Raw genomic sequence first — 55914 nt, 5'->3', positions numbered from 1 at the left:
GAGGCGTCGGTGCCGGCGCTGCCCGCTGGCTAGCAGGCGCCGCCGCCGCGCCGGCCAGCAGGCGCCGCCGCCGCGTCGGCCAGCATGCTCTGCCGCCGCGCCGGCTATCCCGCCAGCTCGCCGTCCGCCGGGTCGCAGCTGACCTCGGACCACACCGCGTCGAGCGACAGTCCGACCACGCCCGCGACCGACGCGATGGTCGAGAACGCCGGCGTCGCGATGCGACCGGTCTCGATCTTCCGGAGCGTCTCCGGCGAGATCCCCGCGGCCAGGGCGGTGTCCACGATCGACCGCGGACCACGGGCACGACGCAGCAGCGCACCGAGGCGACGACCGCGTGCGACCTCGTCGGGACGGAGTGGGAGACGGACCATGACCACATAGTAATACCGGTATGATCATCGGCGTGATCGAGATCCTGACCCCCGCCGAGGTCGACAAGGGCCGCGCCACCGGAGCCCTCGTCGGCACGATCCTGCAGACCCTGCGAGAACGCGCCCGCGTGGGCACGAACCTGCTCGAGATCGACCGGTGGGCGAAGCAGATGATCGAGGCCGCCGGTGCCGACTCCTGCTACGTCGACTACGCACCCTCGTTCGGCCGCGGCCCGTTCGGCCACCACATCTGCACGGCCGTGAACGACGCCGTCCTGCACGGGCTGCCGCACGACCGGGTGCTGCAGGACGGCGACCTGCTGACCCTCGACCTCGCGGTGTCCTTGGACGGCATCGCCGCCGACGCCGCGATCAGCTTCGTCGTCGGTACCGCACGCCCCGAGGACCTCGCACTCATCGACGCCACCGAACGCGCACTGGCCGCGGGCATCGCCGCCGCCGGACCGGGCGCCCGCATCGGTGACCTGTCCCACGCGATCGGCACCGTGCTCGAAGCGGCGGGCTACCCGGTGAACGTCGAGTTCGGCGGGCACGGCATCGGCTCGACCATGCACCAGGACCCGCACGTGTCGAACACCGGGCGCCCCGGCCGCGGCTACGCGCTCCGGCCCGGACTCCTGCTCGCGCTCGAACCGTGGGTGATGGCGGACACCGACGTCCTGGTCACCGACGCCGACGGGTGGACCCTGCGGAGTGCCACCGGAGCGCGGACCGCCCACACCGAGCACACCATCGCGATCACCGAAGACGGCGCCGAGGTGCTCACGCTCCCCCGCTGACCGTCCCGACGACCTCGACGGACAGGCCACCCGCCGCGACGACGAGCACGACGTCCGGTGCGGGGTACAGCACGGTGACCGGTTGTCCGGCACCCTCGAACCGGGCGGTACCGGCGACCACGTCGACCTCCACCGCGAGCGGGTCGACGCGCAGCCCGCGTCCGTCGCGTTTCAGCACGGCCTCCTTCGCCGCCCACGCCGTGGCGAGGAGCGCCGGGTCCCCGTCGGCTCGACGGAGTTCGTCCGAGGTGAACGCATCGAGCGGCGCAGCGGCGACCCGCGACACCCGTTCGACGTCGACACCGAGTGCCGACGGTCCGACCGCGAGGGCGACGACGCCCGGTGCGCGCGACAGGCTCACGCCGACCGTGGTGCCCGCTACGGTCGCCCACGGACGACCGTGGTCGGTCCCCGCGCAGTGCGGACAGACGCGCCCCGCGCGCACCGCGACCGGCTCGGCGCCGGTCGCCGACGCGACGGCGGCGACCAGGGCCTCCCGGTCGTCCGCGCGGTCAGCAGCCGGCGTCCGGAGCGTCACCGTGACGGTCTGGAGGCACGACCCACCGACCGGGGCAGCGCCCGTCGGTCGTGTGGTCGCGCCCAGAGCGGATCAGGCGTGCGTCAGCGCGATGAGCGCGACGTTCATGGTGCTGTACTGCCCCTCGGAGCGGGTCGCCTGGCGAACTCGTCCGCGCAGGACCTCGTAACGGCCGTCGTGCTCGCGCACGAAACCGATCACACCCGTCGCCGGAGTCGACACCCGGTGGTAGCCGTCCTCGAGCGGGACGACCTCGGTGCTCGTGGTGCGTTCCATCGTTCTTCCCCTTCCGTTCATCCTCGAACAGTGGCGCCAGCATACCCCGGTACGGGGGACAAGACGTCCACAGGAAGCACGGTCCGGAGCGTTCCCCCAGAGTCTGGCGGTGCCCCTGCGTGGCCTGGATAGACTCCGGGCGACAGCGCACTCGTGGCGCGGTCCGGTGCGGTGCCACGGGGTACCGACCGGCGACGGACGGAGGACGGATGCGAGCGGTCCAGCACGGATCGGGCACGGACGGATCGAGCGGGCACAGGGGGACAACGCGGCTGTGGAGCCGTGTGACGGCCGCCCTCGTCGCGATGCTGATCGTCCTGGCTCCGGCAGCGACCGCCCACGCCACGGCGCCCGTCGACCTGGGCGGCGCGTACGTCCTCGACGAGGCCGACGCGCTGACCGCATCCCAGCAGTCGAAGGTCGAGCAGGCCGTGCAGGACCTGTACGCCGAGACGCAGACGCAGCTGTACGTCGTGTTCGTGCCGTCCTTCACCGACCCCACCGACCACACCGAGTGGGGCCGGGCCGTGCTCGAGCAGAACCAGATCGACACCGACGGCATCCTGCTCTCGGTCGCGGTCGACGAGCGCAACTACGACGTGCAGCAGACGAACGAGACCGCGATCTCTTCGTCCGACGTGGAGAACGCCGTCGACGACTCGCTGCTCCCCGAGCTCAAGCAGGGCGACTGGTCCGGCGCCGCCGTGGCCTTCGCCGACGGGCTGACCCAGTCGCAGGCCCCGGTGGACCTCACCTGGCTGTGGATCCTGCTGCTCGTCGTGGTCGTCGGGCTCATCGTCGTGGTCCTGGTCATCCGGACCCGCAACAAGCGCCGCACCGCCGCAGCGACCGAGGCGCAGGAAGCCTCGCTCGCCGACCTCGAACGCACCGCCGGCGGCGCCCTGGTCACCATCGACGACGAACTCCGAACCGCCGAGCAAGAGGTCGGGTTCGCGAGCGCGCAGTTCGGCCCCGACGCCGCCAAGCCCTTCGCCGACGCCGTGCAGGCCGCACAGCGCGAGGTCCGCAAGGCCTTCACGATCCGGCAGCAGCTCGACGACGAGATCCCCGACACCCCCCAGCAGCGCGCCGAGTGGGCGAACCAGATCATCGTGATCTGCGAACGGGCGCACGCCGCGATCGAGGAGCAGACCGAGGCGTTCGACCAGCTCCGCTCGCTCGAGGACGGCATCGAGGACGCCGCCGCATCGCTCGCCCAGGCCGTGGCCGCCGCGCCGGCATCGGTCGGGGCCGCCGCCGCTGCGCTCGACCGCGTCCGCGCCCGGTACACCGGCCGCACCCTCGCCACCGTGGCGAACAACGTCGACCAGGCCCACCAGGTGCTCGCCTTCGCCACCGAACGCTCGAACGCCGCCACCGCCTCCATCGCCGCCGGCGACAAGGGCGAGGCGGTCGTCGCCGTGCGCGACGCCCAGCACGCGCTCGCCCAGGTGCAGCAGCTCACCGACGGAGCACTCGCCGCCGAGCAGTCCTTCGACGAGGCCACCGCCCGCGCCGAGGCGATGCGCATCGACATCCAGGGCGACGTCGCCGCCGCCCGCAGCCTGCGCTCGGGCGGGCCGGACCTCGCCGCAGCTGTCACCCGCGCCGAGGCCGTGCTCCGCCAGGGGCTCGACCCGAAGGACCCGGTGGCGGCCGTCGACGCGCTGACCCGGGCGAACACCGAGATCGACCAGGCCATCGCCACGGCGCGGGGTGCCGAAGAACAGCGCCAGCGGGCCACCCAGGCGCTCGACGCGGCCCTGCGCGATGCCCGGAACCGGATCAGCCAGGCCCGCGACTACGTCTCCCTGCACCGCGGCGGCATCGGCCCGACGGCCCGGACCCGGCTGTCCGAGGCCCAGCGCGCCTACGACGACGCCGTCGAACTCGCCCCGAGCAACCCCGGCCAGGCCCTCAACGCCGCCCGCGCGGCCGAGCAGTACGCGGCCGCCGCGATGGACGCCGCCAACGACGACCTCGGCGGCTGGGGCGGCGGCCAGGGCGGTGGCGGAGGCGGCGCCCAGCTCGGTGGCCTCGTCACCGGACTCGTCCTCGGCGGCCTGCTCGGCGGTCGCGGCGGCAGCTACGGCGGCGGTTCCTTCGGGGGCGGCGGCTTCTCCGGCGGCGGCCGCTTCTGACCTGACGCACTCCCCCGGCACCCAGAACCAGACACGACCCGACAACACCGTCCACAGGACTTCCACGAAAGGGAACAGCAATGGCCAAGCAGACCATCTTCGGACGCATCTCCACCCTCGTGCGCGCGAACATCAACCAGATCATCGACGACGCCGAGGACCCGCAGAAGATGCTGGACCAGCTCGTCCGCGACTACACGAACAACATCGCCGACGCGAAGACCGCGATCGCGCAGACCATCGGCAACGTGCGCCTGCTCGAGCAGGACCACGAAGAGGACAAGAAGGCCGCGGTCGAGTGGGGCCAGAAGGCCGCCAACGCCTCCACCGCAGCCGACAAGTACCGCTCCGAGGGCAAGTCGGCCGAGGCGGACAAGTTCGACAACCTCGCCAAGATCGCGATCGGCAAGCAGATCGCCGCCGAGCAGGAGGTCAAGGACGCCGAGCCGAACCTGGCGTCGCAGAACGAGGCCGTCGAGAAGCTCAAGACCGGTCTCGCCGGCATGGAGCAGAAGCTCGAGCAGCTCCGCGCGAAGCGAGACAACCTCGTCGCCCGCTCGAAGACCGCCGAGGCGCAGTCGCGCGTCAACGACGCCCTCGGCAACATCGACGTACTCGACCCGACGAGCGACCTCGGCCGCTTCGAGGAGAAGGTCCGCCGCGAAGAGGCGAAGGTGCTCGGCCAGCAGGAGCTGCAGTCGTCGAGCCTCGACGCACAGTTCGAGAGCCTCGAGGACGTCGGCAAGGACGCCGAGGTCGAGGCACGGCTCGCCGCGCTGAAGTCCGGCGGATCCTCGAGCATCTGACGAACGCCCTGACGACGCCGGACCCCAGCTGACAGACTGAGACGATGCACTTCCTCGTGGTCGGTCAGTGGCAGGGTTCGGCGTCGTCGCGCGCGATGCGCCTCGGGGACGGTGCGTCGGCGATCGCGGCCGACCTCCCCCGGGCGTCCACCACCGTGGTCGACGTCCCGGCCGGAGCGGGTGACCGCCTCGAGACCGCCGTCGCCCGCTACACCTCGGTGCTCGCCGTCGCCGAACGCGTCGCCGAGGAAACAGCCGTCGCCACCGAACCGGTGCTCGTCGTCGGCGGTGACGGCGCCAGTGTCCTCGGCGCGACCGCTGCCCTCGCCCCGGACACCGCGTTCGTCCGGATCTCCGGGTCCAGCGGGTACCGCGCGCTCAACCGGGCACAGCCCGTTGCCGCCGAGACCGCCGCCCTTCGTCTGCTGGTCGACCGCCCTGACGACCTGTTCCCCGGCCTGCCGGTCGTCCCCGCTTCGTCGGTCGTCGTCGCCGGGGTCCGCGGCGTCGAGGACGCCGAACGAGCCGCCCTCGACAAGGCCGGGATCGTGCACCTCGACGTCGATGCCGCCACCCCGGACGCCCTCGCCGCAGCGGTCGAGCGGACCGGTGCCTCGTCGGTGTTCGTGCACGTCGACCTCGACGTCCTCGACCCGTCCGAGGTCGACGGGCTGCTCGAACCCGTCCCGTTCGGCCTCGACGGCGCAGCGCTCGTCGAGCGCATCCAGGCCGCGACGCGCGGCCGCCGCCTCGTCGGCGCCGCGCTCACCGGTTTCGCCCCCGTCGACCCGGACCGGGCGGTGGACGACCTCGGCGTGATCCTGCGCGTCGTCGGAGCGGTGACCAGCGCCTCCCGGGTGGGCTGACCACGGGCACGACGCGACCGGCGGACCCCCTGCCGGTCCGCGTACGCTCGGCAGCATGACGGACTACGACCTCATCGTGATCGGAGCCGGCGCTGTCGGCGAGAACGTGGCGGACTACGCCAGGAAGCGCGACCTGTCGGTCGCGATCGTGGAGGCCGAGCTCGTCGGCGGCGAGTGCTCCTACTGGGCGTGCATGCCCTCGAAGGCGCTCCTGCGCAGCGGACACGCCCTCGCCGCCGCCAAGCGGCTCGACGGTGCGAAGCAGGCCGTGACCGGCACGCTCGACGCGGCCCACGTGCTCGCCCGCCGCAACTCGTTCACCTCGGACTGGAAGGACGACAGCCAGGTCTCGTGGCTCGAGTCCGCCGGCATCGACCTGATCCGCGGGCACGCCCGCATCACCGGCCCGAAGACCATCGACGTCGACGGCGAGACGCACACGGCGCGCGCCGCCGTCGCGGTCGTCACCGGTTCCCTGCACACGCTGCCCCCGGTGCCCGGTCTCGCCGAGGCGAAGCCGTGGGGCACCCGCGAGGGCACCAGCGCCCAGCAGGTCCCCGAGAGCCTGCTCGTCATCGGCGGCGGCGTCTCCGGCTCGGAGCTCGCGACCGCGTGGGCCTCCCTCGGCGCGAAGGTCACCCTCGTCGCCCGGCACGGTCTGCTCGGCGGCATGGAGCCCTTCGCCGGGGAACTCGTCGCCGACTCCCTGCGCGAACTCGGTGTCGACGTCCGCACCGGCGTCAACCCGGTCCGGGTCGACCGCGACGAGCACGGTCTCGTCACCACGGAGCTCGACGACGGCACTACGGTCATCACGAGCGAGGTGCTCGCCGCCACCGGCCGCGCCGCACACACGCGTGACCTCGGGCTCGAGACCGTCGGCCTGACCGCGGGCGACTGGCTCGACGTCGACGACACCATGCTCGTGCACGGCACCGACTGGCTGTACGCCGTGGGTGACGTCAACCACCGCGTCCTGCTCACGCACCAGGGCAAGTACCAGGCGCGTGCCGCCGGCGAGGCGATCGCCGCCCGGTACCAGGGCACGCCGCTGCACACCGAGCCGTGGGGTGCCCACGTCGCCACCGCCGACCACGCCGCCTCGCCGCAGGTCACCTTCACCGACCCCGAGGTCGCGAGCGTCGGACTGACCGAGGCGAAGGCCCGCGAGCAGGGGCTGAACGTCCGCGCGGTCGAGTACGACCTCGGTGCGATCGCCGGGTCCTCGCTGCAGGCCGATGGCTACACGGGCCGCGCGAAGATGGTCGTCGACGAGGACCGCGGGGTCGTCGTGGGCGTCACGTTCGTCGGCCAGGACGTCGCCGAGATGCTGCACGGCGCCACCGTCGCCGTCGTGGGCGAGGTCCCGATCGACCGCCTGTGGCACGCGGTGCCGGCCTACCCGACGATGAACGAGATCTGGCTCCGCCTGCTCGAGACGTACGGCCGCCCGGCCTGAGCGTGCGCAACCCGCTGCTCGACTCCCCCGTGTCCCGTGCGGGGTGGGTGTTCGCGACCGCCGTCGGGCTCGCCGTGGGCGTCCCCCTGTCGACCGGGCGGATCCGGGTGGAGGACGGGCTCGTGGTCTGCACGGGGCTGCCGCGCTGGGTGTTCCGGCGCGGCGGCACCTGCGTCGGTTCGGTGTACCTGACCCGCGACAACGACGGCCCGCGGGTGCTCCGGCACGAGCGGGTGCACGTCGAGCAGTGGCGCCGGTACGGCATGCTCATGCCGCTGCTCTACGCCGTGGCCGGGCGGGATCCCCTGCGGAACCGGTTCGAGGTCGAGGCCGGCCTGGAGGACGGCGGCTACCGCTGACGGGGGCGGCGGGTGCGGGGCGGGGCGGCTCGGGTGTGCTGCGGTCGCACGACACGCCGCGTGCGCATCGTCGTGGTCGCGCGAACCGTCGTCCCGACGCCGGTTGCGCGGCGGTTCGTGCGACCTCGGCGCGCCCGCCCGCCGGTCGCAACACCCCGCCGGGCGCGCGGCGAGCGGTCGCAGACCGTCGCGTGCGGCGCCGCCAGCCGACGGTTCGTGACCGCGCGGCGCCCGGCTGACGGCGTTTCGTGACCACTCGGCGGCGGGCCGGCCAGGCGACGGGACGCGACGCGACCAGTCGACGGCCTGGAGGCGCGTGGCGGCGCCGCCCCGAGCCTCCAGGCCGCTGCGCCCCACGTCCACCGCGCCCGCCCGCCGGTCACAACACCCCGCCGGGCAAGCGGCGAGCGGTCGCAGACCGTCGCCTGCGGCGCCGCCAACCGACAGTTCGTGACCACTCGGTGCCCGGCCGACGGCGTGTCGTGACCACTCGGCGGCGGGCCGGCCAGGCGACGGGACGCGACCGGTCGACGGCCTGGAGGCGCGTGGCGGCGCCGCCCCGAGCCTCCAGGCCGCTGCGCCCTACGTCCACCGCGCCCGCCGGCCGGTCGCAACACCCCGGCGGGTGCGCGGCGAGCGGTCGCAGACCGTCGCCTGCGGCGCCGCCAGCCGACAGTTCGTGACCACTCGGCACCCGGCCGACGGCGTGTCGTGACCACTCGGCGGCGGCACGTGACCGAAGTCGCGCGACACGCCGCGTCCACGTCGCCGCGGTCGCGCGAACCGTCGTCCCGACGCCGGGCAGGCGGCAGATCGTGCGACCTCGGCCCGGCCCGGCCACAGCCGGCCCGCGCGTCAGGCCGCGCGCCGCCGCGGCACCACGAGGGGCGTGCCGGTCTCGGGGTCCGGGACGACGACGCACGGCAGGCCGAAGACGTCCTCGACGAGGTCCGCGGTGAGCACCGACGACGGCTCCCCCGCCGAGACGATCGCCCCGTCGCGCATCGCGATGACGTGGGTGGCGTAGCGCGCGGCCTGGTTCAGGTCGTGCAGCACCGCGACGACCGTGCGACCGGCGGCGTGCAGCGTGGAGGCCAGTTCGAGCACGTCGTACTGGTGCGCGATGTCGAGGAACGTCGTCGGCTCGTCGAGCAGCACGATGTCGGTCTGCTGCGCGAGCACCATCGCGATCCACACCCGCTGCCGCTGCCCGCCGGAGAGCTCGTCGACGCTCCGCTCCGCCAGTTCCACCGTCGACGTCTGCTCGAGTGCAGCCTGCACGGCCTGCCGGTCGGACCCGGACGACGGGTGCAGCAGGTCCTGGTGCGGGAACCGGCCCCGGGACACCAGGTCACGCACGGTGATGCCGTCGGGGGCGATCGGGGTCTGCGGGAGCATGCCGACTCGCCGGGCGACGGCCTTCGGGCGGTACGAGTCGATCGGCGCCCCGTCGAGGAACACCGTGCCGGCGCGCGGCTTCAGGGTGCGGGCGAAGGACTTCAGCAGCGTCGACTTGCCGCAGGCGTTCGGCCCGACGATGACCGTCAGCTCACCGTCGGGGATGTCGACGTCGAGCGTGTCCACCACGACCCGGTCGTCGTAGGCCAGGGTCAGGCCACGGGCCCCCAGTGCGGTGGTCGGGACCGGACCGAGCGCGGTGCCCGAGGTCGGCATCAGTGCTCGGCCTTGCCGTGCCGCCAGTAGCCCATGAACGCGACCTGCTTGCGGTCGATGCCGACGCCGCGCACCAGGTGGCGGCGGAGTTCCTTGACGCAGCCGGCCTCACCGGCGATCCACGCGTAGACGGGGCGCTCGTCGACCGGGGCGGGGACGTCCCACAGCACCTGCTCGTCGACGTCGACGTCGGTGAGCTCGGCGGCCGGCTCGCACACGGCGGCGGACGGCGCGACGGTGGAGGCCCAGGCGTGCACCTGGTCGGTCATCCGGACACCGTGGGTGGCGCCGTTCCGGGCGATCCAGCGGACCTCGACCCCGGCCGGCGCGGTGACCGGCAGCCGGTCGGCGTCGGTGGGCACCTCGATGAAGACGTGGCCGACGGTCGAGACGTCGAGGGCTTCGAGGATGGCGCAGATGGCGGGTGCGGCGGTCTCGTCCCCGGCGAGCAGGATCCGGTTCGCGTGCCCGGGAGCGAACTCGGCGGCCCCGGTCGGCAGGTCCTCCGGCGACTCGGGGACGCGCGGCCCGGCGATGCGCAGCTCGTCACCGACGCGGCAGGCCGACACCCAGCGCGACGCCGGACCGGTGTCGCCGTGGGCGACGAAGTCGATGTCGAGCTCGCGGGCGTCCGGCCGGAACGAGCGGACCGTGTACGTGCGGAGGGGGTTGCGGGCGTCGTCCGGCAGCGCGCGCCAGGCGGCGTACCAGTCCTCGTCCTCCGGTAGTTCGGAGAAGCCGACGCCGGGCAGGGGCAGCACGATCTTGATCCGCTGGTCGAGACCGACCGAGGAGAAGTCGGCGAGCGCGTCGCCCGTCAGCGTGACCCGGACGAAGTTCGGGGTGAGCGACGTGACGGCGGCCACACGGACGGAGAAGACGCGATACCGGGTTGCCACGGAATCGAGTATGGCATGCCTTACCTAACGTCTCCAGGCCCCCGGAACGGTGCGAGGATCGTCCCCGTGTCCGAAGCCCCCGACGACGAATTCGCCGACCTGCCCGCCCTCGCCAGCGCGAGCGGCGTGACCACACCGCTCCGCGCCTCCAGGCAGGTGGTCCGCACTGCGGACGGGCAGGAGACCTCCGCGATCCGGTGGGGCGACGACGGCCAGGAGGCCCGGATCACCTACCTGCACGGGCTCGGCATCGACGCCCACAGCTTCGACACCACGGCACTCGCCGTGGGCGAGCCGGCGGTCGCCCTCGACCTGCCCGGCCACGGCCGGTCGTCGTGGCGGGAGGACGCCGACTACGCGGCGGCCGCGACGGCGCCGAGCGTGCTCGCCGCGCTCGACGCGCTCGCGGTGCCGCCGGGCATCGTCGTCGGGCACTCGCTCGGCGCCATCCTGTCGGCTCGACTCGCGGCCACCGCGCCGGAGCGGGTCACCGGACTCGTGCTCGTCGACATGTCGCCGGACTTCGCGCAGCGTGCCGTCGACCGGATCGCCCGCGCGCTCGAGGCCGAGGAGCCGTTCGAGTCGCTCGAGCAGGTCGTCGACCGGGCGATCGAGGCGCGGGTCGGCGACGACCGGCAGGTGCTGCTGCGCGAGGCCCGGCACACGACGGCCCTCGGTGCGGACGGGCGACTCGTGCGCCGTCACCACTTCCCGCACCTGCCCGCCGGGCGGACGTCGTCGGTGGGGCGCTTCGCCGATGCGTGGCCGGACCTCGAGGCCCTGCGCGTGCCGATCCTGCTCGTCCGGGGTGACCGCGGGTACGTCTCCCCGAAGCTGCACGCCGGGTTCGCCGAACGCCTGCCGGACGCCGAGATCGTGACGGTGACCTCGCGGCACGCGGTGCAGAACCAGGCACCCCTCGAACTGGCTTCGGCGATCCGGGCATGGGCGGAGCGGCACGGATTGTTGCACCCGATCGAAGAACCGTCGCCGGACGGCACCAGCCGCCGGTACCCTCGTGCGAGCGCGAGGCCCGATCCCAGCCCTCGTGCCCGGAAGGAACCCACCACCCCATGAGTCCGCTCCTGCCCCGTCGCACCGCGCGCACCTCGCGCATCGGGCGCGCTGCCCTCGCCGCCACCGCGATCGCCGTCGTCTCCGCCCTGGCGCTGGCCGGCTGCTCCGGCTCGTCCGACACCACCGGCGGCAAGGACGCCACGGTGCGTGTCGGGCTGGTGCTCGAGCCGACGAGTCTCGACATCCGCACCCAGTCCGGGGCGGCGCTCGACCAGGTGCTCATCGACAACGTGTACCAGGGGCTCGTCGGCCGGACCGCCGACGGCGAGATCCGTGACGTGCTGGCCTCATCGCACGAGGTGTCGAAGGACGGCCTGACCTACACGTTCACGCTGCGGGACGGCACGACGTTCCAGGACGGCAAGCCGGTCACCGCAGCCGACGTCGTGTGGTCGCTCGAGCAGGTCAAGTCGAACGACTCGTACGTCGACTCGGCCAAGCTCGCGGGCGTCACGTCGATCACCTCGCCGTCGGACGACTCCGTCGTGCTGCAGCTGGCGAAGCCGGACTCCGACCTGCTCTGGAACCTGACCGGCCGCTCCGGCCTGGTGCTCGAGAAGGCCGCGGACAACGACCTGTCCGACAGCGCGAACGGCACCGGTCCGTTCGAGGTCGCGAGCTGGAAGCAGGGCGACTCGCTCACCTTCGACCGCAACGAGGACTACTGGGGCACGAAGGCGAAGGTCGCGAAGATCGTCTTCCGGTACATCACGGACCCGTCGACCGCCGTCAACGCGATGGCGAACGGTGACCTCGACGTCCTGAACCCCGTTGACGGCACGCTCAAGAGCCAGCTGCAGGGCAACGCCGACATCGCGCTGCACAGCGGCAAGACCACCGACAAGTACACGCTCGCGTTCAACGACCGCAAGGAACCCTTCACCGACGAGCGCGTGCGCCGGGCGATCCGGCAGGCGATCGACGCGAAGGCGCTCATCAAGGCGATCGGCGGCACCGGCGTGGAGCAGGGTGGCCCGATCCCGGAGCTCGACCCCGGCTACGAGGACCTCACCGACATCGACGCGTACGACCCCGCGAACGCGAAGAAGCTCCTGGCCGCCGCCGGCCAGGAGGACCTGAAGCTGACGCTCACCTACGCGAACATCTACCCGACCACGATCGGCGACGTGCTGAAGTCGCAGCTCGCCGACGTCGGGATCACCCTGACGGTCAAGCGCGTCGACTTCGCCACCTGGCTGTCCTCGGTGTTCCAGGCACCGAAGTCCGGCGAGCGGGACTTCGACCTGTCGATGGTCGACCACGTCGAGGCCCGTGACTTCGGCAACTGGGCGAACCCGGACTACTACTTCGGCTACGACAACCCGAAGGTGCAGGCCCTCTACGCCCAGTCGATCGCGGCGACCGACGAGGCCACGAAGACCGAGGCACTCCGCAAGGCTGCACGCATCGTCAGCGAGGACGCGGCCGGCGAGTGGCTCTACACGGCGACCGAGATCACCGCGGTGCGCTCCGGCGTGACGGGCTTCCCGGTCGACGGCGGCAACTCGCGCCTCGACCTGGCGAAGCTCGCGGTCAAGTGACCCGGAGCGGCCGCGGCGGGGTGTCCGTCCCCGTAGCATCGGTGTCGTGACCCGGTTCCTCATCGGGCGGGTGCTCCTGCTCGTCGTCGGCCTGCTCGTGGCGAGCGTCATCATCTTCGCCACGCTCCGCGTGCTGCCCGGTGACGTCGCCCAGGTCGTCGCCGGCACGCAGTCGACCCCCGCGCAGGTGGAGCAGCTCCGGCAGCAGCTCGGACTCGACCGGCCCGTCGTGGTGCAGTACCTCGACTGGATCGGCGGGGTGTTCCGTGGTGACCTCGGCCGCTCGCTGGTGACGAACGGTGCCGTCGCACCGGAGATCGCGCAGAAGCTCGCGATCACCCTGCCGCTCGCCGCGATGTCCCTGGCGACCGCCCTGGTGATCGGCGTCCCGCTCGGGGTGGTCGCCGCGGTGCTCCGTCGACGCCCGGGCGGTGCGGTGATCGGGTTCGCTGCGCAGGCCGTCGCCGCCGTGCCCGTCGTGTGGGCCGGCATGCTCCTCGTCGCCCTGTTCGCGGTGACGCTGCACTGGCTGCCGACGCAGGGCTTCCCGCTCGACGGCTGGTCGGAACCCGGGCGAGCGTTCTCGTCGCTCGTACTGCCCGCGCTGACGATCGGTGCCGTCGAGGGCGCCGTGATCCTCCGGTTCACCCGGTCCGCCACGCTCTCCGTCCTCGATGCCGACCACCTGCGCACCGCCGCCGCCGTCGGGCTGACCCGCACGCAGGCGCTGCTCCGCCACGGTCTGCCGAGCGTCGCCCTCACGGTGCTCGCCGTGCTCGGGGTCCAGATCGCCGGGCTGCTCGTCGGTGCCGTCGTCGTCGAGCAGCTGTTCTCCCTGCCCGGGGTGGGCCGGATGCTCGTGACCGACGTCGGCCGCCGCGACATCACGAAGGTGCAGTCGGAACTGCTCGTGCTCACCGGACTCGTGCTGCTCGTCGGGTTCGCCGTCGACGTCGTGCACCGCACCCTCGACCCCCGACAGCGCGAGGTGCAGGGATGATCCGCCGTCTGGTGTCCCGACCGACCGGGGTCTTCGCCGTCGTCGTGCTCGGCCTGCTGCTCGTGCTCGCCGCCGTGTCGCTCGTCTGGACACCGCAGAACCCGTTCCGCGCCGACCCGTTCCACCAGTGGGAGGGGCCGAGCGCCGCGCACTGGTTCGGCACCGACGCCGCCGGCCGCGACATCGCGAGCTACCTGCTCGCCGGCACCCGCACCACCGTGCTCGTCGCCGTGGGCTCCGGGGTGATCGCGAGCGTCGTCGGGATCGTCCTCACCGCGATCGGTTCACTCACCGCCCGCTGGGTGCGCGAGGGCACCGCGGTCCTGCTCGACATCCTGGTGGCGTTCCCGACCCTGCTCACCGCGATGCTCCTGACCGCGGTGTTCGGCGGGTCGCTCGGCGTGGTGATCGTCAGCGTCGGGCTGTCCTTCGGCGTGACGATCGCCCGCGTGGCCCGCGGTGAGATCCGGCGGATCGCCCGGAGCGACTACGTGACCGCGGCCCGGGCGTCCGGCGTTGGCGGCGCCGGGGTGCTCTTCCGTCACCTGGTGCCGAACGCGGCGCCGCTGTTCACCGTGCAGCTGTCACTCGCGATGGCTACGGCGGTGCTCGCCGAGGCCGGGCTGTCCTACCTGGGCTACGGCGCCGGATCGGACACCGCGTCCTGGGGCAGCCTGCTGTCCGACCTGCAGACCTACATCGGGGTCCACCCGTGGAGTGCGACCTGGCCGGGAGCCGCCATCGCGATCGTCGTCGCGGCACTGTCGTTGCTCGGCGACGCGGTGCGGGACGCCTCGGACCCGCGGCTGACGACGAGCGACCGGAGCGCCGACGACCGTCACAGCGATCCGGCGACGACCACCCCGGGGGTGACCGCATGACCGCCGACGCACGCGACGGATCCGGCCCAGCCGGCCCAGCCGGCACCGACGCGACCACCGCAGCCTCCGGGCTCGAGGTGCGCGGGTTGTCGGTCCGCATCACGGGGCGGACGATCCTCGACGACGTCAGCTTCACCGTGCCTCCCGGCCAGCGCGTCGGCGTGATCGGCGCGAGCGGATCCGGCAAGTCGATGACCTCGCTCGCCCTGATGGGCCTGGAGCCCGCCGGCGCCGTCGTGACCGGCAGCGTCCGCCTGGACGGCGCCGAACTCGTCGGCCTGCCCGACCGCGAGCGCGCGCGACACCGTGGATCGGGCATCGCGATGGTGTTCCAGGAGCCGGGCACCGCGCTCGACCCGCTGCGGCGGGTCGGCGCGCAGATCGCGGAGCCGCTCCGGTTGCACCGCGGGCTCGACCGACGCGCGGCGCGCGCGGCAGCCGTCGACCTGGCGGCGTCGGTGGGCCTGCCCGACCCGGAGTCGCTGCTGCGGCAGTACCCGCACCAGCTGTCCGGCGGACAGCGGCAGCGGATCTGCATCGCGATGGCGATGGCGGGCGAGCCGTCGTACCTGGTGGCCGACGAGCCGACCACGGCGCTCGACGTCACCACCGAGGCCCGCATCCTCGACCTGTTCGAGCACCTGCCGGCGGGCATGGTGTTCGTCACCCACGACCTCGCCGTGCTCGCGCGCATCGCCGACACCGCCGTGGTGCTCGACGCCGGCCGGGTGGTCGAGCAGGGGCGCGTCGCGGACCTGCTCGCCGCACCGCAGCACCCCGCAACGGTCGCGCTCGTCGACGCCGCACGTGCCACCGCCAGGAGGACCGCCCCGTGACCCTCCCCGTCCTCGAGGCCACCGGTCTCCACCGCGCCTACCGACTCCCCCGCCGCGGCCCGTTCGAGCCCGGTCCGGTCCGCACCGCCGTCGACGGCGTCGACCTGACGGTCGCCCCCGGCGCACGGCTCGGCATCGTCGGCGAATCGGGATCCGGCAAGTCCACGCTGGTCCGGCTGCTCGCCGGCCTGGAGGCCCCTTCCGCCGGCGCCGTCGCCGCCTCCGGCCGTCCGGTGGTCGCGTCCCGGTCCGCGCGTGCGTTGCGCTGGTTCCGTCGCGAGACCGGGGTGGTGTTCCAGGACCCCTACGCGTCCCTCGACCCGCGGATGCGCGTCGGCGCGATCGTCGCCGAGCCGCTGCGGGCCCTGCAGGTCCCGGGGTCGCACGACGACCTGGTCCGTGCCGTGCTGGAGCGCGTCGACCTGCCCGCCGACACGGTCGACCGGTACCCGCACGAGTTCTCCGGCGGGCAGCGGCAGCGGATCGCGATCGCCCGGGCCGTGGTGCACTCGCCCCGGATCCTGTTCGGCGACGAGCCGATGAGCGCTCTCGACGTGGTGGTCCGCGCCCGGGTGATCGAGCTGTTCCGGTCGCTCGCCGACGACCTCGGGCTGACGCTCGTGCTGGTGTCGCACGACATCGGGGTCGTGCAGCGGCTGTGCGACACGGTCGCGGTGATGTCCGACGGCCGCATCGTCGAGCACGGGCCGGTGTCGCTCCTCGATGCGCCGCAGCACCCGGTGACGCGGGCGTTGGTGGCGGCGGCGCCGACGCTGCCGTAGGTGGCGGGCGGGGCGGCACGGCGGGCGGCGGGCGGCGGCGCACCGTGCGCGTTCCGCCGCTCGGTGCGAGCTTGCCCGCACGGAGCCGGCCTACAAGGCCGCACCGAACAAGCAACGCCGCACCACACGCATGAAACCGCACCGTGCGCCAGACAGGAGGCACGGCACCAGCCCGCCCCGCGCCTCCAGACCAGACGCACACGAGTCCACCGCACCGTGTGCACCCCGCCACTCCGTGCGGGCTTGCCCGCACGGAGCCGGCCTACACGGCCGCACCGGACAAGCAACGCCGCACCACACGCACGAAACCGCACCGTGCGTGCCCCGCCACTCCGTGCCGGCTTGCCCGCACGGAGCCGGCCTACAAGGCCCCACCGGACAAGCAACGCCGCACCACACGCACCAAACCGCACCGTGCGCCAGACAGGAGGCACGGCACCGGCCCGCCCCGCGCCTCCAGACCAGACGCACACGAGTCCACCGCACCGTGCGCACCCCGCCACCCCGTGCGGGCTTGCCCGCACAGAGCCGGCCTACAAGGCCACACCGAACAAGCAACGCCGCACCAGCCGGACAACGCCGCACGGTGCGCCGCGCACCCGAGCGCCCGCCCCCGCACCCGCGCACCCGAGCGGCCCCGGGCCTCCCGTCAGGCGGTCCAGGCAGCCGGGTGCCGCCGCTGCCAGCGCAACCGGCGCTCGAGCTGCGCGCCGATCGCGAGCAGGACGCGCTCGCCGCCGGGGCGCCCGATCAGCTGCACGCCCATCGGCAGCCCGCCACCGTCGGGGTGGTCGTCGTCGGTCACGCCGACCGGCAGGGTGATCGCGGGGAGCCCGGACACGTTCGCCATCGACGTCCACGGCGAGTAGGCGCACTGGCGGCGGAAGTCCTCGTCGGGGTCGTCGCCGTACCAGCCGAGAGGCCGCGGCGTCATCGCGAGGGTCGGCGTGAGCACCGCATCGAACCGGTCGAACGCGCCGATGAGCGTCGTCGAGAAGGTGTCGAGCGTCGACATCGCCTCGAGGACCTGCGTGCCGGACAGCGCCTGCCCGCGCGCCACGAGCCACGCCACGAGCGGGGTCAGCGCCGACAGGTCGATCCCGGGCACCTGCGGCAGTCGGGCGGCCGAGCTCTCCCACGCCACCCGGAACGCCTCGGCGTACGGCACACGGGGCATCCGGACGTCCTCGACGCCGTGCCCGACCTCGCCGAGCACCCGCACGGCGGTCTCCACGGCAGCCCGTGCAGCGGGGTCGACGACCACGTCAACGGTGTCGTCCCACGGCGAACCGTCGAGCACCCCGACGACGAACCGGCCCTCGCCGCGGACGGCGGCCGCGGTGAACGGCCCCTCGCCGACGTCGGGGGTGACGAGCGCGTAGGGCGACGGCTCCGGCAGCCCGGTCGGCGCGACCAGCGCGTCGAGCAGCATGCCCGCGTCGGCGACGGACCGGGCGAGCGGCCCGGCGACGGACAGGCCGCCGACGCCGGAGCGGCCGGGCATCGACGGCACGCGGCCGCGGCTCGGCTTCAGGCCGACGAGCCCGGTCGCCGCGGCGGGGATCCGCACCGATCCGCCGCCGTCCGACCCGACCGCGGCGGGCACGAGTCCGGCGGCGACGGCGACGGCCGCACCGCTCGACGACCCGCCCGGCGCGCGCGCGGTGTCGTAGGGGTTCCGCGTCACGCCGAGCCGGGTCTCGGACGACGAGGACATGCCGAACTCCGGTGACGCGGTCTTGCCGAGGCTGACGGTGCCGGCCGCGTCGAGCGCGGCGACGAGCGGGTGGTCTGCCGACGCGGGCCGCTCCGGCAGGCTCGCGGTGCCGTTCCGCGTGGGGACGCCGGCGCGGTCGTACAGGTCCTTGTCGGCGGACGGGAGGCCCCACAACGGTCGCGACGTCGGCACCAGGTGGCCGAGGCGATCGGCTCGGGCCCGGGCCGCGTCCGCGGTGACCGTCACGAAGGCGCCGAGTCCGGCGTCCAGGCGTTCCACGCGGGCCAGGTAGTGCTCGGTGACCTCGAGGGCGGTCGCCTCGCCCCGGCGGATCCAGTCCCAGAGTTCCTGTGCGGAGAGGTGGTGGAGTTCGAACACGGCAACGAGCCTAAGCGGCGGTGGCCCGTATCCTTCGACGGTGGACACCACTCTCCCCTCCGGCACGACGAAGCGCCGGATCGAACTCCGGCTCGTCCGACCCCTGTTCGCCTGGTTCGCCCGGCCGACCGTCACCGTCGACGGGGTGGGGCACCCGGCCCAGTGGGGCACCGGCACGTGGGCGGTGCCGGACGACGGCGACACGGTGATCGGCGTGTACCTGTTCAACCGCGCGTGGCGGTTCGGGGCGGCCTCGGTGTCGGTCGGCGGCGCGACGGCGCTCGAGTACCGGGGCGGGCTGCTGCCGGTGGGTGCGGGTCGGCTGGCGCCCCGGGGCTGAGGGTCGCGCCGGGCCGGGCACGGTCTGCCCGGGCGGCTACTCGAACATCTCGGCGAGGAGCGCGTGCGGGTCCCCGTCGACCACGTGCGCCGATCGTCGCTCCGGCCAGTGCGTCGTGGCGTCGTCCGGCCAGCACGGCACGACGTGGAGGTGCAGGTGCGGCACGCTCTGGCCGGCGTCTGCACCCGATGCCTGCAGCACGACGGTCCCGGTCGCGCCGAGCGCCCCCTTCATCGCACGGGCGACGCGCTGCGCCAGGGCCGTGGTGGCGGCGAGCGCCGTGGGTCCTGCACTGAGCAGGTCGGCGGTGTGCTCGACCGGCACGACCAGGGTGTGGCCCGGAGCCAGCGCCGAGTCGGGCAGGGGTGCGAAGGCGACGGCGTGCTCCTCGCGTTCGACCCACGTCGCGGGTTCGTCACCGGCGATCACGGCACAGAAGACGCAGGAGTCCATCGGCCCAGTCTGCTGCACGTGGGGTGCCCGCTCCGCGTGGGACGATGGGCGCATGACCGCCACGCTCGTCGCCAAGGGCCTGTCCGGCGGGTACGCCGCTCGCACGCTGTTCGACTCCCTCGACCTGACGGTGGCGCCCGGTGACGTGATCGGCGTCGTCGGTGTGAACGGTGCGGGCAAGTCCACCCTGCTCCGACTGCTGGCCGGGGTCGACGAGCCGCTGGCCGGCACGGTGTCCCTGGCACCGACGGACGCGTTCGTGGGGTGGCTCCCCCAGGAGCACGAGCGCATCGCGGGCGAGACCGTCGCGGCGTACCTCGGGCGGCGGACCGGCTGCACCGAGGCGACGGCGACGATGGACGCAGCGGCGGCGGCGCTCGGGGACCCCGACGCCGGCGACGCAGCGGCCGACCGGTACTCGGCGGCGCTCGACCGCTGGCTCGCCGCGGGGGCCGCCGACCTGGAGGACCGGATCCCGGCGGTGCTCGCCGACCTCGGCCTCGAACCCGGCACCGGCGACTCCGGTGCGGACGGCGTCGGCCCGGACTCCCTGATGACCGCGCTGTCCGGTGGGCAGGTCGCCCGCGTCGGGCTCGCCGCGCTGCTGCTCTCGCGGTTCGACATCGTCCTGCTCGACGAGCCGACCAACGACCTCGACCTGGACGGCCTCGACCGGCTCGAGGCGTTCGTGCGCGGGCTGCGCGGCGGGGTGGTGCTCGTCAGCCACGACCGTGAGTTCCTGGCGCGCTCGGTGACCTCGGTGCTCGAACTCGACCTGGCGCAGTCGTCGAACCGGCTGTTCGGCGGCGGGTACGACTCGTTCCTCGAGGAGCGCGAGATCGCCCGGCAGCACAAGCGTGACGCGTACGACGAGTTCGCGTCGACGAAGGCCGACCTGGTCTCGCGGGCACGGACGCAGCGCGAGTGGTCGAGCCAGGGTGTGCGGAACGCCATGAAGAAGAGCCCGGACAACGACAAGATCCGCCGTCGTGCCGCCTCGGAGTCGAGCGAGAAGCAGGCGCAGAAGGTCCGGCAGATGGAGTCCCGCATCGCCCGGCTCGACGAGGTCGAGGAGCCGCGCAAGGAGTGGCAGCTCGAGTTCACGATCGGCAGCGCACCCCGGTCCTCGGCCGTCGTCGCGACGCTGTCGAACGCCACGTTCACCCAGGGCGACTTCACCCTCGGACCGGTCTCGCTGCAGGTCGACGGCGGTGACCGGATCGGCATCACCGGCCCCAACGGCGCCGGCAAGTCCACCCTGCTGCGGGCGCTGCTCGGCAAGCAGGCGCCGACGACGGGCACGGCCTCGCTCGGGTCCAGCGTCGCGGTCGGCGAGGTCGACCAGGCGCGTGCGGCGTTCACCGGTGACCAGCCCCTGGCAGCGGCGTTCGAGGCGATCGTCCCCGAGTACACGACCGCCGACGTCCGGACGCTGCTCGCGAAGTTCGGGCTGAAGGCGGACCACGTCGGCCGACCGGCCTCGGCGCTCTCCCCCGGCGAGCGCACCCGGGCCGGACTCGCGCTGCTGCAGGCCCGCGGGGTGAACGTGCTCGTCCTCGACGAACCGACCAACCACCTGGACCTCACCGCGATCGAGCAGCTCGAGCAGGCACTGGAGTCCTACGACGGGACCCTGCTGCTCGTCACACACGACCGGCGCATGCTGGAGACCGTCCGACTCGACCGGCAGTGGCGGGTCGAGGGCGGCACCGTCACCGAACGCTGACGGATCGACCGAGGGGGAAGCACCATGCGACGCAACACCTGGATCGCGACGACTGCCGGGGTGGTGGTGCTCGCCGTCGCTGCCGTCGTGGTGGGGGTGACCGTCGGGTCGCCAGCACCGGAGCCGACCCGCGCGGCCCGGGCCACGACGACACCGACCCCGAGCGCCACGCCGAAACCGAAGCCGACGCTCGCGGCCGTCCCCGCTGCACCGTCCGACGCGACCCTGGCCGCGCTGCCGTTGGCGTTCCACGACGCCGTCGTGCCGCAGTTGCTCGACGGCGGGGACGTGGAGCCCGAGGACACGTGGCAGATCGCGACCCCGCGCACGCAGCTCGTCGCCCTGTACGCGAGCCCGTCGAGCCGCGCCCGGCCGGTGGCGACCCTGTCCCACCTGGTGTCGACGATCAATCGACCCGCGGCGACCGCGGTGTGGGGTCGCTCCCCCGGCCGGGACGGCGGGATGCTCCTGGTGTCGACGCCGTCCCGCAACCGCACCCCCGGTGACGGCGGCGACCCGGACGCCCCGAGCGCGACGTTCGCCTGGGCCCGGGCCGCCGACTTCACCGTGACGCGCACCGACCGGATGATCACGGTCGACGTCGCCGCCAGCACCGTGTCCGTCGTCACCCGGTCGGGCAAGGTCACGGCAACCGAGGCCGCCCGGCTCGGGACGCCGGAGGACCCGACACCGACCGACACCGCCACCTACGTCGAGGCGGCGTACGTCGACACCCGCGTCGCGTACACGCAGGGCAACCCGATCATCCTGACCGGGGCGCACTCGTCCCGGATCCCGTCGTACGGCGGCAACGCGGCGCTGACCGCGTTGCACTACTACCCGGACCCGACCGGCAGCTCGCACGGCTGCGTCCGGATCTCGGCGGAGATGACCCGCACCCTGGCGGCGCTGCCCGTCGGCACCCCGATCCGGTTCAGCTGAGCGACGGGCCGGCGGACACCGGGGCGGGAACCGACCGGGTCAGTGGAACGGGCAGCGGCCCCGGACCTCGCCGCCCGAGGCCGGCTTCGTCGGCAGTCGGCGGCGGTCGACCTGGAGCCCGTCGTCGAGGATCGTCAGCCGCGGGTCGCTCAGCACCGAGACCGCGGCCGCGAGTGCGGCGATCGCGACCTTCTCGCCGGGGCACCGGTGCCCCGTGGCGACGTCGGCACCGCCGTGCGGGACGAACGTCGTGATGGACTCGAAATCGTCCACGCCGAGGAACCGCGACGGGTCGAACTCGCCGGCACGCTCCCACGAGCGCTCGTCGGTGTCGGTCCCGGTGATGTCGAGCACCACGCGCCCGCCGGCGGGCAGGTGTTCGCCGTCCAGCTCGACGTCCGTGGTGGCCCAGGCGGGCAGCATCGGCACGAACGGCGCGGTCCGGCGGATCTCCTGCGCGAAGGCGACGGCGAGCGGGCCGTCGACGCGTGGCTCGACGGCGAGCGGACCATCGACGCGCGGCCCGTCGGCGAGCGGCCCGTCAGCGACCTCGGCCGCCGCCGCGCTCTCGGCGGCGATCCGTTCCCGCCACTCCGGCCGGTCGTGCAACTCCTTCGCCGCGAACGCCACGAACCGGGCCACCGCGATGGCCGGCCGGATGCTGTTCTGCAGTTCGATGCCGGCCAGCCGCGCCGGCAGCAGCGCCCCGGAGGGGTCCCGGTGCCACGCCCACTCGTGCAGGGCGGTGTGCGGCTCGGGGGTCAACTGGCCACCGCGCACCGCCTCGACCAGCCGCCGGGCGTGCCGGTCCGACCAGTGCCGGTTCAGGACGGCCTGCAGGTACTCCGGTGAGTACGGCACCCCGAAGCCGTCGACGACCTGGGCGAGCCGTGCCGCCCACCGGGTCTTCGCCGCCGGCGTCCCGGGCAGCCCTGCCCACCGCATGACGGCGCGGCCGATCGCACCGACGGCCGCGTCGTACGCCGACCGGGTGCCACCGGCGAGCCAGGCGTCGCGTTCGGTCGCCCACTCGTGGGTCAGCAGGGGTGCGAGGCGCCGGACCTGCTCGTCCTCGTACGCGACGTCGACGAAGGTGGCCTTGCGGTGGTGGTGCTCCGCCCCGTCGAGACTGTGCACCGAGCCGACGCCGAAGAGCGTCCGCTGCACGATCGCCGGCATCGCGCCGTGGCGTGCCGTGCGGTCGCCGTCGTAGAACAGCCCGACGCCCTCGGCACCACGCACGAGCAGCGCCGGACGTCCGAGCAGTCGGAAGCCCACCGCCCGCGCCCCCGGACGGGTCCGGCGCCACAGGTGGGCACCGAACCCGTAGCCGCGGGTCAGGAGCGAGAGGGAGTCGTCGATCGCCATGTGGCCATGCTGCCGAGCGCCGCCCGATCAGGCTCTCGGGATCCGGACCAGTCCGAGCCGCGCCACGACCTCGGCGCTCTCCTCTTCCGGGGTGCGGTCGGCGGCGATCGTCAGGTGGGCCTCGTCGGACTGCGGCGGCTCGAGCGTGGCGAGCTGCGACTGCAGCAGCGACGTCGGCATGAAGTGCCCGGAACGCTGCGACATCCGCTCCTCGATGAGGGCACCGTCACCGGCCACGTGCACGAACACCACCCCGGGGGCCCGCAGCACGTCGCGGTACGAGCGCTTCAGGGCCGAGCAGGTCACGACGCCGTTCGTGCCGGCGTCCAGGTGTCCGCGGATCCAGCCGGCGACGACGTCGAGCCACGGCCAGCGGTCCTCGTCGGTGAGCGGGGTGCCGGCGTGCATCTTGTCGACGTTCGCCGGCGGGTGCATCGCGTCGCCCTCGGCGAACTCCCACCCGACCTGCTCCGCCACCATGGCGGCGACGGTCGACTTGCCGGACCCGGAGACCCCCATCACCACCAGGACGCGGGCGTCCAGCCCGGCGTCGGCCGCACCGGCAGCAGCAACTCCTCCTGCGCCGCTCATCGGATGAACACCCCGGCCAGCAGGACCCCGAGCAGACCGAACACCGAGATGAGGCACTCGAGCACCGTCCACGTCTTGAACGTCTGCCCCACCGTGGTGCCGAGGTACCCCTTCACCAGCCAGAACCCGGCATCGTTCACGTGCGACAGGAACACCGAGCCGGCACCGATCGCGAGCACGAGCAGGGAGGTCATCGGCGTCGACAGGTCGGCGGCGATCGGCGCCATGATGCCGGCGGCGGTCACCGTGGCGACCGTGGCCGACCCGGTCGCCACGCGGACCAGTGCCGAGACGACCCAGGCGACGAGCAGCACCGAGACGCCGGAGTCCTTGACGGCGTCGGCGATCACGCCGCCGATGCCGGTGTCGATGAGCACCTGCTTGAAGCCACCGCCGGCACCGACGATGAGCAGCACCCCGGCGATCGGGGGCAGCGCGCTCTCGAGCGACTTCGACACCGCCGATCGGTCCATCCCACCGCCGATCGCGAAGAAGACCATCGCGTAGACGGCCGCGATGCCGATGGCGATCATCGGCGAACCGAGGAAGTCGAGCAGGCTCACCCACGAGCCGGCGGCGTCGGGGGCGGTGGCCTCTCGGATCGCCTGGGCGAGCATGAGCACGACCGGCAGCAGGATGCCGATCAGGGCGACGGTGAACGACGGGCTGCGCGGCTCGCTGATGACGCGCGTGAAGTCGCTCTTGCCGTTGGGCAGGGACGCGGTGTCCTGCGTGGCGGGGCCGCGCCGGGCCTCCCGTCCGGGGTGTGCCGGGTCGTCGGCGAAGGCGGCGGACCCGGATCCCGACCCCGGCCCGGCGGTGGCGACCGCCCCGCGCGACCCGAACATGTCGGGGACGGGGATGTCGACCCAGCGGGCCGCGAAGCGGGCGAAGAGCGGCCCGGCCAGGATGATCACCGGGATCGCCAGCACGATGCCGAAGGCGAGCGTGGTGCCGAGGTTCGCGCCGACGGTGGAGATGGCGACGAGCGGGCCGGGGTGCGGCGGGACGAACGCGTGCATCGTCGACAGGCCGACCAGGGCGGGGACGGCGATCTTCATGATCGGCACCTCGCTCCGCTTGGCGACCAGCACGATGATCGGGATGAGCAGGACGAGCCCGACCTCGAAGAACATCGGCAGCCCGATGAGCGCACCGATCAGGGCCATCGTCCACGGCAGCGCTGCCTTCGACGACTTCCGCACCAGGGTGTCCACCACGCGGTCCGCTGCGCCCGAGTCGACGAGCATCTTGCCGAACATCGCCCCGAGCCCGACCAGGATGCCGACGCTCGTCATGGTCGCGCCGAAGCCGTCACCGAAGCTGGTGACCGCCTTGTCGGGAGCGAGCCCTGCGCCGATGCCGACGCCGAGCGCGCCGATCGTGAGCGCGATGAACGGGTGCACCTTCAGCCAGGTGATGAGCGCGATGATCACCACGATGCCGGCGAGTGCCGCGATGATCAGCTGCGGGATCGAACCGGACGGGTCGACCGTCTCGGTGGTGCCACCTGCGGCGAGCAGGTGGTCCGGGAGAGCGTGAGGCATCAGCGCCCCTTCCTGGAGTCGCTGCTGCGCGGCTCCGTCGCCTTCGTGTCGAGGGTGGACTGGCGCGACGAACGCCGACCCTCAATAATCTGATTAATCAGACTATACGACGTCGTCCCGCGCGCCAACCGCCCGTCCCCGGAGTCTGCCGCTTCGATGGGACCGGCGTCACGACGACCGCGTGACCCGTACTGCACGGAGGAAACGATGCCCACCGCACGCGGACTGCACGCCCACGTGCTCGACACCCTGGGCCAGCGGATCGTCGACGGCGACCTGGCCACGGGTTCCGTCGTGCGACCCGAGCTGGTCGCCGACGAGTTCGGGGTGTCCCGCTCCGTCGTCCGCGAGGCCCTGCGCGTCCTGCAGTCCCTCGGCCTGGTCGAGCCCCGCCAGCGGGTCGGCACGCTCGTCCGCGACATCACCGCGTGGGAGCTGCTCGCCCCCACCGTGATCCGGTGGCGCGGTACCTCACCGGCGTACTTCGTGCAGCAGCGCGAGCTCGTCGAGCTCCGGCTCGGCGTCGAACCGGTCGCGGCGTCCCTGACCGCCGGCTCCGCGGGCGCGGACGCCGTGCTCGCCGCCGCCGAGGACATGCTCGACGCCTGTGGACGCGAGGACAGCCGCGCCTACCTGGAGGCCGACGTCCGCTTCCACCGTGCACTGCTCACCGGGTCGGGAAACGCCGTGTTCGCGCACTTCGCCGGCACGGTCGAGGCGCTCCTGCGCACCCGCACGTCGGAGTCGCGGGACCCCATCACGCGCTGGACGCGCGAGGCGGCACTCCGGCACCAGGCGGTCGGGCGCGCAGCGGTCGACGGTCACGCGGACGCCGCCGCGGCGGCGGCCACCGCGCTGCTCCGCGTGACGCGCGACGAGTTCATCACCGAGGCGCCGGCAGGCTGACGCGACCGGGCGACGGCCTGGAGGCGCGTGCCGGGGCCGCCACGGGCCTCCCGTCCGCCCCGCGGCCGCGTCTCGAGCGTGACGGACGTCCGTCAGGTCCGGCGCGTCGACCGCGTCGGCTCCGTCAGCGTCGTCGCGCGAACAGCCGCGGGCCGCGCAGGCGGAGCCGCATCGTGACGGTGCCGAGCCAGCGGTCGTACTTGTAGCCGACCTTGCCCATCCGGCCCACTTCCTCGAAGCCGAGCCGCTCGTGCAGCCGGATCGACGCCTCGGCCTGGCGGTCCGCGATGACGGCGACGACCTCGCGCACGCCGGCCGACCGGCACTCGTCGAGCAGCGCCTCCATCAGCGCGCGGCCGAGCCCCTTGCCACCGGACGCGGCGCCGAGGTAGATCGAGTCCTCGACGACGTGGTTCGAGCGGTCCCGCGGGTTCCACGCGTCGACCAGGGCGTACCCGAGGATCTGCCCGGCGGGGTTCTCCGCCACCAGGAACGGCAGGCGGCGCTTCCGGATGTCGTCGTAGCGCTTCTTCCACGCGGCGTACGTGAACGCCGCCGGGTCGAAGGTCACCGACGAGTTGCGGACGTAGTGCGTGTGGATCTCGCGCACGTGGGGCAGGTCCCCCACCTCGGCCGCACGGATGCGGTACTCGAAGGCCGTCTCGGTCGCCGCCGGGGCACGCAGGTGTCGCGGCAGGACCCGCCGTCGCTGGTATTCCTCCTCGAGCACGTGCCGAGCCTACTGAGCGGGCAGCGTCCAGTCGACGGGCGGTGCGCCCTGCGACTCGAGCAGCGCGTTCACCTGCGAGAACGGGCGGCTGCCGAAGAACCCGCGCGACGCGCTGAGCGGGCTCGGGTGGGCCGACGCGACGACCGGGGTGTCGCCGAGGAGCGGTCGCACCGAACCGGCCTGGGCGCCCCAGAGCACGGCGACGAGCGGGGTGCCACGGGCGACCAGGGCGCGGACGGCCTGGTCGGTCACCGCTTCCCAGCCCTTGCCGCGGTGGCTGCCGGCCTCGCCCGCCTGCACGGTGAGCACCCGGTTGAGCAGCAGGACGCCCTGGTCGGACCACGCACGCAGGTCGCCGTGCGGCGGGGGCGTCACCCCGAGGTCGTCGGCGAGCTCGCGGTAGATGTTCGCCAGGCTCCGCGGCACCGGACGGACGGCCGGGTCGACGGCGAAGGACAGCCCGATCGGGTGGCCCGGCGTCGGGTACGGGTCCTGCCCGACGACCAGCACCTTGACGGCGTCGAACGGGCTCGTGAACGCGCGGAGCACGTCGCCGCCGGCGGGCAGGTAGTGGCGACCGGCTGCGGTCTCGTCGCGGAGCCACGCGCCGATCCGGCGCACGTCGGGCTCGACCGGCGCGAGGGCATCGGCCCAGCCGGGGTCGACCAGGTCGGCGAGCGGCCGTGGTTCCACGTCGGCTACGCGCCCATGGTGGCGACGGCCACCGACTCCTCGCCGGCCATCACGCGCCAGACGCTGCCGGTCCCGCGGACCTCGAGCGCGCCCTCGCCGACGACGAGCGTGGTGTCCTCGTCGATCGCGAGTCCGGCGGTGACGAACTCGGCCTCGGCGCTGGCGATGAGCCGCGCGAGCGTGCCGGCCTGCACCGCGTGCACGTCGATGGTCAGGTCGACCAGGCCGAGGCCCTCGCGGAGCTCGACCTCGTCCAGCCCCTCGGACGCCGCCTCGGGGCAGATCTCGACGCCGCCGATGCGCCAGCCGCCCACCAGGGCGCGGTCGGCGGCGATCATCGCACCGGCCGAGTAGCCGAGGTAGGGCAGCCCGTCGGAGACGAGCAGCCGGAGCTGGTCGACGAGCGGGGCGATCGCCGCCAGGTAGTCGGGGGTGACGCCGCCGCCGACCACCAGGGCGTCGACGTCGCTCAGGACGGTGGTGTCGAAGACCTGACCGGCCGCGACCTCGGTGACGAGCACCTCGGCCGTGCGCGGGCCGCCGAGGACCTCGGCGATGTCGGCCGTCGACGACGGGCTGCCGCCGTCCGGGCCCGCCACGGAGAGCAGGGCGATGCGCGGGATGCTCCGGCCGACCGCTGCCGAACGGGCGGTCGCCTCGGCGAGGAACGGTGCTGCGGCGTCCGAGGCGGCGAAGAGACCGCCCCCGACCAGGTGGATGCTCACGACTCGGCCGTCACGGGGGCGAGGGCGCTCCACGGGAACGTGATCCAGCCGTCGACCCGGCGCCACACGTGGTCGGGCTCGAGGACCGTGCCGGGCTTCGAGTACAGGCAGGCGCTCCGGACGTCGGCACCCGCGTTCCGGATGATGTCGACCACCAGGCGCAGGGTGCGGCCGGAGTCCGACACGTCGTCGACGACGAGGACCCGCTTGCCGGCCAGGCTCGGGGCGTCGAGGGCGGGGGCGAGCACGACCGGCTCCTCCAGCCGCTGCTCGACGTCGGTGTAGAACTCGACGTTGATCGAGCCGCACTCCTTGGTGCCGAGGGCGTACGCCACGGCGCCGGCGATGATCAGTCCGCCGCGGGCGACGGCGACGACGACCTCGGGCTCGAAGCCGCTGGACAGGACGTCCTTGGCGAGCAGGCGTGCGGCGTCACCGAACTCGAGCCAGCCGAGTACCTCGGGCCCGCTCGTCACGGTCACGGTGGACGGAGCCGCGGGCTCGGGTTCGCTGCTGATCGGCATCCGACCACGGTACCGGCAGGGAGCCCGCGCCCGCGACCCGCGGCAGCAGCCCGGGCGCTGCGCGGGTCCGGCGCGGGTCGGCTCAGCGGGGCGTCAGCGGGCCGCGCGCCAGCTTGTGCTGCGCCGACTGCGCCACCGGCCGGATCGTCACGAGGTCGAGGTTCACGTGTGCCGGCAGCTCCACCGCGTGCACGATCGCCTCGGCGACGTCGTCGGCCACGAGCGGCTCCGGCACGTCGTCGTACACCGCAGCGGCCTTCTGCTCGTCCCCGCGGAACCGGGTGAGCGCGAACTCGTCGGTCTTCACCATGCCCGGCGCGATCTCGACGACCCGGATCGGCTCGCCGTTCAGTTCGAGCCGGAGCGCGCCGACCAGGGCGTGCTCGGCGAACTTCGCGGCGTTGTAGCCACCACCGTTCTCGTACGCGACGAACCCGGCGGTGCTGGTCACCGTGACGATGTCGGCGCTCCCGGACTCCCGAGCGCGGTCGCGCAGGTGCGGCAGCAGCGCGGAGACGACCCGCTTCGTGCCGATCACGTTGACCTCGAACATGGCGCGCCAGTCGTCGACGTCGGACTCCTCGACGCTCGCCGAACCGAACGCCCCACCCGCGTTGTTCACGAGCACGTCGGCACCGCCGAGGTCCGCGACCCGCGCGGCGAGCACCGCCACGTCGTCGGCGTCCGTGATGTCGGCGACCAGGGTGTCGGCCCCGGTCTCCGCGGCGAGCGCCTCGAGCTTCGCGGCGCGGCGGGCCACGGCGAGCACGTCCCAGCCCCGCGACCGGAACAGCCGGACGGTCGCCGCCCCGATGCCCGAGCTCGCTCCGGTGACGACTGCGCGCCGTGCTGCCATGTGATCTGCCTCCTGCGTCTGTGGCCGGGCACGTGGTGGCCCGGTCCGCCCACCGTACCGAGCGGGACGCTTCCGGCACCGCACCGGGCCGTCCAGGTCACGATCCGGTAACGTGACCGGCGATGACGACGGATGCCGCCCCTCCCGCCCCCTCGGCCCCGGCGACGCAGCTCGAGCCCGGTCGAGCCCCGCGCCGGATCCCGATGTGGGACACCGCGCGGTTCGTCGCGGTCACGCTCGTGGTCATCGGCCACGCGATCCAGCGGCAGACGCCGGCGAGCGAGCACGCCCTGGCGCTCTACACGTTCATCTACGCGTTCCACATGCCGGCGTTCGGTGTGATCAGCGGCTACTTCTCGTCGGCCGACACCCCGACGGCGAGGCGGATGCGCCGGACGATCACGGACATCGTCGTGCCGTACATCATCATGCAGACGATCTGGACCGTGGTGCAGGGCATCGTCGAGGGCGGCAAGGACTTCAACCCGACGAAGCCGACGTGGACCCTGTGGTTCCTGCTGGCCCTGGGCATCTTCAAGCTGATCCTGCCGTACCTGGCGCAGCTGCGGTGGCCGCTGTTCTGGGCGGTCGTGTTCAGCATCGGCGTCGGCTACTTCGACAACGTCGACTCCACCCTCTCGCTGTCCCGCGCGATCAGCCTGCTGCCGTTCTTCCTGCTCGGGTGGCAGGTCAAGCAGTGGGGCGTCTTCGACCGCTGGTACGAGGCGTCCCGCCGCACGGTCGTCCGGGTGCGGATCGCCGCCGTCGTGGTGTTCGCGGCGTGGGCGGTGTCGTGCGCGGTCTGGATCCCGCAGTTCAAGGAGTTCGACCTGCACCACTGGTTCTTCTACGACGACTCCTACTCGGGGCTCGGCGAGGACGCCTGGTGGGCGGGTGCGGTGCGCTTCGGCCTGATGCTGCTCGCGACCCTGCTGACGGCGTCGTTCCTGGTGCTCATCCCCCGTCGGAACATCTGGATCACCCGGTTCGGCGCGGCGACGATGTACGTCTACCTGCTCCACACGTTCGTGCTCTACCCGATCCGGGAGTCCGGCGTCCTGGCCGGCGAGCACTCGGCCTGGCCGTTCGTGCTCCTCATGGTCGTCATCGCGTGTGCCGTCAGCCTCTTCCTGGCGCAGCCCTTCGTGCGGCGCGGGATGCGGTGGCTGCTCGAGCCGAAGGTCGACTGGCTGTTCCGTCGCGACGCGTGACATTTCCGCGCAAGCAGTCGTCTTCGCTGCGCTCAGTCGGCAGCGCGCGACGTCGCGGCAGGCCGCGACCGATCCCCCGTGGTCGCCGCCGTCAGCCCCGGGCACCATCCTGACCGGGAGGCGCGGGGCGGGACCGGCGGGTGCGTTACGTCCCGAGGCGGGCGCGGTGGTGCGGGCCCGGCCACCTGCGTACCGTGACACCCGACGCACAGCCGCGCCGCGCCTCCAGGCCGAGCGCAGGGCGACCCGACGACCAGCCGCACCGGACAGGAGCACCAAGATGACCGAGCACGACGCCGCGCAGTGGCAGTTCGAGACCACCCAGGTCCACGCCGGCGCACAGCCGGACCCGACCACCGGGGCTCGGGCGACGCCGATCTACAAGACGACCTCGTACGTCTTCGCGAACTCGGACGAAGCGCGCGACCTGTTCGCGCTCGCCAAGCCGGGCAACATCTACTCCCGGATCATGAACCCGACGAACGACGTCGTCGAGCAGCGGATCGCCGCGCTCGAGGGCGGGTCCGGGGCCCTGCTCGTCGCGTCCGGCCAGGCTGCCGAGACCTACGCGGTCCTGAACATCGCGGGGGCGGGTGACCACATCGTGTCGTCGTCGTCGATCTACGGCGGCACGTACAACCTGTTCAAGTACACGCTGGCGAAGCTCGGCATCGAGACGACGTTCGTCGAGGACCAGGACGACCTCGAGGAGTGGCGCCGCGCCGTCCGCCCGAACACGAAGCTGTTCTTCGCCGAGACCATCGGCAACCCGAAGATCAACGTCCTCGACATCACGGGCGTCAGCGACGTCGCCCACGAGTCCGGCGTCCCGCTGATCGTCGACAACACGATCGCGACGCCGTACCTGATCCGTCCGTTCGAGCACGGCGCCGACATCGTGGTGCACTCGGCCACGAAGTTCCTCGGTGGCCACGGCACGGTCATCGGCGGGATCATCGTCGACGGCGGGAAGTTCGCCTGGTCGGAGCACGCCGACCGGTTCCCGGAGTTCAACACGCCCGACCCGTCGTACCACGGTGCGGTCTTCGCCGAGGCGGTCGGCAACGAGCTCGCCTACATCGTGAAGGCCCGGGTGCAGCTGCTCCGCGACCTCGGTGCGTCGAACTCCGCGGACACGGCGTTCGCGCTGCTGCAGGGCATCGAGACCCTGTCGCTCCGCATCGAGCGGCACGTGTCGAACGCGCAGGAGATCGCGGAGTGGCTCGACCAGCACCCCGACGTCGCAACCGTGGCCTACGCCGGGCTGCCGACGTCGCCCTGGTACGCGGCCGCGAACCGGTACGCGCCGAAGGGCGTCGGCGCCGTGCTCTCGTTCGAGCTCAAGGGCGGAGTGACCGCGGGCAAGGCATTCGTCGACAACCTGCAGCTCTTCTCGCACCTGGCGAACATCGGCGACGTCCGCTCGCTCGTCATCCACCCGGCGTCGACCACGCACTCGCAGCTCACCCCCGAGCAGCAGCTCACCACCGGGGTCACGCCCGGCCTGGTGCGCCTGTCGGTCGGCATCGAGAACATCGCCGACCTGAAGGCCGACCTCGAGGCCGGGCTCGCCGCGGCCCGGGCGATCGCGCAGGAGAGCCAGCGCGCGTAGGTCCCGCGCGGCCTGGCCTGCCTGCCTGGCTGGCTGCCGATGCGCGTGCATGTTGCGACGTCCCACGTGTCGATCGACACGTGGGACGTCGCTCGTTGCACACGCATCCGGTACGTGCGCATGGTGCGACGATCCACGAGTCGAACAACGCGCACGATGTCGGAACATGCGCGCGCACGGAACGGCGAGCACGGCCCGAAGGCCGGCCACGCGCCGGGCGTGACGTAACACGGCGGCGGCGACCCGCGCCTCCCGGCAGACTGGACGCACGATGGACTGGCAGACGACCCCCGAGGACTCCGTGCCGTCCACCCTGGTGCCCGGCACCGAACTCGGCACCCTCGGCAAGCCGCCCGTGACCGGTGCCTGGCGTCCCGGTGACCACCCGGGTGCACGCCACTTCGAGTCGCTCGGCGAGCAGTGGGTGCGCGGCGGCCGCCTGCCGTCCGTGCGCGTGGCGTACGAGACGTGGGGCACGCTCAACGCCGCCCGCGACAACGCGGTGCTCGTCCTCCACGCCCTGACCGGGGACTCGCACGTGACCGGTGCCGCCGGCCCGGGCCACCGCACCGCCGGCTGGTGGGGCGACGTCGTCGGACCCGGCCGGGCGATCGACACCGACCGGTGGTTCGTGATCGCGCCGAACATGCTCGGCGGCTGCCAGGGCACCACCGGGCCGTCGTCGGTGTCGCCGACGGGCGCGGAGTGGGGCGCACGGTTCCCGTTCGTGACGGTGCGCGACCAGGTCGAGGTGCAGGCGCAGCTCGCCGACCGGCTCGGCATCGAGACCTTCGCGGCGGTCGTCGGCGGGTCGATGGGCGGCATGCACGCCCTCGAGTTCGCGGTCTCGCACCCGGCGCGCGTGCGGCGGCTGGCGGTCCTCGCGTCGACGGCGCAGACCACCGCCGACCAGATCGCGGCGAACTCGCTGCAGCGGGCGGCGATCCAGATGGACCCGGCGTTCGCGGGCGGCGACTACTACGAGGCCGACGTCGGCGAGGGCCCGCACCGCGGACTCTCGCTGGCCCGGCGGATGGCGCTGATGACCTACCGGGCGTCGGACGAGCTGAACAGCCGCTTTGCGCGGTCCTGGCAGAGCGACGTCTCCCCGCTCGGCGACGACGGCCGGTTCTCGGTGGAGAGCTACCTCGACTTCCACGGCAACAAGTTCACCCGGCGGTTCGACGCCTCGAGCTACGTCACGCTGACGTACGCGATGGACTCGCACGACGTCGGCGCCGGGCGCGGCGGGGTGTCGGCGGCACTCGGGCTCGTGACCGCGCGGACCCTGGTCGTGGGGATCTCGAGCGACCGGCTGTTCCCCGTCGAGGACCAGCACCGGATCGCCGCGGGCGTGCCGGACGCGCTCGACGGGGACTCCGCAGCGGTGATCGAGAGCGAGTTCGGACACGACGGGTTCCTCATCGAGCACGAGCAGGTCGGGGCGCACCTGCGGCGGTTGCTCGAGTCCTGAGCGGTCCCGCCAGCCACCGCGGCGCGCCGAAGACCCCCCAACGGGTGGCGCGCGTGGAATGATGGCGTGGAGCCCGGCACTGACCGACGCTCGGTTTCCCGCACCACCCAGATCGTCACCAACCAGGACATCGATGGACTTCATCGCACAGGAACGCGACCGCTTGCTGCGGTCGGCGACCCGTGTCGTGGGCATCGTCTGCGCGCTCGTCAGCGTCGTGGGCATCCTCTCCGCCGCCGCCGTGCCCACGCCGCCCCTCATCGGGGCACTCCTCTGCATCGCCGCGATGATCACCGCCCTCGTGTGCTTCGCTCGCGGCGGCGAAGTGTGGTGGACCGCCGCCATCGTCGTCGCCGGACTCGCCACGATGGTGCTGCTCTTCACCGGAGTCCCCGACTCGGCGCGGCCCCTCGTCGCCAGCGCCGTCATGCCCCTGGCCGCCGGCGGGCTCTCGGCACCGCTGATGGCCCAGCGCGGGCACCCGGTCGGTCTCGGCATCACCATCGCCGGCGGCGGCGCCGTGGTGGTGCTCATGGTCTGGGGATCGGGCTCGCTCCTGTCGACCCCGGTCAGCGGCGCACTGCTCGGGTGGGTCCTGATGGCCGTCGTGGCGATCTGGATCTCGCGCAGCATCCCCCGCGTCGCCCGCCGCATCTACAGCATCGGCACCGCCCACCGCGCCGAACGGCAGGCCAGCGAGACCGAGGCGCAGCGCCGCCAGGGTGCCCGCCTGCTGCACGACACGGTGCTCGCGACCCTGACGCTGCTGGCGCACTCCGGCGTCGGCGTCTCCGAGCAGGCCATGCGCGAGCAGGCCGCCGAGGACGCCCGACTGCTGCGGCACCTGCGCCTCGGTGCGACCCCGCAGCCCTCGCAGTCCGGTGACTACTCGCTCACCCGCGAAGAGGAATCACCCCTCGGGCAGACCCTGGAGTCCGTCAAGCAGCGCTTCGGTCGGATGGGGCTCGAGGTCAGCTGGCACGGCACCGGGCAGGTCCTGCTGCCGTCGAACGTGCTCGACGCGTTCCTCCTCGCGCTCGGCGAGTGCCTCGAGAACGTCCGTCGACACGCCGGCGTCGGCGAGGCCCACGTCACGATCGTCCACGACAACGAGGTCGTCCGCGCGATGGTCACCGACTCCGGCGTCGGCTTCGACCTCACCACCGTCAGCGCCGAACGACTCGGCTTCAAGGAGAGCGTCGTGAACCGCCTGCGCGAGGTCGGCGGCGACGCGAAGCTCTTCTCCGCGCCGGGCTCCGGCACCACCGTCGTCCTGGAGGCACCGCGATGACCCGGGTCCCCGAGGACACGATCGGCCGCAGCCTGCCCGGCGAGACCGCTCCGCCTGCACCCCGCACCCGCCGCGAGGCGCGCGAGCGGTACCGGACGAGCGAGCGCCGGCAGGCCAGAGGGCTCCCGTCGACGTCCACCGGTGCCCGGTCCCTGCGGCAGGCCGCCAAGCCCGGCGCCTCGCTCGGTGCCGGCTACCTCGGCCTCGGCGCCGCGGTCCTCACCGCGATCGAGGCCGTCGCCGGCATCGCGTTCTTCCTGGTGCGCTGGAACGAGTACTCCGACCCGTGGTTGCCCGCGGTCGCCTGGGGGCTCTACGTCGTCGCCGCCGTCGGGGTCGGACTCAGCGTCCTCACCTACGGCGAACGGCTGACGGGTCCGGCCTTCGCGTTGATCTGCGTCGTGCTGGCCTGCGTGGTCACCCTCGACTTCATCGGCATCTGGCCCGAGCACGACATCGCCCACACCGCGACCGCGTCGATGGCCGCCGGGTTCGCCCTGCTGCCGATCGCCACGCTCCGCCCCGCCCGCGAGGTCGCCGTCGCCATCGGTGCGCTCGGCATCGCGTTCATCGTGATGGCCGTCGCGTCGACGCCGATCACGCACGACACCATGCCCGGCATCGTGTCCCTGCTGTCGCTCGTCGTCGTGCCACCGGCACTCGCGCTGTACGTCGTGCAGCGGTTCCGCCAGCTCGTGCAGCGCGAACTCGACCGGGTGCTCGTGCAGAGCAACGTGCAGGCGCCGCAGTTCGCCGTCGGCATGCTCGCCTCGGACGAGCTCGCCCGGCTCGACCTGGCCGCCGAGAAGCTGCTCGACGCCGTCGCGAACGGCACCGACCCGCTGCCGCTGTCCGACGCCTCGAGCTCCGTCGCCGCGTCGCTCGCCACCGAGCTCCGCCTGCACCTGATCGAGGGCCGTCGCGAGACCTGGCTCTACCACGCGATCACCGAGTCCGACCACCTCGGTCGCTCGGTGAGCGTCGCCGACCCGACCGCCCTGGCGGGGCACCTCTCCCCCACCCAGCGCGACGGGCTGCTGCAGGCGATCTGGCAGATGGTCGGCGACGGCCGCACCGCGCAGCCCGGCATGCCCGTCGTCTCCGTCACCCTCGGTCCGATCGGCTCCGACGGTCACCCGGTCAGCGACGACACGATGGACGTCCCCGTCGTCATCGAGTCCCGCGGGGTGCCCCGTCGCAGCCTCGGCCCGACGGCCTGGAGCGCGCTGCAGCGCATCGGCCCGTACACCGAGACCGTCCGCGACGGCGCGCTGCACATCGTCGCGCACTGCGTCGTGAACCGACATCCGTCGATGTAGCTGCCGGACACCCGCACGCCTGACCGACTTCCGGCCCGCATCCTCCTAGGATCAGCCGAGCAATCCGCACCGAGAAAGGACGCCAGCATGGCGACTCCAGAGGAACCGATCCGACTCGCACTGGTCGACGACCACAGGATGCTCCTCGGCGCGCTCACGGAGTGGATCCGGAACGCGGCCGACGACATCACCCTGGTCGCCGCCGTCACGACCTGGCCCGAGCTCCTGACGAGCCCGGCGTTCCCGGTCGACGTGGTGCTGCTGGACCTGGACCTCAAGGACTCCATCCCGGTGTCGCTGAAGATCTCGACGCTCAAGACCGCGGGCGTCAAGACCGTCGTGATGAGCACGTACTCGGAGCCGAACGTCGTGCGCGAGGCCCTCGGTGCCGGCGCGCTCGGGTACCTGGTCAAGAGCGAGGACGCCGACATGATCGTCGAGGCGATCCGCTCCGCCCAGCGCGGCGAGCAGTACGTCTCGGCCGAGCTCGACCTCGCCATCAACAGCGGTGACGTCGGCGGTGTCCCGAAGCTCAGCGCCCAGGAGCGTCGCGTGATGGCCCTGTACGGCGGTGGCGAGCCCGTCAAGAGCGTCGCCTACCAGCTCGGCATCTCCGAGGAGACCGCGAAGAGCTACCTCAAGCGCATCCGCGAGAAGTACCGCGTCGCCGGCTTCGACGTGGGCACGAAGGTCGCGCTGCGGAAGCGTGCGATCACCGACGGCATCATCGTGCAGGACGGCAGCCCCCTGGGCCTGTAGCGCGCGCTCGTCGCGCATCGAGTGAGCAGAAGACGTCGGGTCCCGTCACGGAACCCGACGTCTTCTGCTCACTCGGGGCGGTCTTCCGCGCCACGTGACGGACGGGAGGCCCGTGGCGGCGTCGCCACGGGCCTCCCGTCCGGTGGGTGCGTGCGCGCACCCCGCGTGTCAGGCCGTCGGGACCGGTGCGGTGATCGGGCCGGTGGACGGTGAGGAGCGGACCGCGGCGCGACGGGTGCTCCGCCGCTCGACCGCGTAGCTGACCATCGTCACCAGGACGCCGAGCAGCGCGAGGCCGATGCCGAGCCAGCCCGGTGCGAGGAACCCGAAGCCGGCGGCGATGACGGCGCCACCCAGGGCCGCACCGATCGAGTTGCCGATGTTGAACGCCGAGTGGTTCAGAGCCGCCGCGATCGTGCGGGCATCGCCGGCGACGTCCATCAGGCGCGACTGCACCGCCGGCGGGATCGCCGACGAGGTCGCACCGAGCAGGAACGCGCCGAGCAGCATGCCCCAGAGCCACTGCGCCGTCAGGACGGTGATGAGCAGTGCGCCGATGAGCGCGAACATGCCGACGTAGATCGTGCGCTTCACGCTGTGGTCGGCCAGGTGTCCGCCGAGCACCCCGCCGACGACCATGCCGATGCCCACGACGACGAGCACGATCGGCACGAACGACTCGGGCATGCCGGTGACGTTCTGCACGAGCGGGGAGATGTACGAGTAGACCGCGAAGAACCCGCCGAACCCGACGGCGCCGAGGCCCATCACGATCCACACCTGCGGCACGCGGAATGCCCGGAGCTCACGGCCGATCGTGGCGTGCTCGTCGCGGGCGCTCTTCGGCACGAAGGCCGCGACGGCCAGGAACGTCAGGGCGAACAGCGCGGCGACGACACCGTAGGCGACCCGCCACCCGGCCACCTGTCCGACCCACGTGATCGCCGGGACGCCGACGACGTTCGCGACCGACAGGCCGAGCAGCACCATGGCGATGCCCTTGCCGCGCTTGCCCGGGCCCATCATGTCGCCGGCGACGATCGACGCGATGCCGAAGTAGGCGCCGTGCGGCAGGCCCGCGACGAAGCGGGCGACGAGCACCAGACCGAACGAGGGCAGCAGCGCGCTCGCGATCGTCGCGACGACGAACCCGACGAGCAGCACGAGGATCAGGCCCTTGCGCGGGAACCGGGCGGACATCGCCGCGATGGTCGGCGCACCGACCACCACCCCGAGGGCGTACGCGCTGACGAGCCAGCCGGCGTGGGCGATCCCCGCGTCGGGGTCGATGCCGTACTGCTCGGGGAGCAGGGCCTGCGCGATGTTCGGCAGCAGCCCCATCGCGACGAACTCCGTCGAGCCGATGGCGAACCCGCCGAGGGCGAGCGAGATGAGCGCGAGGGTGCGACGCGCAGGCGTGAGCTGTGACATGGGGCCTGTTCTCGTGCGGGCGGAGCGGGACGACGGTGCAGCACCCCACCGGACGGGGCGGCCGTGATGTCCTGGTCCGTCGAGTGTAGACCGCTCCAACGGACCAACGAAAGCCCGCGGGAGCTCAGGCCGCCTGGCGCTCCGGGGTGCGGGTCCGTGCGGTGGTCTGCTCGGGCAGCTCGTCGCGGTGCACCCATCCGGTGCCGCACTCCGCGCAGGTCGCCCAGGCGTTCTCGCCCTGTTCGTCCGTGTCGATGACGACCGTTCGCAGGTCGCAGTCGGGGCACCAGCCGTCGTGCATCATCACGCGCTCCTCATCGTCTCGGGGCCACCGGAAGTGGCTCGATGCAGACCATGAGACACCCGGCCACCGACATCCGAGGGACCGCTCCGGCGTGTCGGGCGACGCTGCGGTGCAGGATGACGACGTGCCCAGCGTCACGACCGTCCTGGCCTCCTGCGCCGCCGGCGCGCCCGCGAACTGCGAGGACGCGACCGACCCGATCGGGATCGTCATCGTCGTGGTGTTCGCGGTCGCCGGCCTCGTCCTACTGACGGTCGCCGCGGTCCTCGGCACCGATCCCCGTCGCCGCAGGCGTCCGCGTCGGCGCCGCTGACCGCTACTCGCCGAGCGCGGCCTCGAGCCGTTCGAGCTTGCCGTCGATCTCGCCGGTGTGCCCGGGTCGGATGTCGGCCTTGAGCACGAGCGACACCCGCGTGCCGTACGCACCGACGGCCTCGGTGGCGCGCTTGACGACGTCCATGACGTCGTCCCACTCCCCCTCGATCTCGGTGAACATCGACGAGGTGCGGTTCGGCAACCCGCTCTCGCGCACCACGCGGACAGCGGCCGCGACGGCGTCGTGCACGGACCCGTCGGACGTTGCAGCGGGACCACCGGACGGAGCGACGGAGAAGGCGACGATCATGCGTCCATCCTGCCCGGCTCGGGCTGGTCGCGCACGGACGGCGACGAGCGCGCCGACACCCGTCCGGACCCCGCAGCCCGCCCCATCCGCACCAGCACGACGACGCTCCACACCAGGATCGCCACCTCGAGCACGTTCCGGACCGTGAGCACCACGAGGATCCACGGCTGCACGCCGAGCAACTGGTCGTAGTACCCCGGGTAGATCACCTGCGTGAGCAGCGCCATCGGCAGCGCGGTCACCGCGATCGGCACGAACCGGCGCGCACTGGGGGTGCCGGCGGCCAGCCCCCACACGATCGGCACCGCGAACCAGCCGATGTACTGCGGCGACCCCACCTTGTTCGTCGCGATGAGCGCCGCGACGAACAGCAGCGCGAGGACCGGCGCGAGCTCGGCCCGACGGGCACCCCGGCGCGCGGCCCAGAGCGCGAGCACCACCCCGGCCACCACGACGACGGCCATCAGCGGCGTCGACACCGCGGCGGCCGCGGACGTGCCGGCACCGGACACCTCGAAGGTCAGGATCTCCTGGTCGTAGAACACCGCTGCACCCGGGACGCCGAACGCTGCGGCCCACATGAAGGGCGTCGCGAGCGGTGACTCGATCTGCAGCCCACGGCCGGTCTGCTCACCGACGAAGGACAGCAGGTACGGCGCACCGCCCCACAGCACGTCGACGAGCACGATCAGGGCGCTCAGCACCAGGGCTCCGGCGAGCACACCCCGTCGGTGTCCGCGACGCAGGAGCAGCAGCACCGCGACGAGCGCCGCGGGCCACACCTTCGTCCAGGCACCGGCGGTGAAGAGCGCGGACGCGACGGCCGGCCTCGAGGCCACGAACGCCACGCCCACCAGCGCGAACACCGTCGCGACGGTGTCGATCCGACCGAGCGCGATCGGCCCGAGCGCGAGCAGGAACAGCAGCCACCACCAGACGACCCGCACGCCGTGCACGCCGAAGCGGTCGGACGACCCCACACGCGCCCGGAACCGCCACAGGAACGCGCACGCCGCGGCATCGAGCAGCACCATCAGCAGCAACCAGCCCGTGCCGATCGACGCGACGCCCCCGAGGGCCGCCGCGGCCATCGGCACGATCGCCAGGATCGGGTACACCCAGGCGCCGTCGATGCCGACCCAGAAGTCCGCGGTCCGCCCGGTCTCGATCCAGCGGCTGTAGGTGATGGTCACGTCACCGAGCGGCAAGTTCGCCGACACGAGGGTCAGCCACCACAGGAACCCGTGCACGGCGACGAACGCCAGGACGAAGCCGGCGAGTTCGAGCCACCGGGTCGAGGTCCTCTGCACCGGACGAGCGTAGCGGCCGGACCGGGTCCGATCGCTGCCACGGACTCAGGGTCTCCCGAGCATGACGTGTCACCGTTCTGCTCGTGACCTCCGACACCCCGCGCAAGCGCCGCAAGGCCGTCATCTGGATCTCCGTCATCGCCGCCGTCGTCGTCCTCGGCGTCGTGGGCGCGGTGGTCTTCACGAACGTCTACACGAGCAACGAGAACGCGAAGGCCTCGGCCGCGCCGTCCGTCGCCGCCACCCGCGAAGCCTCCACCCTCGACGACACGGACCTGTCCGGCGAGTGGACGGTCGGCGGCGACTCGGAAGCCGGGTACCGCGTCCACGAGGTCCTGAACGGCTCCGACGTCACCGTCACCGGCCGCACCGACAGCGTCTCCGGCACCGCGACCGTCGACGGCACGAGCATCACTGCGGCGAAGATCACGGTGCAGGTCGCCGACATCACCACCGACTCCGACCAGCGCGACGCCTACTTCCGCGACTCCGCGATGGACGCGGCGGCCTTCCCCGAGGCCACCTTCGAACTCACCGGACCGATCGCCGACGCGGTCCCGAGCGGTTCCGACACGACGACCGTGACGGCTCCGGGGAAGCTCACCCTGCACGGCGTCACGAAGGACGTCACCGCAAAGCTGCAGGTCGGCCTGAACGGCGACGGCGTCGACATCTCCGGTTCGGTCCCGATCACCTTCTCGGACTACGGCGTGCAGGCCCCGAGCCTGGGGTTCGTCAAGGTCGACGACGCGGGTTCCGTCGAGTTCCTGGTGCACGCGACCCCCGCGAGCTGACGTCCGCGACGCGCGTCACGCCCGTGACGTGCCCGCCGACGGACGGGAGGCGCGGTGCCAGCTGGCACCGCGCCTCCCGTCCGTCCGTCGTCGCGTCCTGGAGCCGCACCCGCTGGCTGATGCGTGCGCATGTTGCGACCTTGCACCTGTCGAACCCGTGGTGTCCCGTCGGAACATGCGCACGAATCCATTGCGTGCGCATCCTTCGACAGAACACGCGTCGATCCCCTCGTGGATCGTCGGAAGGTGCACGCGCACCGACCGCTAGCCGCGCGCGTCCCCGTCCACGACCAGGTCCCGCACGACCCCCGGCAGCTCGGCGATGAGCGTCGTCATCGGGAACGGTCCGCCGCCGGACGCCCGCCGCGCCGCGAGCCCGTGCACCACCGCGGCCGACGCGGCCAGGTGCGCGAGGTCCGACGGCGTGAGCGACGAACCGGCCGCCTCGACGGAGCCCTGCCGCGCGGCGACGAGCGCCCCGAGGACCCCGCCCAGCACGTCCCCGGCACCGGCCGCCGCGAGCCACGGCGTCGCCGAGGACGCCACGAGCCGCACCGACCCGTCCGGGGTGACCACGTGGGTCCGCTCCCCCTTCAGCAGCACGACGCTGCCGGTCTGCTCCGCCGCACGGAGCGCCGCGGCGGCCGGGTCCTGCTCGATCTCGGCGCGGTCGGCCCCCAGGAACGAAGCGAGCTCACCGGCGTGCGGGGTGAGCACGGCGAGCGGCCCGAGGTCGACGAGCGGGATCGCCCCGGCGTCGACGACGACCGGGACGCCGTCGTCGGACGCGTGCGAGAAGCCCGCCGCCGTCGTCTCGTCCAGGTCACCGAGCGTCGGCGCCGAGATCCCGGAGCCGACGAGCCAGGCCTGCACGCGTCCGACGCCGGACACGACCTCGGGGCGGCGGGTGAGCACGTGGTCGGTGGCACGTGCGGGTCCGACGTACCGGACCATGCCGACGCCGGTGTGCACGGCGGCGTCGACCCCGAGCACCGCGGCGCCGGGGTACTGGTCGGACCCGGTCGCGACGCCGAGCACCCCGCGGCGGTACTTGGTGGACTCCCCCGTCGGCGCGGTGACCCACGCGGCGGCATCGGACGGTCGGACGGGCACGAAGTCGTTCACCGGCCCCACGTTACGGTGGAGCGCATGAGCCTGTTCCTGCCTGGTCGCGTGGTGGTCTTCGACTACGGCGAGGTGATCAGCCGGACGCCGCACGCCTCGCGGGACGCCCTCGTGGCCGCCACCGGGGTCCCGGCCGACGAGCTGTTCCCGGTGTACCAGGAGCTCCGGCACGACCTGGACCGCGGCGACCTGTCCGTCGTGGCGTACTGGCGTGCCATCGCGGAACGGACCGGACGGACCTGGAGCATCTCCGAGATCCACCGGTTCTGGGCGATCGACTTCACCGGGTGGTTCGAGGTCGAGCCGGAGACCCTCGAGATCGTCGAGGAGCTGCACGACGCCGGCACCCGTGTCGCCCTGCTCTCGAACGCGGGCTTCGACTTCGGCGACCCGTACCGCCGCTCCCCGATGGGCTCGCTGTTCGAGACCGTCGTGGTGAGCGCCGAGGAGCACGTCCTGAAGCCCGCGGCATCCATCTACCGCGACACCTGTGCGCGCTTGGGAATCGACCCGGGTCAGATGGTGTTCGTGGACAACAGGGCCGAGAACGCCACCGGTGCGGAAGCGATCGGGGCGGTCGGCCACCACTACACGTCGCCGGCGTCACTGCGGTCGTTCCTGACGGAACTGGCCGAGGCGCCGGCACCCGTCCTCTGAGGAGCCCGCGTGACGCACGCCCTGTTCGACCCGATCACCGTCCGTGACCTGACCGTCCGCAACCGCATCTGGGTCTCCCCGATGTGCCAGTACTCGGTGGACCAGCAGGACGGCGTCCCGACGCCGTGGCACCTCGTGCACCTGGGCGGGTTCGCCAAGGGCGGCGCCGGCGCGGTCGTCGTCGAGGCGACGGGCGTCGTGCCCGAGGGACGGATCACCCCGCAGGACCTCGGGCTGTGGAACGACCAGCAGCGCGACGCGTTCAAGCCGATCGTCGACTTCCTGCACGAGCAGGGCGCCGCGGCGGGTATCCAGCTCGCGCACGCCGGGCGCAAGGCGTCGACCTACCGCCCCTGGGACACCACGCACGGCACCGTCCCCGCCGACCAGGGCGGCTGGACCACGGTCGCGCCGTCGGCCGTGGCCTTCGACGGCTACGACGTCCCGCGCGAGCTCGCGGTCGAGGACATCCGCGTCGTCGCCCTCGCCTTCGCGCAGTCCGCCCGCCGCGCGGTGGAGGCCGGGTTCGACCTGGTCGAGATCCACGCGGCCCACGGCTACCTGCTGCACCAGTTCCTCTCGCCGCTGAGCAACCAGCGCACCGACCAGTACGGCGGCGCGCTCGAGAACCGTGCCCGCGCGCTGCTCGAGGTCGTCGACGCCGTGCGCGCCGAGGTCGGCGAGGGCTTCCCGATCGTCGTCCGGTTCTCGGCCACCGACTGGGTCGACGGCGGGCTCACGCTCGACGAGACCACGGTCGTCGCCCGCTGGGCCGCGGAGCACGGTGCCGACCTGGCCGACGTGTCGACCGGCGGCAACGTCGCGAGCGCGCCGATCCCGGTCGGCCCCGGCTACCAGGTGCCGCACGCCGCGGCGATCAAGCGCGACGCCGGCATCCCGACGATCGCCGTGGGCATGATCTCCGAGGCGTTCCAGGCCGAGCAGATCGTCGCGACCGGCCTGGCCGACGTCGTGATGATCGGTCGCGAGATGCTCCGCGACCCGTCGTTCGCGCTCCGTGCCGCCGTCGAACTCCGCGTGCCGGTCGACTACGAGCCGCAGCAGTACCACCGCGCGCGGATCACGGCCTAGGCGCGGTCGGTTCTGTACGGATTCACGGTCCGGCGACCGCGCAGGCAGTACGATTGGCAGCACTGTGGACGATCCCCCGAATAGTTCTTCGCCTCACTCATCGGCCGCTCACTCGGTGAGCTGCACGTCATCCCTGTGCGCGAACGGGGGTGAATCATGAGTCCGATCGACATCGTCATGCTGATCGGCGGCATCCTGCTGACCCTCGGCACGGGTGTCTTCGTCGCGTCCGAGTTCGCGCTGGTCAACCTCGACCGCGCCGACGTCGAAGCGCGGCGCGACCGCGGTGAAGCCGGCCTCGCACCGGTCATCGGCGCGCTGAAGGTCACCTCGACGCACCTGTCCAGCGCACAGCTCGGCATCACGCTGACCACGCTGCTGACCGGCTACCTGCTCGAACCCTCGATCGCGAAGCTGCTCGAGGCGCCGTTCCTGGCGATGAACCTGCCAGAGGGCATCGTCGAGACCGTCGGCTCGATCGTGGCGCTCGTCATCGCGACCCTGCTGTCGATGATCCTCGGCGAACTGGTGCCGAAGAACTTCGCGCTCGCGCTGCCCCTGCAGACCGCCAGGCTCGTGGTCCCGCTGCAGATCGCGTTCACGACGGTCTTCAAGCCCGCCGTCGCGCTGCTGAACGGCACCGCGAACGCCGTGCTCCGGTCGCTGGGCATCGAGCCGCAGGAGGAACTCTCCGGTGCCCGCAGCGCCGAGGAACTCACCTCGCTGCTGCGCCGGTCGGCGTCCGAGGGCTCGCTCGAGCAGGACACCGCGACGCTCCTCGAGCGCACCATCTCGTTCTCCGAGCTGAGCGCCAGCGACGTGATGACCCCGCGCCCGCGGCTCTCCACCATCCGCGTGTCCGAGTCCGCCGAGGACGTCATCGCCCTCGCCCGCAAGACCGGCTTCAGCCGCTTCCCCGTCATCGAGGAGGACGCGGACGACGTCGTCGGCATCGTGCACGTCAAGCAGGCCGTCGCCGTGCCGCGCGAGAAGCGTCCGGAGGTCCCCGTCGGGGCACTCATGACCGACGCCGAACGCGTGCCGGAGACCATGCCCGGCGACACCCTGCTCGCCGAGGTCCGCGGTCGCGGCTACCAGATGGTCATCGTCGTCGACGAGTACGGCGGCACCGCCGGGGTCGTCACGCTCGAGGACCTGATCGAGGAGATCGTCGGCGAGGTCTCCGACGAGCACGACCGCGCCCGCATCGACGTGGTCCGCTCCCGCGACTGGCTGACCTTCCCCGGTCTGCTGCGTCCCGACGAGCTCGAGGACCGCGCCGGCGTGAAGGTGCCCGAGGAGGGCCCGTACGAGACCGTCGGCGGGTTCGTCATGTCGACGCTGGGCCGCCTGCCCGTCGTCGGCGACGAAGTGCCACTGGACGGCGGCGTGTTCCGCGTCGAACGACTGGACGGCCGTCGGATCGACCGCATCCGCTGGACCCCGACGCGCCCGTCGACCGACACGGCGGCGACCGCGATCATCATCCCGTCCACCAAGAGCACCCCGACCACCACGAAGGCCGCGGCCACCACGACGAAGGGCAGCACCCGATGAGCTCCGACTGGTGGGGCATCTTCTGGCTCGTCGTCCTGTTGATGGGCAACGCGTACTTCGTCGCGGCCGAGTTCGCGGTCATCTCCGCACGCCGCTCCCAGATCGAACCGCGCGCAGAAGAAGGCTCCAAGGCCGCGCAGATGACCCTGTGGGCCATGGAGCACGCCACCCGCATGCTCGCGACGACCCAGCTCGGCATCACGGTCTGCTCGCTGCTCATCCTGAACGTGTCCGAGCCGGCGATCCACCACCTGCTCGAGGTCCCGCTGCACCTGACGGGCTGGAGCGCCGAGGTGATCGGCACCGTGGCCTTCGTGTTCACGCTGCTGCTCGTGTCGTTCCTGCACGTGGTGTTCGGCGAGATGGTGCCGAAGAACATCTCGTTCTCGATGCCGGACCGCGCCGCACTGCTGCTCGTCCCGACGCTCTGGTACATCGGTCACGGCCTGCACTGGGTCATCGTCGGCCTGAACGAGGTCGCGAACGCCGTGCTGCGGCTGTTCCGCGTCGAGCCCAAGGACGAAGCGGTGAGCGCCTTCACGGTGGAGGAGGTGCAGACCATCGTGGAGCAGTCACGCCGCGAGGGCACCCTGACCGACGACGGCAAGCTCGCCCTGGCGTTCGAGTTCACCGAGAAGAAGGTCCGTGACGTCGCCGTGCCGATGGCCGAACTCGTCACCCTGCCCGACGACGCCACCCCGGCCGACGTCGAGCACGCCGTGGCACAGCGCGGGTTCTCCCGCTACGTGCTCGTCGGCGAGGACGGCTCCCCCACCGGCTACGTGCACGTGAAGGACGTCATCGACCTGCGACCGGACGAGTTCGACGACCCGGTGCCGCCGAAGCGCATCCGCCAGCTCATCTCGCTCTACACCGAGATGGACCTCGAGGACGCGCTCGCGACCATGCGGGCCGCCGGGCGCCACGTGGCCCGCGCCTTCGACGCGGACGGCCGCACGATCGGCGTGCTGTTCCTCGAGGACATCCTCGAAGAGCTGGTGGGCGAGGTCGAGGACGCGACCCGACGCCGGTAGACGCAGCGGAAGGACGGACTGGAGGCGCGGTGCCAGCTGGCACCGCGCCTCCAGTCCGTCCGTGATCGCGACCAGGGCGACGCACGCCCCGTCCGCACTACCAGCTGACGGGCAGGGGCTTGCCCTCCTCGTACCCGGCGGCGGACTGGATGCCGACCAGCGCCCGCTCGGAGAACTCGGCGAGGGACGACGCGCCCGCGTAGGTGGCGGAGCTGCGGACGCCGGTGGTGATCATGTCGAGCAGGTCCTCGACGCTCGGGCGCTCCGGGTCGAGGTAGATCGTCGACGACGAGATCCCCTCGGCGAAGAGCGCCTTGCGGGCCCGCTCGTACGGGTCGAGCCGCTCGAAGCGCTCGCGGACGGCCTTCGCCGAGGCCATGCCCCAGCTCTCCTTGTACGCCTTGCCGGCGGCGTCGCGGCGCAGGACACCGGGGGCCTCGAGCGTGCCGGCGAACCACGAGCCGATCATGACGGCGGACGCCCCGGCTGCCAGCGCGAGGGCGACGTCGCGCGGGTAGCGCACCCCGCCGTCCGCCCAGACGTGCGCACCGAGCGAGCGGGCAGCCGCGGCGGTCTCGAGCACGGCGGAGAACTGCGGGCGACCGACGGCCGTCATCATGCGGGTGGTGCACATGGCGCCCGGTCCGACGCCGACCTTGATGATGTCCGCTCCGGCCCCGACCAGGTGCGCGACGGCGTCGGCGGTGACGACGTTGCCGGCGACGAGCGGGATGCCGAGCTGCAGCGACGCGACCGTGCGGAGTGCGCGGAGCATGCCGTCCTGGTGGCCGTGCGCGGTGTCGAGGACCAGGACGTCCACGCCCGCGGCGGCCAGCGCCTTGGCCTTGGCCGCGACGTCGCCGTTGATGCCGAGCGCGGCGGCGACCCGGAGCCGGCCGGAAGCGTCGACGGCGGGCGTGTAGATGTCGGAGCGGATCGCGCTCGTCTGGCTCGTGGTCCCGACGACCCGGCCGTGCCGCATGACCGGCGCGAAGTCGACCTCGGCGGCCGAGAGCACGTCGTACACGTGGCGGGGTGTGCCGGCGTCCTCGGCGTCGATCGCGGTCGAGGCGCCGTGCAGCAGGTCACCGAGGACGGCGTCGGGGCCGGCGGTGCCGAGACGGGTCGCGGGCACGCAGCCGAGGTACTCGCCGTCGGCGTCGCGGACGACCACACCACGGCCGGCCACCGGCAGGAGCTGCTCGAGAGCCTCGGCGACGGTGGTCTGCGCACCCATGTCGTAGGCGGTGTCGAAGTCGACCGGCTGGTCCTTCACCCAGCGGATCGCGGCGTCGAGGTCCTGCAGGTGCATGTCCTGCGGCAGCACGCCCAGACCACCGCGGCGGGCCAGGGTTGCGGCGAGCCGGGGGCCGGTGACGGAGTTCATGTTGGCGCTGACGATCGGGATCGTGGCACCGCTGCCGTCGTTCGCCGCGAGGTCGACGTCGAAGCGGCTCGTCACGCCCGAACGGCTCGGGACGAGGAAGACGTCGGAGTAGGTCAGGTCGTGCGTCGGCCGCGTCTCGTAGAACCTCATGCGCTCCACTGTACGGCTCCCGTCAGGGCCCCGACCGGGTGCTCGGGGGCTGCCGACTCGCGCCGCGGCTGACACGGAACGGACATGTCGGAGCGGCTAGGCTTGGCACCTGTGCGGCGCAGGGTTGCTCCGCACGACACACACGAGCATCTATCGACGGAGAGTGGGCGATCGGCTGTGTCGAGCCATCTGACCGGAACGGACGAGACCGCGGGCGAATTCGGGGCGAACGAGTGGCTCGTCGACGAGCTCTACGAGCAGTTCGTCGCGGACAAGGAGTCGGTCGACAAGTCCTGGTGGCCGGTCCTCGAGAGCTACCACCGCACGCAGGTCGGTGACGCTCCGGCTCCGGCGGGCTCCCCCGCGCAGCAGGCGCCGGCGCAGCCGGCACCGGCCCAGCAGGCACCCGCCCAGCAGCAGCAGTCGTCGACGCAGCAGCCGGCCACCGGGGACACCCCGGGCGAGGCGAAGTCGGGCCCGATCCAGGCGAAGACCACCTCGCGTCAGCCGGCGCCGCAGCCGATCCCGGCCGAGGCGAACGACGCCGCCGACGACCACGAGGAGACCCACGAGGACGTGGCGACCCCGCTCCGGGGCATGGCCAAGACGCTGGCGTCGAACATGGACGCCTCGCTGACCGTCCCGACCGCCACGAGCGTCCGGACGATCCCGGCGAAGCTGATGATCGACAACCGGATCGTCATCAACAACCACCTGCGACGCGCCCGCGGCGGCAAGATCTCCTTCACGCACCTGATCGGGTGGGCGATGGTGCAGGCGATCAAGGACTTCCCGAGCCAGAACGTCTACTACGAGGAGCGCGACGGCAAGCCGTTCGTCGTCGCCCCGGCGCACGTGAACCTCGGCATCGCGATCGACGTCCCGAAGAAGGACGGCACCCGCTCGCTCCTGGTACCGAGCATCAAGCGCGCGGAGACCCTGACGTTCGGCCAGTTCCTCTCCGCCTACGAGGACCTCGTCAAGCGTGCCCGCGACAACAAGCTCACCCCGGCGGACTTCCAGGGCACGACGATCTCGCTCACCAACCCGGGCGGCATCGGCACCGTGCACTCGGTCCCCCGTCTGACGAAGGGGCAGGGCTCGATCATCGGCGCCGGCGCCCTCGAGTACCCGGCGCAGTTCCAGGGCTCGGCGTCGAAGACCCTGGTCGAGCTCGGCATCGGCAAGACCATCACCCTGACGAGCACCTACGACCACCGCGTCATCCAGGGCGCCGGTTCGGGTGAGTACCTCAAGCACGTGCACGAGCGCCTGATCGGCGAGCACGGCTTCTACGACGGCATCTTCGCCGCGCTCCGGATCCCGTACAAGCCGATCCAGTGGGCGAACGACATCAACGTCGACCTGGCCCACCGGGTGAACAAGACCGCCCGCGTGCAGGAGCTCATCAACAGCTTCCGCGTCCGTGGGCACCTGATGGCCGACATCGACCCGCTCGAGTACCGCCAGCGCACGCACCCCGACCTCGAGATCGAGAGCCACGGGCTGACCTTCTGGGACCTCGACCGCGAGTTCGTCACCGGTGGGCTCGCCGGCACCACCTCGGCACCGCTGCGCGACGTCCTCGGGATCCTGCGCGACGCCTACTGCCGCACGGTCGGCATCGAGTACATGCACATCCAGGACCCGGAACAGCGTCGCTGGGTGCAGGAGCGCATCGAGGTGCCGTACTCGAAGCCCTCGAAGGACGAGCAGCTCCGCGTCCTCGGCAAGCTCAACGAGGCCGAGGCGTTCGAGACCTTCCTGCAGACCAAGTACGTCGGCCAGAAGCGCTTCTCGCTCGAGGGCGGCGAGTCCACCATCGCCTTCCTCGACACCCTGATCCAGCACGCCGCCGGAGCCGGACTGGCCGAGGTCGCGATCGGCATGGCCCACCGTGGCCGCCTGAACGTCCTGACGAACATCGCCGGCAAGACCTACGGGCAGATCTTCCGTGAGTTCGAGGGGTCCTCGCTGCCGGGCACGGTGTCCGGTCAGGGCTCCGGCGACGTGAAGTACCACGTCGGCACCGAGGGCGTGTTCCGCACGTCCGACGGCTCGAGCATCCCGGTGACGATCGCCGCGAACCCGTCGCACCTCGAAGCCGTCGACGGCGTGCTCGAGGGCATCGTCCGCGCCAAGCAGGACCGCGAGGCCCCCGGCAGCTTCGGTGTGCTCCCCGTGCTCGTGCACGGCGACGCGGCGATGGCCGGCCAGGGCGTGGTCGTCGAGACGCTGCAGATGTCGCAGCTCCGCGGGTACCGCACCGGCGGCACGGTCCACCTCGTCATCAACAACCAGGTCGGGTTCACCACCCCGCCCGAGTCGGCGCGCAGCTCGGTGTACTCCACCGACGTCGCGAAGACGATCCAGGCGCCGATCTTCCACGTGAACGGTGACGACCCCGAGGCCGTCGCCCGCGTCGCCGAACTCGCCTTCGCGTACCGCGAGGAGTTCCACCGCGACGTCGTGATCGACCTGATCTGCTACCGCCGCCGTGGGCACAACGAGGGCGACGACCCCTCGATGACGCAGCCGCTGATGTACAACCTCATCGAGGCGAAGCGCTCCGTCCGCACGCTGTACACCGAGGCCCTCGTCGGCCGTGGTGACATCACGCAAGAGGAGTACGACGAGGCGCACCGCGACTTCCAGGACCGCCTGGAACGCGCCTTCGCCGAGACGCACGAGGCACAGACCGGCACCATCCCGGTCATCGAGGTCGACGACGACGGTGCGGTGCAGGGGCTCGAACGCCCGGCCGCACAGCGCGACGACTCCGAGGTCGAGGTGCACGAGACCGCCGTGTCCGAGGAGCTCGTCCGGGCGATCGGCGACGCGCACAGCAACCCGCCCGCCGGGTTCTCCATCCACCCGAAGCTGCAGCAGCTGCTGACCAAGCGCACCGAGATGACGCGCAACGGCGGCATCGACTGGGCGATGGCCGAGCTCATGGCGATCGGCTCGATCCTGGTCGAGGGCAAGCCCGTCCGCCTCGCCGGACAGGATGCCCGCCGCGGCACCTTCGTCCAGCGCCAGTCGGTGTTCCACGACCGGGTGAACGGCCAGGAGTGGCTGCCGCTGTCGAACCTCACCGAGGACCAGGCCCGGTTCTACGTGTACGACTCGCTGCTGAGCGAGTACGCGGCGATGGCCTTCGAGTACGGCTACTCGGTGGAGCGCCCCGAGTCCCTCGTGCTCTGGGAGGCGCAGTTCGGCGACTTCGCGAACGGCGCCCAGATCGTCATCGACGAGTTCATCTCGTCCGCCGAGCAGAAGTGGGGACAGCGCTCCGGCCTCGTCCTGCTGCTGCCGCACGGGTACGAGGGCCAGGGGCCGGACCACTCGTCGGCACGCATCGAGCGCTACCTGCAGCTGTGCGCCGAGGACAACATGATCGTCGCGCGACCGTCGACCCCGGCGTCGTACTTCCACCTGCTCCGCCGGCAGGCCTGGGCCCGTCCGCAGAAGCCGCTCGTCGTGTTCTCCCCGAAGGCGATGCTCCGGCTCCGCCAGGCGACGAGCGCGGTCGAGGACTTCACGACCGGAACGTTCGAGCCCGTGCTGGACGACGCGCGGATCACCGACAAGGGCGCCGTGCGCCGCGTGGTGCTGCACTCCGGCAAGGTGCACCACGACCTGCGTGCCGAGGTCGACAAGCGCGGCATCACCGACGTCGCACTCGTCCGCCTCGAGCAGCTCGCCCCGCTCCCCCTCGACCGCATCCTCGAGGTCCTGGCGGGCTACCCGGACGCCGACGTCGTGTGGGCGCAGGAGGAGCCGGAGAACCAGGGCGCCTGGCCGTTCGTCTGCATGAACCTGTCGCCGCACCTGGGCGGTCGCCCGTTGTCCGTCGCGGCCCGCTCGGCGAGTGCCGCACCGGCCACGGGGTCCTCGAAGCGCTCCGCGCAGGAGGCCGCCGACGTCATCGACACGGCGCTGAGCGCGTCGGCCTAGTCACGGGAAGCGCCCCGTGCGGGAGTCCGAGGGACTCCTGCACGGGGCGGTTCGACGTTCGCCAGGAAGGTGGCGCTACGCGATCTTCGTGTACCGCACCCCGGCGTCGTGGTACCCGCGCTTCTGGTAGAACCGGTGCGCGCTGTCCGTCGCGGCCGCACTGACGGCGCTGAGGCGACGGGCGCCCTGCTCGACCGCCCATGCTTCGAACGTGCCGATGAGCGCCGAACCGGTGCCGAGCCTCCTGGCCGTGTCGTCGACGACCAGCAGCAGCAGCTGCGCCGTCGGCTCGTCGCTGGCGTACGCCCACGTGACCTGCGCGCCGGCGACCGCGACGACCCGGCCGTCGTCCCCCCGGACCACCCAGGTGCGGTGGCCGGCTTCGGGGGTGAGCCGGTCGAGGCGGGCGCGCATCGACGCATCGTCGACGTCGTGACCGAGCAGGCGGACGAGGGCGGCGACGTCGGCGACGTCCGTGTCGGACCAGGTGGTGGTCGACTCGACGGAGAGGGTCATGTCGGCCAACCTACCCGGGCCGTCGGTCGTGTTGCGACGGGGTTCCATAACAACTGATATTCATATACGCTGCTGTCATATCACCCGCCGGGTGAACCGACCGACAGGACAGCCATGCACATCACCTCCCGCCACGGCCGCACCGCCGCCTGGATCGCCTTCCCGCTCGCCGTCGTCGCGAGCGGTGCCCTCATCGCCACGGCCTCGTACGCCGCCTTCTCGAGCAGCACCGACAACGCCGCGAACAGCTGGCGCACCGGGGCCGTCTCCCTCACCGACGACGACCAGGGCGTCGCGATGTTCGACGTCGACGACCTGGTGCCCGGCTCCGCCGGCTCGAACTGCATCACGGTGACGGCGAACACCACCAACGCCTCGACCGTGAAGCTCTACGCCGCAGACGCAGCCGACGCCGACTCCCTCGCCGAGCACCTCGGGCTGACGGTCGAGCGCGGCAGCCTCGGCACCGCGGGCGACTGCAGCACCTTCACGGGGACGACCGTGCACGACGGGACCCTCGCCGACCTCATGGCGTCCGAGTCCTTCGGCACCGGCGTCGACGCGTGGAAGCCCACGACGGGCACGGCGAGCACGACCTACCGCTTCAGCTACGACCTGAGCGAGGGCGCGCCGAACACCGTGCAGTCGTCCGAGGCCGGCACCACGTTCGTGTGGGAAGCGCAGACCGACTGATCCCCGTCCCGATCCGTCCCGCCAGAACCGTCCGACCCGCCCGTCCCGCCCGACCCGAGGAGCAGCCGATGCCGAACGTCGCCACCCGCCGTCACGTCCGCTGCGTCTGCGACCTGCCCCGGCTGCTCCTCGCGGTCTCGGCACGGACGGTCCTCTGGTCGGTGCTGCTGCTCGCACTGTGGGCGTCGCTCCCCGCGGCGTTCGGGTGGCACGTCACGACGGTCGTCTCCGACTCGATGGCCCCCGGCATCCGGACCGGGGACGTCGTCGCAGCGATGCCCGTCGGACCCGACGGCCTCGAGGCCGGACGGGTGCTGCTCGTCGAGGACCCCGACCACCGGGATCGACTCCGTCTGCACCGGCTCGAGCGCATCGAACCGGACGGGGGCCTGCGTCTGCGCGGGGACGCGAACCCGACGGCCGACCGCACGGCCGTCGAACCCGCGGCGGTCCTCGGAGTCGGGGTGCTGCGGTTCCCGTGGATCGGGCTGCCGGGCGTCTGGATCCGCGGGGGCGACTGGACCGCCCTGCTGCTGGCCGGCGTCGTCACGGCCGTGCTCGTCGTCGCCGGGCGTGCTGATCGGGACGTCGTCGCCGGTCGCCCCTGCCGCACCTGCGGCACGCCGCGCCGTGATCTCCACTCGCCCGTGGTCGCGGAGCCCCGGACCGCGACCGTCACCACCCCGACGTCGACCTCCGCGCCGGTCGCGGTGTTCACGGCAGCGGCCATCACCCTCACCCTGCTCGCTGGAGCCGGCGCTGGCGCGGGCGCCGGGTTCAGCGGCTCGACCGGGACCGCCTCGGCCCTCGGCACCGGCGGCTTCGGGTGCTTCCACCAGCCGGCACCCGGCACGTCACTGGCGTGGGACTTCGCCGAGAAGAACGGCCCCACCGTGCTGGACACGTCGGGCCTCGGGCGGGACGGGACGCTCGGCGCCGGCGTCACCCGGGTCGACGGATCGTGTGACCAGAACCCGTTCATCAGCTTCGGGTCGAGCTCCGGTGCCGACGGCGTGGTCCACACGAAGGCCGCGGGAGCGGCGCCGCAGGTCTTCGCGCTCGAACTGTGGTTCCGGACCGACCGACAGGGCCGGATCATCGGCTTCGCCCAGCGGGCGACGGGCGCCACGAGCGCCTACGACCGGAACTTCTACACCGGACCGGACGGACGCCTGGTGTTCGGGGTCTGGGACGGCACGGTCGCGAAGGTCGTGCAGAGCACCGCCCGGGTCGACGACTCGTCGTGGCACCACGCCGTCGGACAGTTCCGCACGGGTCAGCTCGAGCTGTGGCTCGACGGCGCCCTGGTCGCTGCACGGACCGACGTCGCATCCGCAGCGTCGTACAACGGGTTCTGGCGAGCCGGCCACGGGCTCATCGACCCCACCTGGCCGAACACACCGACCGTCGACACCTTCGTCGGGTCGATCGACACCGTACGGGTCCACCCGACCTTGCTGACACCCGCAGCCGTCCGAGAGCACCACGCCCGAGGGAGATGATCCCGCAGACCCGCTCGCCCCGGACGGCGCGGCGTCAGTGCGTCGCCTGCTCCACCCGGATGCGCGCGAGGATCTCGCTGCGCAGCTGGTCGGGAGCGGTCTCCTTGCAGGCGCGACGGACGGTCTCCATGAGCACGACGCCGACGCGGTGCTCGGTCTGGCAGTCCTCGCAGCCGTCCATGTGCTCGCGGATGTCCGCGGCGTCCTCGTGGCGGAGCTCGTCGTGCAGGAACTCCTCGAGCTCGGCCTTCGCCTTCGAGCAGTCGCAGCCGCTCATCGTGCGTCCTTCCGTCCGGTGCGACCCGTGGC

Annotated in this window: 56 protein-coding genes (2 of these 56 only partly in view); 32 read left to right on the top strand and 24 right to left on the bottom strand. The window is 72.5% G+C overall.

The window, feature by feature from the left end:
* Window positions 1-33, top strand: partial view of a M1 family metallopeptidase gene (locus DEJ09_RS05425; protein ID WP_258373796.1) — the 3' end only. The gene continues 1287 nt to the left of window position 1, outside the view; the window shows 33 of its 1320 coding nt (coding positions 1288-1320); its start codon lies off the left edge, out of view; the stop codon is at window positions 31-33.
* Between the two features lie 71 nt (window positions 34-104).
* Here the strand turns inward: DEJ09_RS05425 and DEJ09_RS05420 are convergent, their stop codons facing one another.
* Complete coding sequence (locus tag DEJ09_RS05420; RefSeq protein WP_027465796.1) at window positions 105-374, bottom strand: helix-turn-helix domain-containing protein; 270 nt, start codon at window positions 372-374, stop codon at window positions 105-107.
* 32 nt (window positions 375-406) lie between these two features.
* Here DEJ09_RS05420 and map point away from each other — a divergent pair, with 32 nt between their 5' ends.
* Entirely contained in the window at window positions 407-1174 is a 768-nt protein-coding gene (map, locus tag DEJ09_RS05415; protein WP_111038639.1) for a type I methionyl aminopeptidase, read from the top strand.
* Here the strand turns inward: map and DEJ09_RS05410 are convergent.
* Both DEJ09_RS05410 and DEJ09_RS05405 read right to left on the bottom strand, forming a co-directional pair.
* A complete protein-coding gene (locus DEJ09_RS05410; protein WP_146245674.1) occupies window positions 1158-1712 on the bottom strand; it encodes a 4'-phosphopantetheinyl transferase superfamily protein in 555 nt (184 codons plus the stop codon). The two genes, map and DEJ09_RS05410, sit on opposite strands and share 17 nt — an antisense overlap.
* A 72-nt stretch (window positions 1713-1784) precedes the next feature.
* The gene (locus DEJ09_RS05405) at window positions 1785-1988 is read right to left on the bottom strand and encodes a hypothetical protein (protein WP_017885770.1); all 204 of its coding nucleotides are present in this window, start codon (window positions 1986-1988) and stop codon (window positions 1785-1787) included.
* Between the two features lie 284 nt (window positions 1989-2272).
* Between DEJ09_RS05405 and DEJ09_RS05400 the strand changes: the two genes are divergently transcribed.
* The 5 genes from DEJ09_RS05400 (at window position 2273) to DEJ09_RS05380 (ending at window position 7619) form a co-directional block, all read left to right on the top strand.
* Window positions 2273-4129 (top strand): TPM domain-containing protein, encoded by a 1857-nt coding sequence (locus tag DEJ09_RS05400; RefSeq protein WP_181433271.1) that lies wholly within the window; start codon window positions 2273-2275, stop codon window positions 4127-4129.
* 80 nt (window positions 4130-4209) lie between these two features.
* Window positions 4210-4935, top strand: coding sequence for a PspA/IM30 family protein (locus tag DEJ09_RS05395; RefSeq protein WP_017885772.1), 726 nt, complete (start codon window positions 4210-4212; stop codon window positions 4933-4935).
* A gap of 44 nt (window positions 4936-4979) precedes the next feature.
* Window positions 4980-5801 carry an arginase family protein gene (locus DEJ09_RS05390; protein ID WP_110864040.1) on the top strand — a complete coding sequence of 274 codons (822 nt, stop codon included), beginning with the start codon at window positions 4980-4982 and terminating at the stop codon, window positions 5799-5801.
* Window positions 5802-5856: 55 nt separating this feature from the next.
* On the top strand, window positions 5857-7260 hold the full coding sequence (locus DEJ09_RS05385; protein WP_027465800.1) for an NAD(P)/FAD-dependent oxidoreductase: 1404 nt from the start codon (window positions 5857-5859) through the stop codon (window positions 7258-7260).
* 2 nt (window positions 7261-7262) lie between these two features.
* Window positions 7263-7619, top strand: a complete 357-nt coding sequence (locus tag DEJ09_RS05380) for a Fe-S oxidoreductase (RefSeq protein WP_175330772.1) — start codon at window positions 7263-7265, stop codon at window positions 7617-7619.
* An 855-nt stretch (window positions 7620-8474) separates the two neighbouring features.
* Here the strand turns inward: DEJ09_RS05380 and DEJ09_RS05375 are convergent.
* Window positions 8475-9293, bottom strand: a complete 819-nt coding sequence (locus tag DEJ09_RS05375; protein ID WP_111033752.1) for an ABC transporter ATP-binding protein — start codon at window positions 9291-9293, stop codon at window positions 8475-8477.
* The gene (locus DEJ09_RS05370) at window positions 9293-10192 is read right to left on the bottom strand and encodes a siderophore-interacting protein (RefSeq protein ID WP_258373795.1); all 900 of its coding nucleotides are present in this window, start codon (window positions 10190-10192) and stop codon (window positions 9293-9295) included. The genes DEJ09_RS05375 and DEJ09_RS05370 overlap by 1 nt, the downstream gene beginning before the upstream one ends.
* Window positions 10193-10258: 66 nt before the next feature.
* Between DEJ09_RS05370 and DEJ09_RS05365 the strand changes: the two genes are divergently transcribed.
* Genes DEJ09_RS05365 through DEJ09_RS05340 form a run of 6 tightly spaced genes read left to right on the top strand, consistent with a single transcriptional unit; the run spans window position 10259 to window position 16309 of the window.
* Window positions 10259-11269, top strand: coding sequence for an alpha/beta fold hydrolase (locus tag DEJ09_RS05365; protein WP_163343553.1), 1011 nt, complete (start codon window positions 10259-10261; stop codon window positions 11267-11269).
* Window positions 11266-12810, top strand: a complete 1545-nt coding sequence (locus DEJ09_RS05360; RefSeq protein ID WP_111087841.1) for an ABC transporter substrate-binding protein — start codon at window positions 11266-11268, stop codon at window positions 12808-12810. Before DEJ09_RS05365 ends, DEJ09_RS05360 begins: the two co-directional genes overlap by 4 nt.
* Window positions 12811-12856: 46 nt before the next feature.
* On the top strand, window positions 12857-13810 hold the full coding sequence (locus tag DEJ09_RS05355; RefSeq protein ID WP_111087840.1) for an ABC transporter permease: 954 nt from the start codon (window positions 12857-12859) through the stop codon (window positions 13808-13810).
* Window positions 13807-14691 (top strand): ABC transporter permease, encoded by an 885-nt coding sequence (locus tag DEJ09_RS05350; protein ID WP_111087839.1) that lies wholly within the window; start codon window positions 13807-13809, stop codon window positions 14689-14691. Before DEJ09_RS05355 ends, DEJ09_RS05350 begins: the two co-directional genes overlap by 4 nt.
* A complete protein-coding gene (locus DEJ09_RS05345) occupies window positions 14688-15527 on the top strand; it encodes an ABC transporter ATP-binding protein (RefSeq protein WP_181433270.1) in 840 nt (279 codons plus the stop codon). The genes DEJ09_RS05350 and DEJ09_RS05345 overlap by 4 nt, the downstream gene beginning before the upstream one ends.
* Window positions 15524-16309 (top strand): ABC transporter ATP-binding protein, encoded by a 786-nt coding sequence (locus DEJ09_RS05340; RefSeq protein WP_111087838.1) that lies wholly within the window; start codon window positions 15524-15526, stop codon window positions 16307-16309. Before DEJ09_RS05345 ends, DEJ09_RS05340 begins: the two co-directional genes overlap by 4 nt.
* Before the next feature lie 649 nt (window positions 16310-16958).
* Here DEJ09_RS05340 and DEJ09_RS05335 read toward each other — a convergent pair.
* Window positions 16959-18404, bottom strand: a complete 1446-nt coding sequence (locus tag DEJ09_RS05335) for an amidase (RefSeq protein ID WP_111087837.1) — start codon at window positions 18402-18404, stop codon at window positions 16959-16961.
* A 40-nt stretch (window positions 18405-18444) separates the two neighbouring features.
* Between DEJ09_RS05335 and DEJ09_RS05330 the strand changes: the two genes are divergently transcribed.
* Complete coding sequence (locus tag DEJ09_RS05330) at window positions 18445-18744, top strand: hypothetical protein (RefSeq protein ID WP_111087836.1); 300 nt, start codon at window positions 18445-18447, stop codon at window positions 18742-18744.
* A 36-nt stretch (window positions 18745-18780) separates the two neighbouring features.
* Here the strand turns inward: DEJ09_RS05330 and DEJ09_RS05325 are convergent, their stop codons facing one another.
* The gene (locus DEJ09_RS05325; RefSeq protein WP_110895066.1) at window positions 18781-19197 is read right to left on the bottom strand and encodes an HIT family protein; all 417 of its coding nucleotides are present in this window, start codon (window positions 19195-19197) and stop codon (window positions 18781-18783) included.
* A 52-nt stretch (window positions 19198-19249) separates the two neighbouring features.
* Here DEJ09_RS05325 and DEJ09_RS05320 point away from each other — a divergent pair, with 52 nt between their 5' ends.
* Together DEJ09_RS05320 and DEJ09_RS05315 are read left to right on the top strand one after the other, a co-directional pair.
* Complete coding sequence (locus tag DEJ09_RS05320; protein WP_071404584.1) at window positions 19250-20923, top strand: ABC-F family ATP-binding cassette domain-containing protein; 1674 nt, start codon at window positions 19250-19252, stop codon at window positions 20921-20923.
* Window positions 20924-20947: 24 nt separating this feature from the next.
* On the top strand, window positions 20948-21865 hold the full coding sequence (locus DEJ09_RS05315) for a L,D-transpeptidase (RefSeq protein WP_111087835.1): 918 nt from the start codon (window positions 20948-20950) through the stop codon (window positions 21863-21865).
* A 39-nt stretch (window positions 21866-21904) separates the two neighbouring features.
* Here the strand turns inward: DEJ09_RS05315 and DEJ09_RS05310 are convergent, their stop codons facing one another.
* From DEJ09_RS05310 to DEJ09_RS05300, 3 genes are read right to left on the bottom strand one after another with little or no spacing between them, the layout of a single operon-like run.
* Window positions 21905-23233 carry a cytochrome P450 gene (locus DEJ09_RS05310; protein ID WP_111087834.1) on the bottom strand — a complete coding sequence of 443 codons (1329 nt, stop codon included), beginning with the start codon at window positions 23231-23233 and terminating at the stop codon, window positions 21905-21907.
* 27 nt (window positions 23234-23260) lie between these two features.
* Window positions 23261-23824 (bottom strand): gluconokinase, encoded by a 564-nt coding sequence (locus DEJ09_RS05305; RefSeq protein WP_110864025.1) that lies wholly within the window; start codon window positions 23822-23824, stop codon window positions 23261-23263.
* A complete protein-coding gene (locus DEJ09_RS05300; RefSeq protein ID WP_220034912.1) occupies window positions 23821-25371 on the bottom strand; it encodes a GntP family permease in 1551 nt (516 codons plus the stop codon). Before DEJ09_RS05300 ends, DEJ09_RS05305 begins: the two co-directional genes overlap by 4 nt.
* 207 nt (window positions 25372-25578) lie before the next feature.
* Between DEJ09_RS05300 and DEJ09_RS05295 the strand changes: the two genes are divergently transcribed.
* Window positions 25579-26277, top strand: a complete 699-nt coding sequence (locus DEJ09_RS05295; protein WP_181433269.1) for a FadR/GntR family transcriptional regulator — start codon at window positions 25579-25581, stop codon at window positions 26275-26277.
* Window positions 26278-26401: 124 nt separating this feature from the next.
* On the opposite strand, the gene DEJ09_RS05290 is transcribed toward DEJ09_RS05295, so the two are convergent.
* From DEJ09_RS05290 to DEJ09_RS05270, 5 genes are all read right to left on the bottom strand, one after another.
* Window positions 26402-27007, bottom strand: a complete 606-nt coding sequence (locus DEJ09_RS05290; protein WP_027465815.1) for a GNAT family N-acetyltransferase — start codon at window positions 27005-27007, stop codon at window positions 26402-26404.
* 9 nt (window positions 27008-27016) lie between these two features.
* Window positions 27017-27700: a uracil-DNA glycosylase gene (locus tag DEJ09_RS05285; protein ID WP_111087832.1), complete on the bottom strand. Its 684-nt coding sequence runs from the start codon at window positions 27698-27700 to the stop codon at window positions 27017-27019.
* 5 nt (window positions 27701-27705) lie between these two features.
* Window positions 27706-28425, bottom strand: coding sequence for a Type 1 glutamine amidotransferase-like domain-containing protein (locus tag DEJ09_RS05280; RefSeq protein ID WP_111087831.1), 720 nt, complete (start codon window positions 28423-28425; stop codon window positions 27706-27708).
* Entirely contained in the window at window positions 28422-28949 is a 528-nt protein-coding gene (locus DEJ09_RS05275) for a phosphoribosyltransferase (protein ID WP_051596753.1), read from the bottom strand. The genes DEJ09_RS05280 and DEJ09_RS05275 overlap by 4 nt, the downstream gene beginning before the upstream one ends.
* Before the next feature lie 82 nt (window positions 28950-29031).
* Complete coding sequence (locus tag DEJ09_RS05270; protein WP_111087830.1) at window positions 29032-29805, bottom strand: SDR family oxidoreductase; 774 nt, start codon at window positions 29803-29805, stop codon at window positions 29032-29034.
* 122 nt (window positions 29806-29927) lie between these two features.
* Here DEJ09_RS05270 and DEJ09_RS05265 point away from each other — a divergent pair, with 122 nt between their 5' ends.
* The 6 genes from DEJ09_RS05265 to DEJ09_RS05240 all read left to right on the top strand — a co-directional run bounded on the left by DEJ09_RS05265 (window position 29928) and on the right by DEJ09_RS05240 (window position 37471).
* Window positions 29928-31016, top strand: a complete 1089-nt coding sequence (locus tag DEJ09_RS05265; RefSeq protein ID WP_111038592.1) for an acyltransferase family protein — start codon at window positions 29928-29930, stop codon at window positions 31014-31016.
* Between the two features lie 280 nt (window positions 31017-31296).
* Window positions 31297-32628 (top strand): bifunctional o-acetylhomoserine/o-acetylserine sulfhydrylase, encoded by a 1332-nt coding sequence (locus DEJ09_RS05260; RefSeq protein WP_111029199.1) that lies wholly within the window; start codon window positions 31297-31299, stop codon window positions 32626-32628.
* Window positions 32629-32899: 271 nt separating this feature from the next.
* Complete coding sequence (locus DEJ09_RS05255) at window positions 32900-34102, top strand: homoserine O-acetyltransferase (RefSeq protein WP_111087829.1); 1203 nt, start codon at window positions 32900-32902, stop codon at window positions 34100-34102.
* A gap of 133 nt (window positions 34103-34235) precedes the next feature.
* Window positions 34236-35393 (top strand): sensor histidine kinase, encoded by a 1158-nt coding sequence (locus tag DEJ09_RS05250; RefSeq protein WP_111087828.1) that lies wholly within the window; start codon window positions 34236-34238, stop codon window positions 35391-35393.
* Window positions 35390-36712, top strand: a complete 1323-nt coding sequence (locus tag DEJ09_RS05245; RefSeq protein WP_111038591.1) for a hypothetical protein — start codon at window positions 35390-35392, stop codon at window positions 36710-36712. The genes DEJ09_RS05250 and DEJ09_RS05245 overlap by 4 nt, the downstream gene beginning before the upstream one ends.
* An 87-nt stretch (window positions 36713-36799) precedes the next feature.
* Entirely contained in the window at window positions 36800-37471 is a 672-nt protein-coding gene (locus DEJ09_RS05240; protein WP_017888182.1) for a response regulator transcription factor, read from the top strand.
* A 168-nt stretch (window positions 37472-37639) separates the two neighbouring features.
* On the opposite strand, the gene DEJ09_RS05235 is transcribed toward DEJ09_RS05240, so the two are convergent.
* Together DEJ09_RS05235 and DEJ09_RS05230 are read right to left on the bottom strand one after the other, a co-directional pair.
* Window positions 37640-38902, bottom strand: coding sequence for an MFS transporter (locus tag DEJ09_RS05235; RefSeq protein ID WP_111087827.1), 1263 nt, complete (start codon window positions 38900-38902; stop codon window positions 37640-37642).
* 124 nt (window positions 38903-39026) lie between these two features.
* Window positions 39027-39206 carry a hypothetical protein gene (locus DEJ09_RS05230; protein WP_111087826.1) on the bottom strand — a complete coding sequence of 60 codons (180 nt, stop codon included), beginning with the start codon at window positions 39204-39206 and terminating at the stop codon, window positions 39027-39029.
* 124 nt (window positions 39207-39330) lie between these two features.
* Here DEJ09_RS05230 and DEJ09_RS05225 point away from each other — a divergent pair, with 124 nt between their 5' ends.
* The gene (locus tag DEJ09_RS05225) at window positions 39331-39519 is read left to right on the top strand and encodes a hypothetical protein (protein ID WP_146245673.1); all 189 of its coding nucleotides are present in this window, start codon (window positions 39331-39333) and stop codon (window positions 39517-39519) included.
* Window positions 39520-39522: 3 nt separating this feature from the next.
* Here the strand turns inward: DEJ09_RS05225 and DEJ09_RS05220 are convergent, their stop codons facing one another.
* Both DEJ09_RS05220 and DEJ09_RS05215 read right to left on the bottom strand, forming a co-directional pair.
* The gene (locus DEJ09_RS05220) at window positions 39523-39831 is read right to left on the bottom strand and encodes a thiamine-binding protein (RefSeq protein WP_111087824.1); all 309 of its coding nucleotides are present in this window, start codon (window positions 39829-39831) and stop codon (window positions 39523-39525) included.
* Window positions 39828-41141: a glycosyltransferase 87 family protein gene (locus tag DEJ09_RS05215; RefSeq protein WP_111087823.1), complete on the bottom strand. Its 1314-nt coding sequence runs from the start codon at window positions 41139-41141 to the stop codon at window positions 39828-39830. Before DEJ09_RS05215 ends, DEJ09_RS05220 begins: the two co-directional genes overlap by 4 nt.
* Window positions 41142-41224: 83 nt before the next feature.
* Between DEJ09_RS05215 and DEJ09_RS05210 the strand changes: the two genes are divergently transcribed.
* Window positions 41225-41935 carry a YceI family protein gene (locus DEJ09_RS05210; protein WP_111029191.1) on the top strand — a complete coding sequence of 237 codons (711 nt, stop codon included), beginning with the start codon at window positions 41225-41227 and terminating at the stop codon, window positions 41933-41935.
* A 264-nt stretch (window positions 41936-42199) separates the two neighbouring features.
* Here DEJ09_RS05210 and DEJ09_RS05205 read toward each other — a convergent pair whose 3' ends face one another.
* Window positions 42200-43060 carry an ADP/ATP-dependent (S)-NAD(P)H-hydrate dehydratase gene (locus DEJ09_RS05205; protein WP_111087822.1) on the bottom strand — a complete coding sequence of 287 codons (861 nt, stop codon included), beginning with the start codon at window positions 43058-43060 and terminating at the stop codon, window positions 42200-42202.
* 24 nt (window positions 43061-43084) lie between these two features.
* On the opposite strand from DEJ09_RS05205, the gene DEJ09_RS05200 reads away from it, so the two are divergent.
* From DEJ09_RS05200 to DEJ09_RS05185, 4 genes are all read left to right on the top strand, one after another.
* A complete protein-coding gene (locus tag DEJ09_RS05200; RefSeq protein WP_071244826.1) occupies window positions 43085-43717 on the top strand; it encodes an HAD family phosphatase in 633 nt (210 codons plus the stop codon).
* A 9-nt stretch (window positions 43718-43726) separates the two neighbouring features.
* Window positions 43727-44809: an NADH:flavin oxidoreductase/NADH oxidase gene (locus DEJ09_RS05195; RefSeq protein ID WP_111087820.1), complete on the top strand. Its 1083-nt coding sequence runs from the start codon at window positions 43727-43729 to the stop codon at window positions 44807-44809.
* Window positions 44810-44965: 156 nt separating this feature from the next.
* A complete protein-coding gene (locus DEJ09_RS05190) occupies window positions 44966-46366 on the top strand; it encodes a hemolysin family protein (RefSeq protein ID WP_111087819.1) in 1401 nt (466 codons plus the stop codon).
* Window positions 46363-47400: a hemolysin family protein gene (locus DEJ09_RS05185; protein ID WP_027465832.1), complete on the top strand. Its 1038-nt coding sequence runs from the start codon at window positions 46363-46365 to the stop codon at window positions 47398-47400. The genes DEJ09_RS05190 and DEJ09_RS05185 overlap by 4 nt, the downstream gene beginning before the upstream one ends.
* Window positions 47401-47497: 97 nt before the next feature.
* Here the strand turns inward: DEJ09_RS05185 and DEJ09_RS05180 are convergent, their stop codons facing one another.
* Complete coding sequence (locus tag DEJ09_RS05180) at window positions 47498-48937, bottom strand: GuaB1 family IMP dehydrogenase-related protein (RefSeq protein ID WP_111054022.1); 1440 nt, start codon at window positions 48935-48937, stop codon at window positions 47498-47500.
* Between the two features lie 177 nt (window positions 48938-49114).
* Here DEJ09_RS05180 and DEJ09_RS05175 point away from each other — a divergent pair, with 177 nt between their 5' ends.
* Window positions 49115-52894, top strand: coding sequence for a multifunctional oxoglutarate decarboxylase/oxoglutarate dehydrogenase thiamine pyrophosphate-binding subunit/dihydrolipoyllysine-residue succinyltransferase subunit (locus DEJ09_RS05175; protein WP_181433268.1), 3780 nt, complete (start codon window positions 49115-49117; stop codon window positions 52892-52894).
* A 75-nt stretch (window positions 52895-52969) separates the two neighbouring features.
* On the opposite strand, the gene DEJ09_RS05170 is transcribed toward DEJ09_RS05175, so the two are convergent.
* Entirely contained in the window at window positions 52970-53410 is a 441-nt protein-coding gene (locus tag DEJ09_RS05170) for a GNAT family N-acetyltransferase (RefSeq protein ID WP_027465835.1), read from the bottom strand.
* Between the two features lie 114 nt (window positions 53411-53524).
* Here DEJ09_RS05170 and DEJ09_RS05165 point away from each other — a divergent pair, with 114 nt between their 5' ends.
* On the top strand, window positions 53525-54103 hold the full coding sequence (locus tag DEJ09_RS05165; protein ID WP_111038583.1) for a hypothetical protein: 579 nt from the start codon (window positions 53525-53527) through the stop codon (window positions 54101-54103).
* Between the two features lie 68 nt (window positions 54104-54171).
* Window positions 54172-55605, top strand: coding sequence for a LamG-like jellyroll fold domain-containing protein (locus DEJ09_RS05160; protein WP_111087818.1), 1434 nt, complete (start codon window positions 54172-54174; stop codon window positions 55603-55605).
* A 34-nt stretch (window positions 55606-55639) separates the two neighbouring features.
* Here DEJ09_RS05160 and DEJ09_RS05155 read toward each other — a convergent pair whose 3' ends face one another.
* Entirely contained in the window at window positions 55640-55882 is a 243-nt protein-coding gene (locus DEJ09_RS05155; protein ID WP_027465838.1) for a zf-HC2 domain-containing protein, read from the bottom strand.
* On the bottom strand, window positions 55879-55914 hold the end of the coding sequence (locus DEJ09_RS05150; protein WP_216852363.1) for a sigma-70 family RNA polymerase sigma factor. The gene runs 762 nt beyond the window's last position; only the last 36 of its 798 coding nucleotides appear in the window; its start codon lies off the right edge, out of view; the stop codon is at window positions 55879-55881. Before DEJ09_RS05150 ends, DEJ09_RS05155 begins: the two co-directional genes overlap by 4 nt.

It is taken from the genome of Curtobacterium sp. MCLR17_055 (assembly GCF_003234305.1).
Lineage (GTDB): Bacteria > Actinomycetota > Actinomycetes > Actinomycetales > Microbacteriaceae > Curtobacterium > Curtobacterium flaccumfaciens.
This window is presented reverse-complemented; position numbering and strand designations above follow the sequence as displayed.

Coding starts and splice junctions, on each gene's coding strand:
- DEJ09_RS05200 (WP_071244826.1), top strand. CDS start 43,085: ATGAGCCTGTTCCTGCCTGGTCGCGTGGTGGTCTTCGACTACGGCGAG.
- DEJ09_RS05295 (WP_181433269.1), top strand. CDS start 25,579: ATGCCCACCGCACGCGGACTGCACGCCCACGTGCTCGACACCCTGGGC.
- DEJ09_RS05240 (WP_017888182.1), top strand. CDS start 36,800: ATGGCGACTCCAGAGGAACCGATCCGACTCGCACTGGTCGACGACCAC.
- DEJ09_RS05360 (WP_111087841.1), top strand. CDS start 11,266: ATGAGTCCGCTCCTGCCCCGTCGCACCGCGCGCACCTCGCGCATCGGG.
- DEJ09_RS05350 (WP_111087839.1), top strand. CDS start 13,807: ATGATCCGCCGTCTGGTGTCCCGACCGACCGGGGTCTTCGCCGTCGTC.
- DEJ09_RS05305 (WP_110864025.1), bottom strand. CDS start 23,824: ATGAGCGGCGCAGGAGGAGTTGCTGCTGCCGGTGCGGCCGACGCCGGG.
- DEJ09_RS05395 (WP_017885772.1), top strand. CDS start 4,210: ATGGCCAAGCAGACCATCTTCGGACGCATCTCCACCCTCGTGCGCGCG.
- DEJ09_RS05310 (WP_111087834.1), bottom strand. CDS start 23,233: ATGGCGATCGACGACTCCCTCTCGCTCCTGACCCGCGGCTACGGGTTC.
- DEJ09_RS05245 (WP_111038591.1), top strand. CDS start 35,390: ATGACCCGGGTCCCCGAGGACACGATCGGCCGCAGCCTGCCCGGCGAG.
- DEJ09_RS05185 (WP_027465832.1), top strand. CDS start 46,363: ATGAGCTCCGACTGGTGGGGCATCTTCTGGCTCGTCGTCCTGTTGATG.
- DEJ09_RS05300 (WP_220034912.1), bottom strand. CDS start 25,371: ATGCCTCACGCTCTCCCGGACCACCTGCTCGCCGCAGGTGGCACCACC.
- DEJ09_RS05345 (WP_181433270.1), top strand. CDS start 14,688: ATGACCGCCGACGCACGCGACGGATCCGGCCCAGCCGGCCCAGCCGGC.
- DEJ09_RS05405 (WP_017885770.1), bottom strand. CDS start 1,988: ATGGAACGCACCACGAGCACCGAGGTCGTCCCGCTCGAGGACGGCTAC.
- DEJ09_RS05325 (WP_110895066.1), bottom strand. CDS start 19,197: ATGGACTCCTGCGTCTTCTGTGCCGTGATCGCCGGTGACGAACCCGCG.
- DEJ09_RS05270 (WP_111087830.1), bottom strand. CDS start 29,805: ATGGCAGCACGGCGCGCAGTCGTCACCGGAGCGAGCTCGGGCATCGGG.
- DEJ09_RS05320 (WP_071404584.1), top strand. CDS start 19,250: ATGACCGCCACGCTCGTCGCCAAGGGCCTGTCCGGCGGGTACGCCGCT.
- DEJ09_RS05315 (WP_111087835.1), top strand. CDS start 20,948: ATGCGACGCAACACCTGGATCGCGACGACTGCCGGGGTGGTGGTGCTC.
- DEJ09_RS05265 (WP_111038592.1), top strand. CDS start 29,928: ATGACGACGGATGCCGCCCCTCCCGCCCCCTCGGCCCCGGCGACGCAG.
- DEJ09_RS05180 (WP_111054022.1), bottom strand. CDS start 48,937: ATGAGGTTCTACGAGACGCGGCCGACGCACGACCTGACCTACTCCGAC.
- DEJ09_RS05170 (WP_027465835.1), bottom strand. CDS start 53,410: ATGACCCTCTCCGTCGAGTCGACCACCACCTGGTCCGACACGGACGTC.
- DEJ09_RS05165 (WP_111038583.1), top strand. CDS start 53,525: ATGCACATCACCTCCCGCCACGGCCGCACCGCCGCCTGGATCGCCTTC.
- DEJ09_RS05190 (WP_111087819.1), top strand. CDS start 44,966: ATGAGTCCGATCGACATCGTCATGCTGATCGGCGGCATCCTGCTGACC.
- DEJ09_RS05230 (WP_111087826.1), bottom strand. CDS start 39,206: ATGATGCACGACGGCTGGTGCCCCGACTGCGACCTGCGAACGGTCGTC.
- DEJ09_RS05260 (WP_111029199.1), top strand. CDS start 31,297: ATGACCGAGCACGACGCCGCGCAGTGGCAGTTCGAGACCACCCAGGTC.
- DEJ09_RS05160 (WP_111087818.1), top strand. CDS start 54,172: ATGCCGAACGTCGCCACCCGCCGTCACGTCCGCTGCGTCTGCGACCTG.
- DEJ09_RS05275 (WP_051596753.1), bottom strand. CDS start 28,949: ATGCCGATCAGCAGCGAACCCGAGCCCGCGGCTCCGTCCACCGTGACC.
- DEJ09_RS05220 (WP_111087824.1), bottom strand. CDS start 39,831: ATGATCGTCGCCTTCTCCGTCGCTCCGTCCGGTGGTCCCGCTGCAACG.
- DEJ09_RS05375 (WP_111033752.1), bottom strand. CDS start 9,293: ATGCCGACCTCGGGCACCGCGCTCGGTCCGGTCCCGACCACCGCACTG.
- DEJ09_RS05155 (WP_027465838.1), bottom strand. CDS start 55,882: ATGAGCGGCTGCGACTGCTCGAAGGCGAAGGCCGAGCTCGAGGAGTTC.
- DEJ09_RS05255 (WP_111087829.1), top strand. CDS start 32,900: ATGGACTGGCAGACGACCCCCGAGGACTCCGTGCCGTCCACCCTGGTG.
- DEJ09_RS05250 (WP_111087828.1), top strand. CDS start 34,236: ATGGACTTCATCGCACAGGAACGCGACCGCTTGCTGCGGTCGGCGACC.
- DEJ09_RS05385 (WP_027465800.1), top strand. CDS start 5,857: ATGACGGACTACGACCTCATCGTGATCGGAGCCGGCGCTGTCGGCGAG.
- DEJ09_RS05420 (WP_027465796.1), bottom strand. CDS start 374: ATGGTCCGTCTCCCACTCCGTCCCGACGAGGTCGCACGCGGTCGTCGC.
- DEJ09_RS05235 (WP_111087827.1), bottom strand. CDS start 38,902: ATGTCACAGCTCACGCCTGCGCGTCGCACCCTCGCGCTCATCTCGCTC.
- DEJ09_RS05390 (WP_110864040.1), top strand. CDS start 4,980: ATGCACTTCCTCGTGGTCGGTCAGTGGCAGGGTTCGGCGTCGTCGCGC.